A 57,671-nucleotide genomic window follows, 5' to 3' on the forward strand; every position below is an offset into this window, starting at 1 on the left:
GATCCTTTTATGGTAATTAAGTTTATCGGCCGCCATTGTAAGAAAGAACAATTCTTGGAGCAATGGGAAATCATAAATGGTTTCTTTCCCTTGTTGTTTTAACTTTTCTTCAAGTGTAATAAAGGCTGTATGAAAATTGCCTAAATTTGCATACGCCCTCGCAAGAAAAATGTAATAGTTGCTTTCCGCAGGATTTAGCGAGACTAATTTTTTATAATAATTTTTTGCATTGTCATACATCTCTAAATGTAAAAAGGTTTGCCCCAATAATGATAAGGTCATTTCATCATTTGGGTGATGAGCTTCTAACTGTAATAATAATCTTTTGGCATCCTCAAATTTTCCAAGACTTATATAGCAAATAGCGATATTGTGCTGAACGCCTAAATCATTGGGATAGGTTTTAAGCATTTTCTCTAAAGAAATTAACGCACTATCATACTGTTCTTTATTCATTGATTCAATTGCTTCGTTTAAAAGCCTTGAATAGGCGCCATTATCTTTTGACTCATGGTCATATTGTGTTCTCGATTCCTGATTGGATAACACCTTATACGCTTTTGTCAGCTCCTGAAACTCAACTGGATGCGTTTCATTCGGATATTCACGGATCTTTAGGTAATATGCCTTTTTAACCTCATTACCCGAAGCATTTTCATCAATACCAAGCAATTCATAATAACTTATTGTTTTAGTAGATTGCACCATTTTCCCATATGACTCCCTTTAATATGCCCTTTGATCCACTGCATTCACCACTGTAAATGGTTTCCCTCTAACAAGCAGCCCCATTTGTTATTCATTCACTTTACTCTTAATGATTTTGCCTTTTTCGCAGTCCATTCATTAGGGAATTCAGTTTCGATTCGGTCTAGCCATTCAATTCCGTTTTCTTGATCCCCAGACTCCAAATAACTTTCTGCACGCATGAGCATTACATCATCAAGATAAGGGGATTGATGATAGGAATCAGAATTTCCGTCGGATTCCTTTAAAAATGCTTCAATTTCAGTAATAGCTTTTTGATCATCCCCGGACTTTATGGCAGATTGGATAAGGAAGAAATGGGCATCGTCTGCGAAAAAGGGAGTTTTGGAAAGGGATATGCTTTTCTCGAATTTTTCCACTGCCGTTTGATACTGGCCGCTTCGATAGTTTTCCAACCCACTTCGATACTGCTTGAAAGCACCATTCTCTTTGATGTTCTCTATGTTCACATCTGCTAATTCCAAGAGGCCAACAGTTTCACTCTTTTGCTGCAATTCAGCTGATTGATTGTCCATTTCTGACTGGAGAGCGGAATTTTCCTTTTCAAGTGATGCAATCTGTTCCTTTAATGCCTTTTCCTGATTCACAAACTCTAAGCTAGATCGTTCAGGTATTTCTTTGGATGAAACAGGCTTCGCACTGTCGTTATCCAAAAATCTTTCCACGGCTATACCGGTTGATAACATCAAGATTGCTGCTCCTGCTAACAAGCCCATCCTGACAAAGCGATGTTTTTTACTAACCGCTTTGTTTTCTGCACGGTTGGCTGCGGATCCCAATTCACTTTCCTTCACTTTTAGGGAAATCGCCTTGATTGCTGTATCATTCCTTACATACTCGGGAACTTCTTCAAGGGCCTTGTTAAATTGATTGATATCTCCGCAAGCGAGTAAGGACAAAAACCATCCCTTATAAATTTCAACGGGGAGGGGCATTCCCTTTCCTTGTTCAAACAGATCCAAGAATAGTTGGGGCAGCGAGGCAAAGTCTTTTTGGCTCGCTTTTTCAATTGCTTCGTTATACAGGGTAAAAATCTTTTCATACGTCTGAAGCGTAGCCTGCAGCCGTCCTATCTTATCCGGTACAGCTGCTACTTCGTCGGGAGAAACTTTTTCCCATTGTATAAGGGCCGCAACTGGTCTCCCGGTGGCGGCATATACCAGACCCAAGGCCCAGTTTGATAGCGCATGGCCAGTTTGCGCCAACGTTCTAAGAAGATTCTCCGCTTCTGCATAATGGCCTTTTTGGATGAAGGCTATTGCTTTGTTATAGTTTAATAGGTTTTCGTTCATGTCCAACCCCTACACAAGCTCGATTAATAAATCTGTCAGTTCTTCTTCGGCCCGCTTCACCCCATTGGTGTTATTGGCGGCCAACTCCTTTTTAAGCTCGGAAAGAAGTTCTTCGATTTTCTGTTTATCAGAAGGACTGGCGTCATTCATCATTTTTTCAGCTCGATAAATCACGTTTTTGACTTCCTGATAAAGTTCGGACTTGTCCCAATCCTGGTTTACCTGTTCCTTCGCGGCTGCCACTTGCTCATCAGAAAGGACACCTTTTTGTGAACGAATGATGTCCTCCACTACTTTTCCTGTACTTAAAACCTTTGCCCGGACCTGCAGGGTGCCATTAATATCATAGGTAAACGTAACTTCGATTTTTTCTTCACCAGCAGGCCTTGGCGGAATACCATCAAGAGTGATATCATCTGAAAGCAGAATATTCCCACTAACCAAGTGGCTTTCTCCTTGATAAACCTTAACGTCTACAGCCTCCTGATGGTCAGAAGCAGTGTAATACATTTTGGTTTCAGAAATTGGAATGGTGCTATTACGCGGAATGATTGGGTCAAAATAACCCGGCACTAGCTGTCCTCCGATGTTTTTCACCACTTCCATCCCAAGTGTATATGGGCAAAGATCGATTACCATCAATCCGCTCTTCGAATCAATTTCCCCGCTTTTAATCCCGCCTTGCACGGCCGCACCGAGGGCAACGGCTTCATCCGGATTAATATCTTTCCGTGGTGTTTTTTCGAATTTCCTTTCAACCAGCTCTTGAATAAGCGGAATTCTTGTCGAACCGCCAATGAGGAGCACTTCTTTTATATCCCCTACTGTTAAACCAGCATCGTTTAAGGCTTTATCCACTTCATGTAAAGTTGAATTCGCCATATCGCGAATTAAATTTTCAAATTCATTTCTAGTCATTTCAAAGTCAACGCTAATAGGCAAGTTATTATAGATTCCTAGGAACGGAACAGTTAACCTCGCAGACATTTGGGAGGAAAGCAATTTCTTTAATTTTTCAGCCGCATCTTTTAAAAGGGCGTTTCGTTTCAATATTTCTGCCTCATCCGCATTAACATGGATGCTGTACCCATTATTCTCCTCAAACTTTTTTTCAACCCACGCTACAATCGCATTATCAAAATCCATTCCGCCAAGATGGTTGTTCCCAGCACTCGCTTTTACCTCAATTACACCATCAAACATTTCTACGACCGATACATCGAAAGTACCTCCGCCCAGGTCGTAAACAAGGATATGCTGGTCCTTCTCCATATTTTCAAACCCAAAAGCAATCGCAGCTGCCGTAGGCTCATTGATGATTCGGTCTACCTTTAAACCAGCAATTTCCCCTGCTATTTTTGTTGCCTTACGTTGTGAGTCAGAGAAGTAAGCCGGTACGGTAATTACGGCTTCTGTTACAGGCTCTCCTAGGATTTCCTCCGCGGAAGTTTTTAAATATTTCAGGATATATGCAGAAATTTCTTCAGGACGGTACTCTTTGCCATTAACAGTTACGGTTTGATCTGTTCCCATCAGCCGTTTTACTTCCATGACTGTCTGGGTTACGAGTGTTGAATAGGTATCTTTTGCTTCTTGGCCTATTACCATTTCTTTGTTTTGGTTGATTTGAAACACGGATGGGGTTGTTCTCGCTCCTAATTTATTTACAAGAATTTCTGGCTTTCCGTTTTTCAAATAAGCGACGGCTGAATTTGTTGTTCCTAAATCAATTCCTATAATTGTCATAATTGGTTTTCCCCTTTTTTAATCTACTGTAATGACGGTTGCTTTTCTTATGATTTCGTTTGTTTCCTTATCTCTAAAGCCGCGTTTATGGACGGAATACACATGATATTGTTGAAGGTCGGGAGCATATTGCTGCCTTGATACATTCCCGAGGCTGATCATTGTTTTCCCATCTATAGGTTCGCCGAGTACCTTGATTTCCTGGAAGCCATACGATTCTAGTGCCTCCAGCGAACGGTTAATAATCATTTCGACTTGATTTGTAACAGCGTCATTTCCAAGTTGTTGAACAGCCTGATAAACAGAGTCAATCTGATCGAAAATTTCAAGAGCCAGCATTTTTACCTTGTTATTGCGGTCTTTCATTTCCTGTACAGCTTTATGTATTTCCCCTTGTTTGTCGGCCTGAATTTGATCGACAAATTGTTCGAACTTCAATTCCAGCTCCTGCAATCCCTTGAAATTAGCCCGGTTTCCTTTTTTAACATCCTCTTTAATTACTTCAATCAGGGAAACGAGGGATTCATCCATCTCAACGCTCTCCCCCTCATGCACATAAAATTGCTCAAGCTTCGGCAGATTCATTAACTCCTCAATAAATTCCTCTTGCAGCGATTTTTCCAATTCAATGTCTCCTCCGTCTACAAAATCCAGCATTTTTAGTTTTAATCGTTTAGCTAGTCTTTCAAGTTCTTCCTGCCAAGGAGAATCCCCATTTTTTAAAAAGAATGAGCGAATCTGATTAACATCATCCAAGAAAAAAAGCAACGTATCCAAAGCAGCAATCCAGCCTACTAGTTTAATTTGACGGTTCACGACAGCAATTCCCTGATGGATATCCTGATGCGGAACACAATCATCAACACTTTCTGGCTGAAAAGATGTTACTGCTTTAGCATCCTGCTCACCATCAGATTGCAGTCGTTGATCGAATCGCTGTGTGGAGAATGGCTCTGGCCTGCTATGTATAAAAATGTTGGGCCCATTGTTTGTTGGCTCAATTTCCTCAACGGTATTTCTATCCGAGTTGCTCAGGAATGGCCTTATTATCCTGGAGGATCTTTTACTTTCATCCCGGTCCATGCTTTTACCTCCCCTGCCCCACTCATAGCCTGTTCATCCCATTGATACCGGCCAAGCTCTTGCCAGCCAGCGGCCGATTCTTTTCCACAATGCTCATAATCGTTTCATCCAGGAGATCCAAGTCACCGCCCGGTAGATTCATAGCTTTTTGTTCCATCACAAAGCTGGCCTTTGCCATGATGGCATCCTCAATCATATTCCGGACAAGCCTTCCATTTCCATGCGTTTCCGGGTATCTTAGAGTTGTCTTTCCTACCATCCGCCTGAAAATAGCTGATGCTGTTGGAGTCATTTTGTAATCCCGTTGATGTAGGAGCAAATTTGTGATTTCCATCAACTCATCCAGGCTATAATCCGGAAATTCGATATGATTTTTAAATCTTGACTGGAGGCCGGGATTGGAATCAATGAAGGTTTTCATCTCATTCGGGTAACCCGCCAAAATTACGACCATGTTGTTGCGGTCGTCTTCCATCGATTTCACCAAAGTATCAATGGCTTCAATCCCGAAATCGCTGGAGGCGCTCCCTCTGACAAGGGAGTATGCCTCATCAATAAACAAAACTCCGCCTTTTGCTTCCTTTATTTTGTTCATCGTTTTGATTGCGGTCTGGCCCACATATTCTGCGACTAAATCTGAACGGCCAACCTCGACCAGATGTCCCTTTGAAAGAACTCCAACGGCTTTAAGGATATTCGCGACAAGTCTTGCTACAGTCGTTTTTCCCGTTCCTGGATTCCCGGAAAAAACCATGTGCAGGCTAATCTTTTCTGTTTTAAAGCCTTGCTCCTGCCTTAACTTATTAAAGGATACCCAATTGGTAATGTCTTTAATTTTCCTTTTTACCTCGTCAAGGCCAATCAGCTGCTCGAGTTCTCCAATCGCTTTTTCAAGAGAAACTTCTTCCGGCACTTTATCAAGTGCCAAGGTTAGATCCTCTCGGTTAGAAATTGCCTTTTGAAGCTCATCCACCCAGGCAAGGATGTAGTTGGCCTGTTCAACTGCACCGTGTTCGCTGACCGCTGAATTAATTACAAGCCTGACTCTTTTTAAACTGGAAGTTATATCGATTACATTTGCTGCTGATATCCTTTCAAGATTCACTTTGATGTCCTTACTTACATATAAATTATGTACCTTTAAAGTCGCATGGGCATATTGTATAAACCGTTCGATGCTGTCTGTCGATTCGGTAATCCCTGAAAACCATTCGCGCTCAGCCCATTCCTCTTGGTTTTCCTCTTCATATAGTTGGGCAAGGTCTTCGTACCAAGAACCGATTTTCTTTTTCAACACATTCATACAATGAAAGTAATCTCCAAGAACCGAGTATTCCCGGGTTTGGATTTTTCTTTCAATGTGATCCATTATCTTAAAAACAAGGCGATGTGACCGGAAAAAATGACTCTTAATCAGCTCTTTATCCTTTGAGGAAAAGGCTGCCTGCATATCTTCTTCAAGATCGGCAAAAGAGTCATAAATCATCTTTAAACGTTCTTCCACCGATTTATATCCCCTTTGCGTTTTAATGCCAAGTTCGAGTTAATAGAGTATTTGGCTTCCAAATTATCGAGTATGCGCCAAACAATCTTTCTAACAAGTGCCTTCATTAGAGGAGACCGTTTGACAAATCCCGCTGCAAACGGCCCCATCTTATAATAGAAGCGTACAAATAACCGGCCAGCCAGTGTCTTTTTTAAATAAACATCCCGCCAAAACCTTAAGCTGTCGAGTTCCATGGCAAGTGGAGACCCGAACGCGGCGGTTGCCACAAAACACGAACTTGAATTGGAACTTTGCGAGCTGGTGTTATAGGATGATGTATTGGATGACGGCCGTGAATCATTCTACTTTTTTTTTATTTCAGACAAAAAATTCGGGTTCAGTTCATATAAATCAGGATATTTTTGCTTGAGTCGATCAATCCCTTGTTTCACCTTGTTAGGCTGCTCATAGGACATCTCATCAAGAATATCGTCAAAATAACGCTCCCGCTCATCCTGTTCAAAATCCGATAAATAGAGAGCGATTAATCGCTTCAATGAGTTGGTGATTAACGAATCATTTTTCATTTGATCATATTGCTCATGCTCTCTCTTCGAAACCATTGCCTGGTCCATGACATCACTGAACAAATCCTTGCGGGCTTCATATATGGCAGGATATTTAATCATCAGCCTTTTGATGGAGGAAATCGTTTCTTCTGGTTGATTTTTAGCAATATAATTGCAATTATGTAACATGACTTCTACTGATTCTTCAAACTCCTCTTCATCCATACTGCTCCCATATATATAAAGACCCGCGGCATGTCTTAATGGGTCCAATACCTTTTGGTCCTTACTAAGTGAGTTATTTTCACGTATCAGTTCTTCATTGCCGCTTGTGTAATTGTGAAGTTCCCCGATATCATCATTAGAGGGATCAAGTTGGATTGCCCGCTCCGTAAGTCTCTTTGACCAGTCATACATCATTACTTCATTTAAATCGTAAGCCAGTTTTGCATACTCCCTTGCAACATATGCCTTTTCTTCAGGATGGTTTTCTAGGAGCTCCTCAATCCTTGCAAAAGAACGCTCAATGCTGGATTTATCCCGTTCATGGATATCAATTTCAACTAGTTTAAAAAGATAATAGAACTTATGGAAACCTTCATTATCTTTTGATAGGATGGCATTCTCAATCGCTTTTCTCGCCTGCGAATATTGCTCGTTTCGAATATGTAGCTCATAAAGGGAATACATAATATTGATATCATTCGGGTCCAGCCGAAATGCTTCATTTAAATGAAAAACAGCTTCTTCTATATATCCTGATTTTTCACAAGCAAATGCCAGGTTTGATTGATACACAGCATTTTCAGGCTGCATTTCAATTAGCTTCCGGAATTGGGCAATCGCCTTATCCAATTCCCCGTCATAGCATAGAGCCAGGCCTAGTTGATTCCTAATGTTATGCAAGCTCGGCTCGATAATCAAAATCCTTTTAAAACTCGTAATTGCCTTCTGAAAATCCTCTTCATCCATCGCGGAAAAGCCCTCGGCCTCCAGCTGTCTAATCTCATCACCGTATTTCGACATCGTATCGTATTCTTTTCGGGAATCGGGATCACTAAGAATTTCATACGCTTTCCGAATCTTTTTAAATTCCTCTGGATATTTCTCAATCGGGTATTCCCTAATCTTTTTTATGTATGCTTTTCTTATTTCGTTTGGGGCACATTCCTCTGTTACCTCCAAAACACTATAAAAATTATCTTGCAACCTACTCACATCCTTGAAAACAGGATTTTACTTACTTTACAATTAATACATTTCTATTAAGAACATAGTACTAAATTTCTTTTGATGAGTTTGTCGGATTTTGTCGAAAATAAGCAAATGTTATCAAATTATTCCTGTTATTAATGTAGGTTCCAAGACAGCAGAGCGGTAGCAAATACCCAACATTATCAGTCCCCATGCAAAAAAAGCCCCCGTTTTAACCGCCGAAGAGGTTAGTAAGGAAGGCCAACTCATTTAATCTACATATGTTAAAACCCACTACAAAGCAGAAGATTCATCATGAACTAGGGGACGATCCACGCTCCACTTCTTCAACCAGATACACATGGTAAATACCCAAACCAAAAGTAGTTGCAACTCCTACATTTCCATGCTCACGCTGTTGTATTCATCAATTAATCTACTGACATACTTATCTTGGAGAAATTCAGCATTTTTGACATCCATTAGTTCATAACCCCAGAAAGTAAAAGTATGATTATTTATTTTGTTATGCTTTCTATTTGTAAACGTATATTTACGGCCATCCAATATAAAGTCAGTTTGATGCTGAAAGTTCTCCCCTGCTAGCCTGTCCTTGTCTTCAAAGAGTGTATACTTTACCCACCAGGCTTCCGGTCTGGGCATTTTGGAAAACAATCTGGGGAGCTTTATCAAGGTTGCACTTAATGAAGGGATCAGTTCAAGCTTTTCCTGCCTGTGATAAAACTGAATATTAACTCCAATCACGTATTGATCTTGTTTCTCTCCCTCGTCTACTTTGCCGTTATAGTAATACCTTGACATAAACAGAGGAAAAAACCTTAAATACGAATTAGAATTTTGATTTATATCTCTACTAGGCTCACAGCCAATCTTTGTATCGGTTGGCAAAAAACCTTCTTTCTCAAAAAGCTGATCTAAATCTTTTAAAATCAAAATTGAGTTATTTACTATTTCAAGTGTGTTTTTAATTGTAATCATTGCTTTTTCAGACGTTCCCATTCATCATTACCTCCATGTTATAAAAAACTTCCATTTTCTGCACATCTTTTAATCCGGAAAAATACGACTTTACTGGAACTGAGATAGCTTGAGAATGAAATTTCCAATTTAACAGATTTTCACCAACCAATTGAAAACCCCTAAAACTCTTGATCCCCTTACGTTCCAAATACCTTAATAAATCTTCCTTAATTTTGCTATCTCCTTCGCTAGAAGGAGACCAGACTGACAGCTCATTGTGAAAAGTAAGCCATGATAACCAATAGAGTTCAGGATTCCGAAATTCTGCTTTTTCTCTTCTAATCGTTCGCAGTGAGTTTTCAATGTCTTGCTTAGGAAATACATGATTTAAGGTTAAATAAATCAAAACCTTTTTTGCAGTTTTATATTCAGTTCCTATCTTTTCGTATAAAGAGCCAGAATGGAGATCCCAGTATTCACGTGCCAGCTGGTCATAAAATTTCTGATTCAGATTGTTTTCGGCTTCTAGCTCTGCCGGATCCTCGCCTGATTTGCCGCTAAAATATTTCACTTCAATTAAGAATAAATAGGACTGGCTATCTGTTTTTAATGATAATAGTAAATCGGGTTCGGAACGTTCTAACCGGGGCCAAAACCACATCCTTACTTGTGGATTCTCCCCTTCAATATGTAAAGTCTGGTTGTTAACATTCAAACTGTTTCTTAAAAGTGAGCATATCAAGCTCCCATTTGAAAGATAATTCAACGTTCCAAATACGTTTGACGTTAGTATATCCTCACGATTCTCAAGCTCTGATGGTACTTTGCCATGTACAAATGCCTTTAACATACTGACCTCCTTTGAATCTTTAGTAGATTCTCATGAACCTCGTTCCGTCGGGAAGCATCGTACGGCTGTTTTCAGCATCGATTTGAAATGCGCTTCAATTCCTCGAGATACCCTCCCAAAATCCGTTACACTTCCGCCCTGCCCCTAATTTCATAAAGAATTTCGGCAAGTTCCTCAAGGTATTCCCGTTCCTTAAGGACATTGGTATGCTTGGATGGGATACGCCCGCTTCCAACTTCAATGCCCTTAAGCCCGCCGGCGATGGCCGCGATTGTGTCGCTGTCATCCCCTAAGTTTACGGCTCCAAAAATCACATCTTCGTAACTTTTCCGGTTAAGCAGCCAGTAAAATACCCATTTCAGCGTATGGACAACATAGCCGCTTGGCTGGCAATCAGGTTCTCTGCTGTAATCCATGTCATAGCGGGTACCTTTTATTTCGGTTAATATCGAAGCCGTTAACTCCTCACCGAGCAGGAGCCTTCTAGCGATAGGGTTGTAGATGATGCAAGCTTCCGATGCCGTATCGTCATGATGGGTCATTTTCGACTGTAAAGCAGATACTTCCTCGATTTTGGTAAGGTCCGAATAAGCGAAAGCGATTGGCAGGCACCTCATTAGCGACCCGTTTCCGGCACTCAATCCTAATTGCCGATGTGCAGCCTCCGCCGCCGCAAACCAGTCCCCCTCATAATGGTGGAAAGCTGTTGAAATCGTGATTCCGATATCCTTTGGCTTCGTTGCCCGCCAGGCCAGAAATTCCTTTCCTATTTCCTCAATTGGATTGGCGGAGTTCGCAATGATGCCCCTTGCTACAGCTATGGCCATGGCCGTATCATCCGAAGTCTCGCCACGCTCAAATCCAAAACAGCCGCTGCCAAGTATCTCCTTAACCAAACCGTATTTCCGTTCAATCTCGTCCGGGCTCATGAACTCCGTAGCCACGCCCGCAGCATCACCTACTGCTAACCCAATCAAACCCCCTTTGATTTTTTCCAGCACCGAAATCGCTCCCCACTAATGATTTTTTAAAAACTATGAACATTGGATTCCTAAAAAAACTGTTCTTCATTCGGTTACCTTCGAACACTGAATTTCTTACACAACTAATTCGATAACTGGTTCCTTTTTCCTGCCGACTTTACAAAATATTACAATTAAGCCCCTTTGGGGAAAAATTGGCCCATACACCAAGCCAACAAAACCAGCGCCCAGCAAGCAAATTCACACCAATCACCATCAGCCTACACACCCCAACTCCGGATAAAAGAAAATGCCCCCGGTAGAACGGCTGCAGCAGTTCTGACGGGGGCTTTAATCATTTAGGCCTAACTTATTGAAAACTGTTCGATGTTTCCCTACTTATCAAAATGCAAAAATAGGTCTGTCCTCTGCTTCAACAGAAACACAATATAATAGAAGAAACTCGTGCTACCTACAAAGTGAAGCACTAGATCCGTCCGCTCTTCATAAAGAAGAAACTCTCCATTGAGCGACACATCTTGGCATTTTAGTAAATCTTTGTCGCCCATCCGGATTTGTGCGACACCTTTTCAGGTTTTGGCCAAATCTTTGTCACTCAATGGGATTTGAGCGACACTTCCCCCAATCATCCCAACCGCCCGAGTTCGACGGCCGTGATTTCTTCTTCATTAAATAATGTCATTCGGAACGCCAGTGTAAAGTCTTCGAAGCCGCACTGGTATTTTTTCAGCTGGTTTTGGCCGCAGGAGTTGCTGCCTAAACCGTTTTGCTTGTAGTCGAGATTTAGGACGACATAGTCGCGGGGCTTCAAATCAATCGTATGTTTTGCATGCTCAAGGTCGCTGATTTCATACCGCGATGCACTGAAATCAAATTTCTTATTTGTGGTGAAAATTACGCCGTTTTTATTTTGGTCGGTTAAGCTTACCCAATCACAGTCAGAGCGGTTGCCGTTTTCCTGCGGCTTTACGTAATTGGTGAACAGCTCATCCACTGTTTTCCGATATACGCCAAAGTGATTCGCCTCTTTGGAATCGACGTAGCTTTCTCCTGGCCCTCTGCCGCGCCACTGTGCAAAAGCAAAATCGTTATTTAAGGCCATTTTTACCCCGAGCCGTGGAATCATGGCTGGAGCATTTTCTTTCATACCGGAAGCAATCCCATTAATCCGGAATTCAATATCGCCGTCCGCATGGATTCTATAAAAATATTGAAGCTTATAATGCCACGAACTGTTTGTTGTCCCGAACAGAGCATCCGTCTGCCACTCGAAAACATCGTCCTTTAACCCGTATTGGACCTCTTCGACGATTTCATGGCCCAAATGCATAAAGTATTTCGTTCGGTAATCGTTCAGCAAATACATATCGTTGTCAATCGGAGCGCGCCAGAACTGAAATTGCGGCCCTCTTTCAAGCTGAACCTTCCCGTTGCGGACAACCTCTTTGAGGGTCCCTTTTACACGGTCAAACGTTACAGAAAAGCCTCCGCCGCTTACAGTTACAAAAGCACCTTCCCTATTCACCTGGAGGCCAGAGCCACCGCCAGCATGTACCTTGGGAAGCTTGTTTTTCCCTGGGAGCTCAAACGAGGCGTTCGCCAGCTCATGTCCTTTCGGCGCCCATGGCGTATCGGATTTAAGTTTGTAAGAAAAGGCCAAATAATACTTTGCACCGTTGATTTTTTCAAATTCTCTCATTAAAGGAAGTTGGATTTCCGCGGTTACACGCCCGCCCAATTCTGGGAGCTCCACTGTAAATGAGTCTAAAAGTCTATCATCCTCAAACAACGAGCAGGTTAACTCCAAATAATTCAAGGCAATGAAATCGTACCGGTTAATCAGGCGGAACAGCCCTTTTTCAATATCCACACACTCGGTCTGAACCGGTTCAATTACCTTTTTATACTCAAGCAGGCTTGGTGACGGGGTTCCATCTGGCATAATCAGCCCGTCAATGCAGAAATTCCCGTTGGTTGGATCATCGCCAAAATCGCCGCCGTAGCGATAGTACACTGTGCCGTCATCAGCTACTGTTTCAATTCCATGATCAAACCATTCCCAAATAAATCCGCCTTGAAGCTTGTCGTGTTTATAAAATAAATCCTGATATTCCTTTAAATTGCCGGGACCGTTCCCCATCGCATGAGCGTACTCACAGAGAATATGCGGCTTCTTCGAGTTTTCAATGATTTTATCCATCGTCAGCCTGTCATCGTTCCGCTCCAGCCATGTATACATCGTGCTATAAACATCAGTGACTTCCGCTTCACGGTCTCCTTCATAATGGACAAGGCGGGTTGGATCCATTTCCTTCGCCAGCTTTGCCATTGCCCGGAAGTTATGCCCAAAAGATGATTCATTTCCAAGCGACCACATGATAATGCAAGGATGGTTTTTGTCGCGCGCAATCATCCGTTCCATCCGCGACACATGAGCCAATTCCCACTCTGGATCATCGCTGATCCAATCATATTTCCCGGTCAGTTCAAAGCCATGGCATTCCAGATCGGTTTCATCGATTACATACATACCGTATTCATCACAAAGATCATACAAGTAATAGGAGTTCGGGTAATGAGCGGTCCGAATCGCATTAATATTGTGGCGCTTCATCGTGATAATATCACGCTCAATTTCTTCTTTTTCCACAACCCGGCCCGTCTTCGGGTTATAATCATGGCGATTGACACCCTTGAGCTTAATGGCAACCCCATTGACGAGGAATGTTTCCCCGGAAACGACAATTGAACGAAAGCCGACTTGCTGGCGGATTACCTCAATCGGCTCGCCGGCACTGTCCCTTACCGTCATATAGAGATGGTAAAGGTTTGGTATTTCCGCACTCCACTTTAACGGGGCTTCAACCAACCGGCTGAAAGCTTCAGCGCCCTTTTTCTCTTCAATAAATACCCGCTCGCCGGTGGATTCGATCAGTTCATACGTTATCGTCTGGCCGCTATGCTCCGTAAGTTTAACAGAAACAGACAAAACCGCATCCTCATTGTCGCCGTCCAATTCGGTATTTACGGAAAAATCATAAATCCCGGCAGTAGGCCTCGTATAAAGCTCAACATCGCGGAAAATCCCGCTTAGCCACCACATATCCTGGTCTTCTAAATACGTCCCGTCCGACCACTGAAACACCCGGACCGTCAAACTGTTGCTCCCGGCGCGGCAAAGATCCGTGATATCGAACTCAGCCTGAATCCTTGCCCCCTTGCTGTATCCTGCAAACTCGCCGTTCACATACACTTCATAGGCGGAATCGACCCCATTGAAGCGGAGAATGAGTTGTTCCCCGTTCAAATTCGTAGGCACCTCGAACTCCCGGCGGTAAATTCCGGTCGGGTTTTCCGTTGGTACACGCGGCGGAATAATCGGGAAATTATACCATAGGTCGGAATAATGCATCTTTCCATACCCTTGCAGCTGCCAATTTCCGGGAACAGCTATCTCATCCCATGCACTTGCATCAAATTCATCCAAAAAGAAACCTTCCGGAGAATATTCAGGCGCTTCCAGGAATAAGAATTGCCATGTACCGTTCAGCTTCTGATAATGACGGCTTAATTCCGGTTCATTTACAACAGCTGCTTCCCTATTCGGATAACTGAAGAAATGTGTTCGGGCAGGCAGCCGGTTGATTCCATCAGTCTTAATGTCTTCCCATCTCTTTAAATTTTTCATTCTTTTCTCCTTTCAAAGGCTATTCTTTTACCGACCCGCCAAGGATGCCGGAAATGAATTGTTTTTGCAGAATTAAAAAGAAAATCATAATCGGAATCGTCGATAAAGTTGTTCCGAGCATTAATTGGCCATAATCAATACGCGCCATTCCAATAATACTGGAAAGGGCGACAGGCAATGTAAACATTTCCTTAGAATTCAAGGTAATGAGCGGCCATAATAGGCTGTTCCATTGCGACATGAATTGAAAAATCGCTACCGCCGCAAGCGCTGGCCGTGTTACGGGTAAAATAACGCTAAAAAAGATTTTCAACTCTCCAGCTCCATCCACTCTCGCTGCCTCAATAAGCGAAGTTGGAACCGCTCTCATATTTTGCCTCATTAAGTAAATGGAAAATGGTGCGGCAAGGGTAGGCAAAATGATCGCTTGATATGTATTTAGCCAATCCAGGAACACCATCAATTCAAACATCGGAATCAATGTCACTTGCGCAGGAATCAGCAGTGAACAAAAGATAACAAAAAAGAACGGGTTCTTTCCTTTAAAGTCAAATTTGGCAAAGGCATAACCCGCCATCGCACTGATCAATGTACTCGCCGCTGTGTACACAAGGGCAATGAACAGAGAGTTAAAAAAAATTCGGCCAATCCCCAAGGCTTCGTTCAGGGATTGAAAGTTCTTCAGAAGATTATCACCGGGTAAAAGTTTAGGCGGAACACGGAAAATCTCTCCAGACTGAAGCGTAGAACCAATCACCATCCAATAAAATGGGGCAATTGATAAAATCACGCCAATCATCAGCAAAAGATAAATGACAACTTTTTTCGGAGTGTTTTTTGAATGGATCATTCTTTGAAGTCACCTACCAATTTCATCTGAATCAGAGAAATAATCGCCGTAATGATCACAAGAACATAGGCGATGGCTGAGGCATATCCAAATTCAAAATATTTAAAGCCGACGTTATATAAATAAAGGGTAATCGTCATGGTGGCGCTGTTAGGGCCGCCATTTGTCAAAATAAACGGCTCATCGAAAAGCTGCAACGTACCTATCGTGGACATCACAACCGTAAAAATAAATACTGGCTTCAACTGAGGAATCGTAATCATAAAGAATTGCCTTATTTTCCCCGCCCCGTCCATACTCGCTGCTTCATATAATTCACCGGGGATGTTTTGCAGGCCGGCAAGAAAAATGACCATATTGTAACCGGTCCATCTCCATGTCATAACTAGAATGACTGAAATTTTGGCCCAAACAGGCGATGTCAGCCAGGGAATTGACTTAAGCCCCAAAAATGACAGGGCATAGTTGACCAATCCATAACGCTCGTCCAGCAAAATCATGAAGACAATCGATGCGGCAACAAGTGCGGTAATTGACGGCATGAAATAGGAGATCCGGAAAAACGACTTTGCCTTAACCATGGAGGAATGGAGCCCGACAGCGATTAACAAGGCAGTAAACAGCATGATTGGAACCTGGATGATCAAAATTTGCGCTGTATTGATCAAAGCTTTATAAAAAATCGGGTCATGGAAAAGCCTGGTGTAGTTTGCAAATCCAACAAATGTTTTTTCCACTCCGCGAACCTCTTGAAAGCTTAAAATGAACGACGATATGATCGGATAAACCGTAAATACTAGCGTTAAAAGAAACGCAGGACCAATAAAAAGATACGGGGCACTTTTAGGAGTAATTAATTTTCTTCTTGGTTTCACTTGTAGGGCTGCGTCTGGTTTCACGGACTTTTCTATTTGTATTTTCATCCCCCACGGTCCCCTTCCTAAAAAATTGCTAGAAATGAGAGAAGAAACATCCCTCTCTCATTTCTCGAACAGAATCATTATCTAATTTGGTTTTCTAATTGTTTTTGGGCATCCTTTAAAACGTCTTCAACTGATTTATTCTCAAGCACAATGGCTGCTTGGGCGTCTCTTGTCACGGTGCTCGCTTTTGCAAGATTTTCGTTCAAATAAACTGTTGGCACCTGGTCTACAATATCAGCGAATTTTTTGAAGATCGGGCTGTTATTGAAGTATTCGCTGTTTTCAGTGAATTGTGGTGCGTCATACGTACCCTTCAAAGATGGGAACAGACCGTATTTTTCAAATCCAAGAAGCTGCGCGTCTTTATCGGTTGTAAAGAAATCCACAAATGCATAGGCGGCAGCCTGGTTTTTGGTAGATGCAGGGATCAGGATGGAGGAACCCCCCACGTTTGCATATCGGGTTCCGCCTTCCTTAAATCCTGGCAGATAGAATACATCCCATTGCCCTTTCAAATCCGGCGCCTGGTCCATGATGGTCCCGGCATACCAAACACCGTATGGGACGGTCGCTACCGATCCGTTTACTGTTGCCGTGACAATCCCATCCCAACCATTGTTTTGCAGGACTAATCCCTTGTCATACATTTCCTTGATAGTCTTCATCGCCCGGATTGCCTCAGGAGATTGCAAGGCAATTTTGTTATCTTTATCAAAATAGGACATGCCCTGCTGCTGCATCATCATCGCAAAAACGCCATCATGATTTGGAACATCGATTGGCAGCAGCTCGGCGCCAGTCGCGGCTTTAATTTTCTCGCCAGCGGCAATATAGTCCTCCCAAGTTTCGATTGAATTTGGATCGACATTTGCCTGTTTGAAAAGATCTACACGATAGAACACTCCGGCTGGGCCGATATCCCAAGGTGCGGCAATGAAATTTCCATCCTGATCCTGGACAGACGCTATTTTCGCCTCATTAAATAAATCTTTATGCTTGTCGTAGCCAAGCTCGCTTAAATTGAGAAATCCTTGTGGAAACTGATGGACATACCCCGGAATCCGCTCATCCTCCACCAATACAACATCCGGAAGGCCGGAACCGCGCGCAGCCAAGCCAACCGTTAACTTGGAGTAGAGGTCATCGCTGTTGAAATCCTCTACTTTGACTTTTACATCGGGATATTTTTCCTGAAAGCTTTTTACCGATGCTTCCAGAGTCGCAGCGGCAACATCCCAGCCCCAAACGGTAATCGTGCCTTTTGGATTTTTGCTATCGGCGGATGCCGTTTCCTCGCCGCCGGATTTATTGGAACAGGCCGCGAGCAAAAGCAGAAGCAGCACTAGCATAATGGACATGTATTTTTTCATGTTTCATTCCCCATTTTCGAATGGATTTTTTGGATTTTTCTTTTTAAAATATCCTGTGCGTTTGGGTTCTTCACCACAATCGGTTACATACCAAAAACTAAATGAACCACCTTATGGTGAAGAACCTCAATTCCTTTTACAGCTCAACCTTCTCCGGTGCCTGCGTTTTTTTCAAGTATGAACGCCAGGTGATGGCCCATTTTTCAGGATTATCAAAATCATCCTCGTCCTTGATGAGATGATTCGTGCTGTTATGTGGCGCAGATTTGACGAGTTCCGGATTGGTATAGGCTTCTTCTGATATTTGGGTCAAGGATGCGATGTACTCATCCAAATCGGCCTTTGATGGAGTTTCCGTCGGCTCAAGTGTGAACGGCTCCGGTACGACATATGGGTGGTGGCTCGTCCAATAATGATGGGCGAAATCAGCCATCCGGCGGGAGACATCATCGGTCGTCACACCGGTGTCTTTCGTTAATTGCTCCCAGCTGTAGCGAACCTGCTCCAATCTTTGTCCCTTAATATATGGCGCGCTTGCCCCTTTAATTTTCAGGACCTTATGGTATAAATAATTATTGTTAAGCACGGCAACCTGCGCAACCTCCTTCAGCCCATCCGGCCCAAGGGCGCGAATCCAGGCATAGGCGCGAAGGACGTGCTGCGGAACGCCCTGGAACGAACGGACCTTGCCGATGCTGTGCTTCAGATTATCATTCAACACATATTGATCGCCGTCTTTTTCAACAATCGGCCCCGGCAAGAATTCCTTAAGCCTGTCGACAACGCCCAAGGCCCCTGTAGCCGGACCACCGCAAGCATGCGGAGTTGAGAAGGTTTTGTGAAGGTTAAAGAAGCACATATCAAACCCGGCTTCCTTAGCCCTTGTAATCCCTAGGAGCCCATTGGCATTTGCTTGGTCATAATAGCAAATCCCGCCCGCTTCATGGACAATCCTCGTAAACTCCTTAATCTTCGGGTTATAAATTCCGGTATCTTCAGGGTTCGCGACAACAAATCCAGCTGTTCTTTCAGATACGGCCGCTTTCAGCTTCTCGAGATCTGGAAACCCGTCCTCGTCCGGATAAAGTGTAATAATTTTATAGCCTTTTACGGCTGCGGTTGCTGCCTGCGAAGGATGGGAAAAGATTGTTGTAATAATTTCATCGCGCTGGTCCGCTTCGCCATTTGCTTCGTGGTATGCCCGAACGATCGATGCCATCGCGAATAACGCTTGGGTGCCGCTCCCCGGTTGAAAAGAGAAATAGTCCATCCCGGAAACCTCTCGTAAGGCGAGCTCCAACTTATGGGTGATTTCAAGAATCCCCTGTACCGTACTGACATCCTGTAGTGGATGGAGCTCCGTCATTTTCGGTGATGCCGCGATTGCCTCATTAATTTCCGGAGAGTATTTAATCGTGCACGTGCCTTGGCCAATTTCTACGTTAAACGCAGAGCCCAGCACTTCCTGTGACAACCGTAAATAGTGTCGCAATACCCGATTTTGGGCAATCTCCGGGAGATTCGGTTTTTGTTTCCTAACCATTTCTCCAGGAATGAAGGACACCCCATCCCCTACTTTTTCTTCAATTCCGCTCTCGACCCTTGGCAATGCAACGCCCCGTTCACCGCTTTGATGAAGTTCAAAAATAATTGGCTCATCCCATTTTGCCTGATGGAATTGCCTAACTTTGCCTCTTTTAATCCTTTCCACGTACACCATTCCTTTCTTTTTGGCTTATGACTTACGATTCGATCACAAGAAGTCTTTGATTGTTTGGACTAAACGGTCGATATCGGCCTTCGTATGAATTTCAGTGATACAAAACAGTGCGCACTGGCCAAACTCCGGGAATTCCTCCGATAAATCCTTTCCTCCAAATATTCCGTTGTCCAATAAATATTGATTGATTTCCTTCACTGTTTTTCCTGTCCGGTTAAAATCAACGACGAACTCTTTAAAGTTGGCTGATTCAAAACGGGATGCAACGACGTTCGGGATGTTCCCGATTTCACCCATCGCATATTGGGATTTTTGCATAATCGTTTTTCCAAGCTCATACATGCCATTCGGGCCAAGCAGCGACAGGTAAACCCCGGCTGTAATCCCCCAAAGGGCTGTTTGTGTCCCGACGGATTCCTTCCCCTTTTCTCTTTGGGCAAAGGATGTCCGGTCGTAAAACACATCGCCAAAACCATACTCGCCCTCTACAATAGTTGGCGCGATTCCGAATAGGCGTGATGGGTATTCTTTGATAAAGGTTAGGTCATCATGTGTGGCAATAAAGCCCGCATGGCCTCCCCCATAATTCATATGCATGCCAAGCGGCTGCAGATCGCCGCAGACAATATCAGCACCGTAATGGCTTGGCGGCTCAAGGACGCCGAGCGAACTCGGGTCGACGCCGACAATCGTAATAGCCCCAACATTTTTTGCGAGATTGCTAATCTTCTGTCCCTTCGTTTCGATGAAGCCAAGGTACGATGGATTTTCAAAATAGACCGCAGCAGTATTTTCGGAAAGCTTTCCTTCCAAATCGCTCAAGCTGATTTGTCCGGAATCTTCCTCGTAATCTACGAGAATGCAAGTAACTTGTGGTGAACAGTAGTTTTCAATAATTTTCAACCGGTCAGGCGAAATCGTTTTCGGCAGTAAAGCCTCAGATCGTCCGGTAATGCGGTGAGCCATCCGGATTGAAGTCGCCGCTGCCTGCGCCCAATCAAAGGTCGGAACATTCACGACATCCATATCGACCAATTCAGCCATTAGGCTCTGATATTCAAACAATGCCTGGAATCGGCCGTGGTCCTCGTACGGATCCCCCGCATAGCCGGTCACAAATTCGGCGCGCTGGTTCACTTCATCGCACACAGCCGGTACAAAATGGTTCCAGCAGCCTGCACCAAGGAAATTCAAATACTCATCGGCTGTTTTATTTTTGTTTAAAATTCCTTCTACATATTTCTTCAACTCGTACTCCGGCAGCGCTTCCGGAATGTTCAATTCCCCTTTAAATTGCAGCTCCTCCGGTATTCCGACAAAGAGCTCCTCAATCGTTTCGACCCCGATTTCCTTTAGCATTTCCTCCTGCACTTCAGGAACGGTATTCGGTATGTATGGATGTGCTGTTTTTCTCATCATTTTCTCTCCTTTTACATTTGATTTAAGCCAAGCCGCCGCCGTCAACTGTTAAAACGGTCCCTGTCACCCAGGAAGACATATCGCTTGCCAAAAATAACACGCCTTTTGCAATATCACGCGGTGTGCCAATTCTCTCGAGCGGCCGTCCAACCGCCGATGAATCAAGGAACTTCGCTTCATCCACATGCAATTGCTTTGCTTCATCCCGCAAAAGAGGCGTATCCGTATCCCCCGGGCAAACGCAGTTCACACGGATATTTTGTTTCCCATGGTCGATGGCCATTGCCTTGGTCAAATTCACCACGGCGGCTTTTGCCGCGCAATAGGAGGCTGCCTGATCGCCGCCTTTTAAGCCCCAGCCAGAACCTGTGTTGACAATGCTGCCCCCGCCGTTTTTCTCCATGATTGGAATCACATATTTTGATAGTAAAAATGCTCCTTTTAGAGAAACATTGATAACCAAATCCCAATCCTCTTCCGTATGCTCAACGACCGTTTTCCTGCGAATCAAGCCGGCATTATTAAATAAAACGTCAATTTTGCCAAATTGCTGCTCTACCTCGGAGGCTGCCTTTTCACAATCCGCCGCCGAAGTGACATCACATTTAAAGAACTCGGCTTTATATCCTTTGTCACGCAATTCCTTTGCGGCCTCGCCGCCTCGCTCTTCGTTAATGTCAAGCAACGCGACGGCTGCTCCGGCTTCGGCAAAAAGCTCGGCAGTAGCGAGTCCGATTCCGGAAGCACCGCCAGTAATCACCGCAACCTTATCTTTGATTCCTAATAATTCTTCATAATTCACTAGTTTCCCATCCTTTCAAATTTGCTTCGATTGAAAAACTATCTTTCACCTTATTAACTATGCAAGTAGTGTGCCAACTTTTAATTTTCTGAAAAAAGGTGATGAATAGAACGCTTTCGTTTTGTGTTTTTCAAAATAACCCTCCTGTCATATGTCAGAAATGACAAATCGAAGTCAAAACTGGCAAATTTCATTTGAATATTCACACAATTACGATATTATAGGGATAGTAACAGTCATTGGAGGTCCATGAATGCCTTTATTAAACTCGATTTCAAAAGTCATCCAAGCCTTTTCAAACTTGCTGCATGTTGATATTGCTTACTTTAATCCGAAAGGTGAACTAATTGCCGCCACAGAGGAGTATATTTTGCAGAAAGGGACAAAGGTTCACACCCCGTTTTTCAACAATTTATATGGGCACCACATAACATTCCTTCACGAGCCAGGTAAAATGAAATCGTGTATTGGCTGCCATTTTATTAATCATTGCCCATCCAAGGCCGAACTGATTCAGGACATGATCATCAATGGAAAAAAATACGGTTATTTGTCATTCGTCAGTTTCTCACCGGAAAACGAATTCAAGCTTATTGAAAGCAAAGATTACTATATTGAATGGCTTTCTCGGCTAAAAGAAATCATTATTTCTATTGTGCGGGATACCGATGTGTTTAAAGCGGTTGATAATCGCTATTCCGCCATGGGAAATTATATTTTCGGAAAAAGTAAAACGCTTACAAATATTCGGAGTTTAATAAAGAATATCCACAATAGCACCTCATCGATCTTAATTACGGGCGAAACCGGTACAGGAAAGAGTTTACTGGCCCAGTATATCCATGAAACCAGCCTTGTTAACAAAGGGCCGTTCATTGAATTGAATTGTGCCGCAATCCCGGAAAGCTTATTTGAAAGCGAAATATTCGGCTATGAAGAAGGCGCGTTTACAAATGCGAAAAAGAACGGAAAAAAGGGTTACTTTGAACTGGCTGATAAGGGAACATTGTTCATGGATGAAATTGCCGATCTGCCTTTGAGCCTGCAGCCGAAACTTTTAAAAGTGCTGCAGGACGGTATGATTATGCGCGTTGGCGGTACAAGTTCCAAAAAAGTAGAGGTCCGGCTTATTTCCGCAACCAATCAACCCGTAAACGAGCTAATAAATGAAAAGCTTTTCCGATCCGATTTGTTTTACAGGCTCAATGTCATCCCGATCACGATTCCGCCCCTCCGCGAAAGAATGGAAGATTTAGAGCTTTTGACCATTCACTTTATGAAAAAGTTAAAAGCGCGCACCGGAAAAATGATTGATTCCCCGACAGAGGAATACATGCAAATCCTCTCCGCCTATCACTGGCCGGGGAATCTACGCGAGCTGGAAAATGTCATAGAATACAGCATGAATATAGAATCAAAGAATACGCTGACAAAGGATTCACTCCCGCCCTATCTGACCAATTTGTCAGGAAGCCGGCCCATGCAGTCCGAAAGAATGATTAGTTCAAAACCTGGCCTAGCTCAAGCAGAACGTGATGTGATTATCCAAAAACTGCAGGCCTACGAAAACACCTACAACGGAAAACAACAAGCCGCAAAAGACTTAGGGATCAGCATCCGCACCCTGTACAGGAAAATGGAAAAACTCGAAATTGAAATATGATGGCTGATTGATGAACGGCGTTTACAGAATAAAAGCGGCTACGCGGGGAGTATGGCAACCAAATCCCCGACTAAGCCGCTTTTCTCTATAAGTAAGCAAGCCTTATCCGAGAGTAATCCTCTCTTATCAGTAAGTAACACACTTTTATCAGCAAGTAAGGCTCTTTTATCAGTAAATAAATCTCTTTTATTAGTAAATAAATCTCTTTTACCAGTAAATAAATCTCTTTTATCAGTAAATAAATCTCTTTTATCAGTAAACAAGTCCCTCGTATCAGGAAGTATGGCTTTGTAATACGAGCGCCCGCTCTTATCCCGAATCAATCCGGACTCTAATCCAAGAAGCCAACCTTATCCTTGAACTGCCTCCTCATTTTCCTGCAACAAATTGCCGAGCATCAAAAACACGCTGGATGTCCAAGTGAATGCTGGATCCCGCAAGCCGGCGCCCGTCAAAGCATTGAAGTTTTCCGCCATCCCGGATTTTGAAGCCATCCTGCAAAACCGCCTGGAAATCTCAAGTGCGAGCTCTTTTTCACCCGCCGAGAGCAGTCCATCCACCACGAGCATCGTTGTCGGCGCCCAAATCGGCCCCCGCCAGTAGCCGTCTTCTTTATAGAACGGGCTGGACGGCAGCTCTGTCGCCAGGCCATTCTCTGTTAAAAAACCCTTGTTTTTAATTCCATCGACCAATTTCCCCCGAATCCCAGCCGGCAGCCTTTTTCCAAGAATAATAGGAATATAGAGAACAAGGCTGTCTGATTCAATCACTTCATGGGTGCCGGACTTCTTCGCCACAAACCGCTCGCCGTCCCAGAAATGATCAATCATTCTTGTCAGTAGTTCCTCAGATTCCCGCCTCCACCTTACTGCTTCATCTTCGCGGCCCAGCTTCTCCGCTATTTCCGCCAGCACGTCCATTTGCAGCACTAAAAACGAAGACAGGTCCGGACTTTCCACCGGAGGTCCCATTCGAAAAATCGTGCTGTTATCCCAGCCGCTGTCATTTCCGTGATTGTATTGCGGAATGCCATCCCCATCACTATCCTGGTACGTCAGCCACCAATTTGTCCATTTGGCCAACGGCTCGTATACTTCCTTCAGTTTCTCAGCAGTCACATAATCGGTTCGTTCCCAAATCCGCCTTAATGTCCAGCCATGAATCGGAGGCTTTGTAAAATTCCACAACGCAAAGCGATTGTTGACGAAATCCGACAGCATCCCCGATTCATCCTGCAGGTCAAAGAAAATCATGAACTGGTCCCAGGCAAGCTCCGGTGAATTTTTCGTAAGCGCCATCGCATTAAAGCAATGGTCCCAGCTCCAAATGTTCGTCATCCAGTTTTTCGACATGTACATCGCCGGCCTCGTCAGCATCCCCTCAGGCGAAACAACGCAAGACCACGTAATATAACTCGCCAGCTCACGGCCTTCCGCATGCTCATCTGGCACCGAAAGAACGCGCTGAAACCATGTCTTGTACTCCTTTTCAACGAGCTCATGCCCTTGTGAAAAAGAAACATAGGATCTCGGCCGATACACAGTCGTATACTCCTCCATCACGCATTCCATCTCCGTCGACGGTCCAGGGAGAAGATTCACGATGATTCTTTCACAGCGCTGCTCCTTGAACGGGGCATCCATCTCAATCCGCCCCTTTACCGTGGTAAGCATATAACGCATTTCCTGCGACGAATGATTCACTTCCCAGCGGTTCTCGCCAACAAGGGCCGCATAATCATAGGCACCGGTAATCCCCGTCAGCCTAACCCCAACTCCTTCGCTCCGTATTTGCAAAACCCGCGCTTCCGTAATGCAAAATTCCGCAAAGCCTTCCCCCGATTTAAGGAGCAGCAAACTCGGAGACATTTCTGATTGATAAGACACGGGCTCGCCATCCTGGATCAACTCAACCCGGAACACCTCGCCAAAACCATTATCCCCGTTCCGGATGTTCCGTATATAAAGCGCCCCATCCCCGCCCCCTCTATGCTTCGGTGAAATTGTAATAAACGAACCATAACGGCTGAAAGGGATTTTATTAACATCAAACATGCAGTCACTTCCTTCTTAAAAAATCAAAATGTACAGGTCGCTGACTAGTGATATTCACTATTAAAATTCGCAAAAAGTAGTAGGGGTCTGACGCTTACTAGTGATTTTTGCGAATAACTAGTGATTTACCACTCAAATCCGCAGACAGCAACTAGTGATTTTTGACTATTAAAATTCGCAAAAAATAGTAGGGGTCTGACCCTCACTAGTGAATTTTGCGAATAACTAGTGATTTTCGGTCGCATTTTCTAGCCAATGCAGACTATTGTGTGTGATTATGAATGCCGAACTTATGTTGATTGGAGCGGAGGGCGCCGACTCCTCGAAAATGCTACGCATTTTCTTCGTGCGTGGGCAAATTCGAGGATGCCATTCAATGTCCTGCGGGAATAGCTGGCCAGGGGAGACCCCGCAGGCATGGGTTTCGCCGAGGAGGCTCCCGGACTGCCCGCGGAAAGCGTGCGCCCGGAGCGCAAATCAACATATTTTACTATCAAACAATCACTAAAAAAATGGATGAACCAAGATTCATCCACACACTCAAATCAAGTTGTCCACACAAACTCTTATTTCAAACCAGTAGTCTGCACACCCTCGACAATTTTCTTTTGCGCGAAAAAGAACAAAATAAGCGGGAAAAGACTGATCAGGAACGTAACCGCCATGAGGCCGTTCGTATCCACGTCATAAACCCCTTTGAACTGCGCCAAACCAAGCGTCAACGTATATTTGCTCTGGTCATTCAGGAAAATCAACGGGCCTAGATAATCATTCCAGCTGCCAATTATGTTAAACACCGCAATCAGCACGATGACCGGCCATACGAGCGGCAAATAGATTTTGTAATAGATTTGGAATACATTAGCCCCATCCATTTTTGCAGCCTCATCCAGTTCTTTCGGAATTGACATGATGAATTGCCGCAACAGGAAAATATAAAACGCGGAACCGAACCAGGAAGGAACAATCAATGCCTTCAGCGTGTTGATCCAGCCGAACATATTAAATTCCATATATTGCGGGATCATCGTTACTTCCCATGGAATCATCATGGTCGCAAGCAAAATAATGAACAGCGTATCCCGCCCTTTAAATCGAAACCGTGCAAAACCGTACGCAACAAGGGTGGATGAAATAATCTGTCCAAGGGTCGTCATCACCGTGACCGTCAAACTATTCATTAGGAAAGTATTAAATGGCTGGCTGTTCCATGCTTTGGCAAAGTTCTCGAAATGCCATACGGAAGGAATGAATTTCGGTGGATATTGGCTAAGCTCTACCGGGCCTTTCAGCGCGGTCATCACCATCCAAAAAAACGGCAAAAGAAATAAGAGCGACAGGACAATCAACAAACCATACACAATGATTTTCTGGATACGCATTTTCCCTTTCATCCGGAATCGGCACCTCCTTACTTTTCTTTATTTTTCACTTCACTTTCGTAAAACACCCACATGCTCGAGGATTTAAAAACAAGCATCGTTAAAGTCAGCACAATAAGGAACATGATCCACGCATTGGCCGATGAATAACCCATTTTGTAATATTTGAACGCATTTTCGTATACATACATTGCATAGAAATAGGTCGACTGCATCGGGCCGCCGCCTGTCAACACAAGTGCAAGCGTCAAGGTTTGAAACGCCCCGATAATCGTCATAATCAAATTGAAGAGAATCGTCGGCGATAATAAGGGAACGGTGATTTTGAAAAATTTATAAAGCTTCCCGGCCCCATCAATTTCCGCTGCCTCGTATAAATCCTGGGGAATATTTTTCAAACCCGCCAGGAAAATCAACATCATCGTCCCCTGGGCCCATAAACTGGCGATCACCATCGCACCGAGTGCCCATTTTGCGTCACTCAGCCATCCTGGCCCCTCAATGCCAATTAACGAAAGCAAGTAGTTCAATATACCGTATTCGCCATCAAAGACCGTCCGCCAGATCATCGCCAGCGCAACACCGGAAATAACGGAGGGAACATAGAAAAACGTGCGGAAAAGCGAGCTACCCTTTACCTTTTGATTCAGTAAAACAGCCAGCAATAAGGCCAAAGTAATATTTAATGGAACAAAGATCATCGAATATTTCACTGTAATCCATAAGGAATGCCAAAACAGCGGGTCATCCGTAAACATCGTTATGTAGTTGGAAAACCCGACAAATGTCACTTCCCCGACAATCGGCCAATCAAAAAAACTAATCACAAGTGAAAACAATAGCGGTCCAAGCGTAAACACAATAAAGCCAATGATCCACGGTGCAATAAACAGATAGGGGACCAATTGCCCCCATTTCCTTTTCTTCTTAACCTGAAGTGCCGGGGGTGCAGTGCCAGTGCCAATACTTAAGCCGGATTTCATCGAATGCCTCCTCTGCCATTTTATGAAGGCTCCACAACACGTTGGTGGTTGTGGAGCCTTTGCCGATTATTTTGATAAATATTTCTCCGAATCCTTCACGGCTTTATCGAGCAATGGCTTTGTATCCTGTCCAATCATCGCCGCATTGATGGCAGCGGACAGGTTGCGGTTTACCTCGTTCCAATTCTTATTCAATAGGAATGCAGGAGAATTATCCGCTTTTTCCAGCATGGTGTAGAATGGGCTATATAATGGATCTTCCGTTACTTTTGTTTCTTCAGCAACACTTTTTCGGACAGGCAGGTCTGCTGTTCTCATCTTGATTGCCTGTTCGGAAGAGAAGAATTTTACAAACTTCCAGGCCAGCTCTTTTTGCTTTGAATCTTTCGCGATTGAAATCGATGACGAGTTAATCAATCCTTTTACAGGCTTTGAACCAAACGCTGGCATTACCACCGTTCCAAAGTCTACCTTTGCATCTGTATAACTTTTAACAGACCAAACGCCATTGATAAGCATTCCGAGTTTGTTCGCTTTGAAAATCTCGCTGGCGCTTTGTTGATTCGCCCCGCCCGTCGAAACCGCGATTCCTTCCTTGATCATATCGCCGTACATTTGCAGCGCATCAACCGTTTCCTTGCTATTCATGACCCCATCAATTTTCGTGCCGTCTTCCGAGATGAAGCTGCCGCCGTTGCTCCAAACCAAACCTTGCAAATCGTACGGATCCGGCTCGGACGTTACCGCAAAGCCATATTGTTTCTTGCTTTTATCCGTAAGCTTCCTGGCATTTTCTATAAATTCGTCCCATGTCCAGCCATCCTGCGGATAAGGAATCCCCGCCTCGTCATAAAGCTTCTTATTATAATAAACAACCATTGTGGAGAAGCCGGCCGGCATTCCATAAAGTTTTCCGTCCACTTTTGAATAGTTGAACAGACCCTCGTAAAAATCGTCCATGTTGAGATCGGAATCTTCCTCTGTATATCCATCAAGCGGTTCAAGCGAATGGTGGTACGTCGTAAAATCCCACATATACATTACATCCGGGGGATTTTTTGCTCCGAATGAAGCGGCAATCTTTTGATCAAACCCATCTCCGTAAGCCTCTACCTGCACCTTTACATCTTTATTTTCTTTTTCAAACGCTTTTGCGATATCCTCCTGGATTTTCAATGTATTCCCTGCATCCCAAGTGGCAAAGCGCAAAACCGTTTTTCCGTCCTTTTTCTCCTTTCCGGACGAAGTGTTCGAACTGCACGCGCTCAACAAAAGAGCGATTGCGATTAACAGAGACAAAACTAAATTCCTCTTCTTCATAAGACCCCTCTTTTCTAATTTTTTATCATTAAAAAAGTAACCGCTTTCATTGTATCTTTCCTGAAAGCGGTTAAACACTTCTATTTGTTTGAATTTTCGTGCAATTTAGCCCGGTTTTTCCGAAAATCGTCTTTTTGTTAGCTAGTTCTCGTCTTTTTGTTGGCTTCGATAATCGGATGGCGGAAGTCCGGTGCATCTTTTAAACCATTTGCTGAAATATTTAGCGTCCTGAATGCCAATTTGCTCCCCAACCTCTTGAATATTCAAGTTCGATTCCTTTAATAGCTGTTTTGCAAGCTGGAGGCGTTTCCCTTCAATAAAGTAATGGATGCTGCAGCCCAAGTTTTTCTTAAATAAGGTGCTTAAATGGCTTCTACTCATTCCTACATCATCGGCAATTCCCTCTACGGTCATCGGGCTTGATAAATTCCGGGTAATATACTCGATCGCTTGTTGAATAACCTTTGGATGGCATGAAAAGTCTGCTTCTTCCTTTGAGCCGATTTCTGACAGTTCATTTTGAAAAGAGGAAAGGAATTGGTTTAGTTCTTGGTCATCGAAATCTGTTTTTAATAAATAACCGGATGCCCCAAGCTTTAACCCCTCTTGAGCATACTCAAAATCCTTATGGCAGCTGAGCAGCAGAATTTTCGTATGCGGCCTGCTCGCTTTTACTTTCCTCGAAAACTCAAGCCCATTCTCCTCCGGCATGACGATATCGGTAATGACCACATCCGGTTCGTGGCGCAAAAATTCCTCCCAGCCCCGTTTTCCATTCGGCGCCTCGCCGACAACGGCCATCCCAAACCTTTCCCAATCCACCGTTGCCGCCAATCCCCGGCGCACAATCGTATCATCATCCACAATCAACACTTTGATCGCTGCTCTGGTCATCCTCATTCACCCACCTTTTTGGCCAAGTTATCGAAATCGTGGTCCCTTTGCCAACCACCGAATCGGTGTTGATGTGAAAATCAGTCCCATAATGGATATAAAACTTTTGCTTCACATTATATAAGCCAACGCCGCCGCGCCCTTTCCCAATGGGCCGAGTAAATAATGCTTCCTGCTTTTCCGGAGGGATCCCTTTTCCATCGTCCTTTAAAACGAGCCGGAAATAGGAATGGGTCTCCAAAAATTCGAGGCCGATCGTTCCCGTTCCATCCTCGAATGCATGGAAAAAAATATTTTCAAGCATCGGCTGTAAGGTCATCCTTGGAATCAGCCCTTCTTCAAGGCGCTCGTCCATTTTCAATGAAAACGTAAAGTTTTTCCCATACCGCAATTCTTGGATGGCAAAGAAATGCTGGAGCGACTGCAGCTCCTCTTTGAGCGGAATTAGATCAATCGTGGGATCCAAGTTCTTTTCCAGCACTTTTATGAGATGCATGAGCATCTTGCCGATTTCAACATTTCCATCCATCCGTGCCTTCCATTGGATCGTATTTAACGTGTTAAAGAGAAGATGCGGATTAATTTGATAATGAATCGCCTTCATTTCTGCCTCGCGCTTGGTCGATTCTTTCTCCCTTACCTCTTCCATCAATTGCTTAATTTTCTCAACCATCCGATTAAATTGGCTGCCAAGCTTCCCAATTTCATCCTTCTTATCGTCAGCCAATATTTTTGTATCGAAAATTCCCTTGCTTACTTCATCAATTGCCATTTTCAGCTTGAAAATCCGTTTTGAAAACTGATTGGAAAAAACATAGGAAAGGATGAGAGCCAGGATAAATGCGAACAAAATTCCTATCGAAACCATTTTCAATATGACTTGGGAGGATTCATAAAACTTATCGCGGGGTACTCGGATCTCAACCTCCCAATTATTAATGCTTGTATTCTCTTTCCATAGAATATCGTCGGCCGAGTCTGCCTCCGCACTTTTTGAATGATACATCGGTTGGCCCAATTCATTTCGAATCGTGATCCTGGATTGAAGATCCTCCTCCAGCACCTCCATTAAGTGATAGACATCGTCAATATCTGTTTCGATTAACAGATAGCTATTATTTAATACGCCATAGGAAAACTTCAATGGCACAATTAAGCCAAGGACATGGTCAACTTGATTTTCTTTCAGATGGAACGGTTCATAAATCCCCATTTCCGAGTCCCTGCTCCAAATTGTCCTTTTCCAAATATCCTGCTTTTTAAAGTCCTTTATTTTAAAATCATAATCTCCGTAGTAATAACCGGACGAAGTAATGATATAGATCCCGCGGATGTTCGACTTTTTATGCGCCTGCAGAAGCCTCTGCAAATTATCCACTTCTTTAAAGTCTTCATACGTTCGGGGCTCCTGATGCTGTAAATTAACAGAAGTATTATCCCTTAAATACTGCTCGATTTCCGCCGCGCTAAAATACATATCTTCCAACATTTGATCAAGCTGCGCCTTAATCTTCTCGCCAGCAAAATGGTTATAATTTGAGAGCTTCCCATTCACCACTTTAGAAGACTGATCATACGAAATAATCCCGAGCGTCAACAGCGGAATCAATGCCACGACCAAAAACATGATAAACAATCTCTTCTGTGTACTAAGATTTAGCATCGAATTCACCCATCCCCATATCCCAACCATACTAGATTCGCCGTTTTTTGAAAAGTTAAAAAATATAAGAGCTTTTTCTTTTTGGAAAAATTGGCCCATACACCAAGCCTCATTTCGACAGCCAGACAGAAGATACCCAGTGGTTCGCCATCCACCCTGCACGCACCTTGCCTGAGAATCAATCCAGTGAAAAAACGCCCCAATTAGGACCGTGGTAGCGGCTCCAACTGGGGCGACATACTGGAAGTCTTGTCTTTTACCAAAAGAGGATTTACTATGATTTACCTATTAAGGTAAAATGTTGAATATATTCCTTTTAAGGAACAAGGGGGATTCGAAATGATGAAAATCAAAATTTCTTTGGTTATTTTCCTTTTTTTCAGCATTTTCTTTGCAGGAGGTACCGATGCCGCCGCCTCTTTACCGGACTCTGTAGTGAAGTCTTGGACTAAACCAAAAGCTAAGAATACAGCGAATGTTACCCTTGGGCCAAACGGTTTTAAAGGAATTAGTACATACCAAGAATATGAACTTGTTAATTCAAAAGGAAAAACTTTATACACATATAAGTCTCCGTATATAAATAGTTCAGTTATTCATAAAGATGGATCAGTTTATTTAATTGAGGAGAGCGGGAAAGTTGGCAGTAAAAAAACCTACATTGTTTCTCTAGATATAAAAGGAAAGCAAAAATGGAGGAAGGAAATATATACAGGGACTTTAAAGCTCACTTTACTGGACGAAGGAAGCCTTTTCTTAAACGGAAATGACGGAAAAAACTGGTCTGTTATGAACATTGACACAAAAAGCGGAAAAACAATCTGGTCTTCAAAGATAAATGGTTACGCCTATTACAGCCCGAGTGGCCATGTGATATTCGAAAACACGGAGAGAAGAAACCTAATTTATAAAGATAATAAACTAGTACGGGAAATTAAACGTCCAGAGGATTATTATATACTTCGTGCTTCATTCTCAAAGGAAGGGAAACTTGCCGTTATATTTCAAGCTCATGGTAAAGTTCTGGATGCTAAAATATTTGTATACGATGCGAATGGAAACGAATTATTCAGTAAACAAATAATCAATCCCTATCAAACAGGGCAGATACTATTTAATGAAAAGGAACAATTGTTAATCACTTATAAGGATACTAGAAATGCCGCTCTAACATTGGAGTGGTATGATTCCAACAAAATGACAGAAAAAAGTGTGATTCCCAAAGCAACGTCATCAGCAATAGGATTTGGTATTGAGAATTTAATAATCAGTATCGATAATAACAAAAATATGTACTACCTAAATCTTACTGCACCAGTAAGTGTAAATAAATACAATAAGTCTGGAAAGCTTATAGGAAAAACAATGATTCCTAAGAATTATACTTGGGAACGTGCTCCTGATCCGGATAATTTTAAATACGGTTTGTTTTTTGTGGAATTTAAAAATAATTATTATAACAAGGATTATCATGTCTATAGTTACAAATAGATTCAAAAAAACCATATTAAAAAGCCATAGGGACGGTTCTTCTGGCATCTATAAGCCATCAGAACCGTCCCCATGGTCTTCTAACCCCTTAGTTCACCGATACATAAACCTTCCTCAAACCATTCACAGTTTCCTGTTTTACAACTGCCCCAAAATGCTTAGTGAAAAAATCATCCGGTGCATACATATGATTATTAACAAACATGGGAGTTGCCACATACCCATACGTTCCTTTTCTTTTTGATACCTCATACGGTTCATCATCTTTATAAAAAATCTCTTTCCCTAACTTTATTACCATTACTTCCCCGTTCTTTGTCAATGTCATCGACATATAATCCTCATCATACTCATAGGTATACCCACGCTTCTTAACAATCGTGTCTATCGGCAAATACAATACTCCCGAATTCTCATGAAACCCCCTCTTATCCAATACATTATTCACATACAACTCCGGTTCCTTTATTTCTACAGGTTTTACTACCTCTTTCTTTCCCATGAATAACTGATTTGCTGTCCCATCCAATTTCATTCGATAATGATAATACTTCCCATCATCTAAATTATGATCCCATTTCAAATAATAAATATATCCATCCACTACATTGTAATTCGTTGTCTGTCCAGTCACCATCCGCTTCTTTCCTGTCCCATCTATCTTCATCCGATACAATGCACGGTCATTCACACTTCCATCCTTTTCTCCTAATTTCATATAATACACATAGTCATTTGCCACACTTATAAGACCAGGATGGTCATTCGATAACAGTATTCTTTTCTTACCATCCACACTCATTTTATAAAACTTCTGATTCGCTCCATAATAAATCCACCCCTTATACACAGTCATATTCTGTATATGCATGTCTTTATTATTTATACGAACCCGATTCTTCCCATCTACACCTATCTTATATAATTTTTCCCCGTCACTATGATTCGTATAATAAATAGTATTCCCTACCACATGTATCTGCGCCGCAAAATCATTACTTATCTTCACTAACTTTTTTCCGTCCAAACTTACCTTATACAACTTCCAATCATCTTTTAAATTATGAAAATAGATCCAGTTCCCTACCGCTACAAAATACTCTCCCCATACATTTAAACTCTGCTTCCCAGTTCCATTCGTCTTTATCCGATACAATTTTCCGTTCTCTGTCATAGATGCAAAATAAACATAATCTCCTATTACATTCAACTGATCCACACTTTTTACATTTAAATAAGTATTCTGCGTCCCATTCGTTTTGACCTTATATAAACCCCTATTTCCGTTTCGATGAACATAATAGATCCAATCACCCTGTTTCGTTACTTCCCCGCCATTCACTATATTATTTGCACTATTACCTTCTTTATTTACTCCAGACGCGTTTACAACCATTCCTCCACTAAATAGCCCAAACCCCATAACAAATGCCATACACATGCTGAGTAATCTCTTCATCCTAGTCCCCCATTAACTTACTTCTAATTTAATTTAATTTGATTTGTTACTACCTGCTGATCTTCGTTTTTAACACATTATCAGTAACTAACTTAATAGAGCCCTATTAAGAATTAACCGGTCTATCGTTCCTTATCTCCATCCAATCCAAAGGACGTGAAATAGGATTAAAACCAACTTTACTATAAACACCATGAGCATCCTTTGTAATTAATAGCCATTGATAGACGTCCTTTAATTCTTCATGACTAAGTATGTAATGAACCATTTTTTGGCCAAGTCCTTTTCTCCTGAAGTTTTCATCCACATACACATCAAGAATATACGCAAATCTTGTTTTATCAGAAATCACTCTCGCATAACCTATCTGATTATTGTCAATAAAAACTCCAACAACTAATGCGGAATTCTCAGCACCTTTTATTACTTCGTCCACTTTTATTCCTTTACACCAAAATGCATTTGAAAGCATTTCAGTCACCTTCTCAAAATCCATATTTTTCAATCCATCTTTAATTGTAATACCTGCCACGTTTCTCCCCCTTAATCGAATGTAATATTTTACTAGTTAGGATTAATCACATTATACAGAAAGTGGATAATTCTGCATACAACAATTTTCGACATTCCAAACCAACTGCCCTTTTGGGAAAAATTGGCCCATACACCATGCCCGCCTTTGGCAGCCAGACAGCAAATACACGCCATTCGCCGTCCCCCAACTGAATCGGCAAGCGGAATCTCTTTACATCGCCAATTAGCACATAAAAAAACGCATGGATTTTTGATCCATACGTCTTCAAAATACAACTATACCTGTTTCTCAATGATCAGCTCAAAATTTGTCGAGGACACCTTTATCAAAAACGCAGATCATTTATAAGTCATGCGCTTTTTAAGCACCCAACTATTCAAGATAAGTAATCGCCTGGTTGCCAAATTGCTCCCAGCCTGCAATGAATTCTTTTTTCGGAAGTTTTCGGTTCTTTTCATCTAGCGGGTCGTTTACATACACATGGTTTTCATCATATCCGGTCAGAAGCACGGAATGCCATCTATAGGTGACTTTCACTTCCCCCTGTTCTGTGTCCCATACCTCCCATTCACTTTCTGGTACGGAATTGAAAGTGCTTGTCACCAGCACCCAAACCGGGCGCCCATCTGCCACATGGTCCAGCACTTTATCAAAACTCTGGCCAGTCAGGTCAACAATTTTTCCAGGCAAGTATTTTTCTCCAAGCTCAGCGATTGGTTTATGGAAGACACCAATCCCTGATTCATCAAAGGTTTCCATGTTCCCAACAAATCCTTCATTAGGATGGCCTCTTTTCCCGTCCTCTTCAAAGGGCAGCTTTGCAACTTCGGAAGCAAGCTCTTCTTTTCTAACCTTAACCCCCGCGTGCTGAAGCATCATTGCTAATGAGGTCACCTCACAGCCCCGATCAAATTCTGGCAACTGTGAGATATGAGGGGCATCAATCATCGCTTCATTTTTCCGCTCCTCCGGCGGCGACGGGGAATTGTCCATTCCCATGCATCCGGCCAACATAACCCCAACCGCCATAAGCGTCGCCTTCTTCATAGCCGTCCCTCCCAGTTAGTCGTTATAACTCTCATTCCCGGCTGCCTACCAAGGCAAACAAGGGACGGTTCTGAATATGCCAACCGGCACACCAAAACGTCACGTCAGAATCGTGTTAGCGGTTCTAACGGATGCGCCAATCTTTCAACCCCGTTTCAACAATAAACACTCCTAAACAAAAGCTCTGACCAATCCCATCCGAACCGTTTCCATGGTTCACTGCATGTTGTTCAGAAATTGACGAGATTTATCTTTATTCCCTACTTTGTTCCCAAAACTTTTAATATATCAAAATAAGAACCAGCAATGGATATGGTACAATATTCCTATTAAAATATAGGAGGCTTTCAAGGAAGAAGAGCTTACGATGAATGAAACAGAAGAGAGGAATAACGTCCCTATTATTGGAACGGGACCAGAAAAAATCAAAAAAAGTACATATTCACTAAGCAAATTTTCATTTTTGCTGCGAAACTTAAACTGCCCATCCGGAGGTTAGAACAATGAAAAAGGCTTTTGGAATCTTGCTGAGTATTTTCCTTCTTTTAAGTGCTGCCCCAGCTTTACCCGCGTCGGCAGGTACCCAGAAATGCAACCCGTATGTTGAAAAGATTTATAAGGAAATAGATAAAATGGGATACCAAATCCATTATGGGGGTTTGGATAATGATGTTTTTATGGTGACTGATGGGAAAGGTTTCCCGATTTTTACCTACGGTGCTGAGGACAAGGAAACAATTAAAATATTTACCAGTGTAATAGACAAGAAGGATTGGGCCAATTCGGCAAAACTCTTTACCTTATTAGGATTTCCTCTATCCGAAAAAGTTCTGATTGCCAAAATGGATGATCTTTTCAATGGAAGAAACATGATATTGGGTGGAGAGGGCTGGAAATCTGGTTCAGTTTACGCGAAAGAGGAAAAAGGGGGTAAATATACGGTTATCGCATACAACGGCCCAGGCTATCATTTCATTGCACCTTACCCATCCACAAAAGTAATGTGGGGTAAGGATGAATTGAAGAAGGGCCAAATCGGACGAGCTACCATCTTGAAAGACACGCAATTATACAAGCTGTCCGATGATACGAAATTGACTCCGACGAGGAAGCTGAAAAAAGGGGAAATTTACAGGATCTATAATTATAAGCCACTGGCCGGTGGATTATATGGCCTTGGTGGCGGCCATTATGTCAAAAAGGCCGATATAAAATACGAGACACCTTCAAAAGACAAAAAAGATGCGGTTGACCGGGTAGGAAAATGCACACAGTCTGTAACAGACAAATACAAAACCTTGTTCATTGGTGAAGGTTCATACCCAAATGACCCGTTAACAAATACAAACCACTATCAGCTTTACTACCCTCAAATTACAAAGGAAGGAAAGCTAACCATTGAAATAAAAAAAGGAAGCAGCCTTTCCAAGGCAAACTGGGAAAGCTTCCGCGACAAGGACTTAATAGGCTCCATTTCGCTGGTTTTCAATTATGAAAAAACCGATTATGAGCTATACAATGTACCGACTTTCTATATCGCATATGCTGACATCGATCCCGAATTCATAAAATATCACCCTACTTCCGATTCCGTCATGGTCCAATTCGACATTAACAGAATTTCGGTAGCAAACTACAACAAAGACTCATTCGGTTTGATCATAAAACCAACGAAATCAAAAAATGACTTCCTATTAATCTATAAATAAGCCAAAAATTTAGGTCCGTTCGGAGAGGTGTTCGCATGTCAAAATGATGGCTTTATAAAAAAGTACGGTCAGGAAATAAATATAAAAAGAAAAGTTTAGGGGTACGGGAATGATAAAATTAATAATCAAATCATTAGCGGTAACGGGGGTACTATTCTCTATTATGGCTAATGAAGCAAGTGCGGTCATCTTGTCGACTCATGCTAAAAATTCTCAAGAGACTTACAATGTTAGTAGTTACAGTTACACTCCTTACATGTCTAATTATAGTGTCACTGGCGATTACTTGAATTACAGTAAGAAAAATTTAGAAGAGGGAGGAAGAGTATCATACGATAAAAACGGCATCCCTATGATATTTTATTATGGAAAGCCATTTTATAACCCTGTTACATTGAGTAATCTTGCTCTGGCGGAGCATGGTAGGTACTTGAGAAACTGGGATGTAAACACTAGAAAAAATTTCTTAAAATATGCAGAAGCTTTAATTTCCATGCAAAGTAAGGACGGTTCCTTCCGTTATGCGTTTCCATTCAAGAAACCGGAATACAACTACACTTACAAGCCGGGATGGGTATCTGCAATGCCTCAAGGAGAAGCATTAAGTGTTTATTCGCGAGCTTACCGCCTAACCAATGATAAAAAGTATCTAGAAGCAGGAAAAAGGTCTCTAGAGTTTCTTCAAGTATCTAAAACAAACGGCGGAGTAATGACCGACCTCGGAGATATCAGTTCAAAGTGGAAAGACTATATTTGGTTCGAGGAATATGTTACCCCTAAAAACAACTACACTCTCAATGGCTACATGTTTGTTCTGTTAGGGTTGTACGATTGGTCTAAATTGGAAGTGCAAGGCGATTATGGTCAGCAACAGGCTAACTCTCTATTCAATAGAGGGATTCAGTCTTTAAAGAAAGTTCTTCCTAAGTATGACATGGGCGGTTTTACGATGTATGACCTTTCTTACTATACAATGAAAACTAAAAAACCTCATGTTGTAATAGGATATCACGCAGTTCATATTTATCAACTTAAAGCACTGTATTCGATAACAAATGAACCTTCTTTACTATCACGGTCTAACCTTTGGGCATCTTACGTGAAAAAGTAAGTGTTACCGCATATGCTGACATCGATCCCGAATTCATAAAATATAATGCTACTTCCGATTCCGTAACCGTCCAATTCGACAAAACCAGAATCCCCGTAGCAAACTACAACAAAGACTCATTCGGTTTGATCATACAACCAATTAAATCAAAAAATGATTTCCTATTAATCTATAAATAAGGCAAAAATTGAGGACGATTCCGAGTTGCGATCCTTGCCGCATCCGGATCCGTCCTTCACAATAAAACGATAGCCTACTCAATTCCCTCCAACATGATCGTAAACAGATTAAAATGCCTCTTTGGATCTTCTTTATCTGTAATATCACTATACTTGATTCCCTCAGACCACGGTCGGTGTATCACTGGCTTGTTTGTATTCCTCGACGAGCCCTTTGAATATTTGTTCTACATCTTCCTTGGTTGTACTCTCGCTAACTGATCGAATAAGGGCTTGTTGAGCAATGACATGTTGCCACCGGGACGTTTCTTCTAGCATCTATAAGCCATCCGAACCTTCCCTAGGGTAAACCTTGGTTAAGCGTGCAAAATCCTAGCGGGCAAAGCATTATCTATAGAATACATCACTAATAATAAACAACTCAGGTACTTAAATAAGCTACCTAAACGTATTCAGCACTCTATTTCTTCCCACCACCAAACCTCCTAAACTGAATCTCATTCCTAGTTTCATCATCTGGCAAAAAGGCATATTCCTCTTTAATCAATACTGGAGCTATATAGGAATACATCGCTCTTGCTTTCACTTTACTCTTTAGCCAGGTTCCCATACTCTCTGCAGTGGGGTTTTTTAGGGTGGGTTCACCTATTAAGACCCGCTTACCTGAAAATGTATGAAGCAATTCTTTATAAAGTTCACGATCTATAAACTCATAGTTATTATGGCCAAAGTAAATCATAGTTCCTTCTTCCACTGACCCTTTATACTTAAAAGACTTCCCTTTTGAAACAGTAAACAATTCAACTGCATCAGCAACTGGCTCCATTTCGTTGTTCCCTCTTCGTTCAAGTAATTCGTGTAGTCCATCTAGTTTAGAAAGAATCTCAAGGACCAACTCAGGTTCTCTTCCTCTTTCCTCCAAATATTCTATAACCATTTTCCACTTGGCCAACAGCTTGTCTTCATCCCTAATAATCTTCTTCTCATTTACCTTCATTTTCATCCTCAATCTGCCTCTTTCTTTTGATCCTCAATACACTACTTTCCATTCTGAACCCCGACCACCACACTAAACCTAGTATCTTCCATTATAATATAGTGAAAAACGCCCCATTCGAACTCCGCAAAAAACACAACGCCACCGAAACCGTCCTCCGGCATCTATAAGCCACCCGAACCGATCCCATGGTCTACCATGGTCTATTCGGCTTCCCGGTACAACCTTCATTTTGTCAATGCATCCAACAGTTCATAGGCTTTCTCACTAATGTTTGTTGGGTTTTCGTTAAAAGGGAGAGAGATGGGGACTGCTAGCATGTTTCCTTTCATTTCTCCGTAAATGCCTTTGTTGGTGCAAAATTCTTTTAGGTCGACTCCGTTACCCCTTTGTATAATTTCAAATCTCCATCCATTATGATCAATGATAGTATCAAGAGCGATTTTAATATTCTCATTTAGAACCAGATCAATTACAGCAACATCGTATAATTGATTTGGGTCCCGGTACTCCCATTTTGTAAGTTTTATGTCATTGATGGTTTCCGGAAGTAGGGAATTAACCTCTTTCACTTTTTTGCGGAGAGTATTCCTATAAACATTCATATCCTTGATTAACCGCATAAGTTCTTCGTTATTCTGCTCTATGAATTTCACAAATGTTTCATCCATTTTCGTTCCTTCTTTCAATTTTCTTACGTTGTCCATTAAATCCGCCAAAATCTGAAAGTAGCGTAAATTGACTGTTTCAATGATGTTCCCTAATAGGGCCCTTATGTTTTTAAAAAATGCTTCATATGTAATAACACTAAAGCCGTCTACTTGGCTATAGCTTAAAGGCGAGGTTAAACATAATACAATCGGGTATATTTTTCGGTCAGGATACTCATTTTTTATAAAGTCGAGGTACCCATTCAAATCATTGTACAAAGGAGCAAAGATTTTATTTTCAATGATAATGACAATCTCTTCACTTATTAAAATAATATCAATAAAAGTGCCTTTACTAGTCCTTACCTCCCTTTCTACCTCCCATCCATCATTGATGCTTTTATTATCCTGCCCGACAGCCTGCAGGATTGCTTCAATCAAAGTTGCTTTCAAATCATGGGGCTTAGAGGGATTAAAGAAAAATGCCAGGACATTTGAAATCACAGTTTCATAATGTGGAAACCCACATATCTCAAACAAATTTTCTTTATCCTTTGGCAATGACTCACTAAATGAAGAAAAGCTTTTCAGAATCCCTTCGTACATACTTAAACACCTTCCCAACCTACAGTAATAACCCCCACCAATTCCCTGGTATAATTTAACTATATACCAAAGAATGGAACATGGATATGGGGGTCAGTAGATTATTTAATAACCTGGAAGTGACCGGCGCCGAAACTTAATGAGATATTAATCCGCTATAAGTTGAAGGGAGGAATAGGAGGAATAGAACCAATGAATCGGTTAGAATTTTTTTTGAGTGTTAAGAGGAATACTAGTAAGTGAAGAGGGCTGTACAATTAAGACTACCCCCAAAAAAGGTGAAGGATTTGTACCTTACAATCGTTTCGATATTAAATGGGGTCAGGTTGATGCCAATAATAAAAATTACATTAGATTAGTATTTGATTTAAAACCGGGTTCATTATCGGAAAAAGAATTTATTGAAAGAACCGGCTTAACTGGTACACCACCCCGCAAGATAAAAACAGGTTATAGGCTTAATAGAACTCATGATAAAACAGGACATGATCAGCTAATTATTTTCTTAGAAGATTTTTTCTTAGAAAATCAAATTGATAAATTGCAAGAAATCCTTTCATATATAAAGCAGTTTGTTGCTCAATCCAGTTTTAAATTTCAACCATGCATATAATGTAAGAGTTTCCTGAACCCTACCGGGACGGTTCTTCTGGCAGTTATAAGCCATTCGAACCGTCCCCATTGCACGATTATCTCAACCCTAGAGTTCCGATTTTTCTGTACGATTTCAGGTCATGGCTTGTGATTTTTTCCGGTGACAGGGCGAACAGGGTATCACCGATATACAAGAGCCGCTTGATCCCTGGATCGTATTCGTCATAAATAGATGGCTTCTCGCTGTCGATATGGGTAATTTTCGACTGAAGCGTGAATCCTTTTTCGGGATCGATACTGTATACATAAGCTCCCTGGTACTCAAAAATTTGCTCATATTCATTTGCCTTGCTGTTTTGATAAACGGAAATCGGGAAGGCAAACAACCCCTTGTCTTTGTTGAACAGCAGCGCTTTATGGTCATGATTCAGAGGTGAATGCGTCCCTCTCCCGCCGATGATTTCTGTGAATTTCTCTTTTGGATGGCTCATGTCACTGACATCGAACAGCGAAATTTTGACGCCGTCAGTCAGGATGATCGGCTGAGCACCCGCTTCTTTTGCCGCGACGATTTTCGTATCATGCCCGAATCCTATCAAATGATTTTCATCATAAGGGTGCAGGTAGTTACTGAACCCTGGAATCTTCAGTTCCCCCAGCACTTTTGGTTTTGCCGGATTGCTTGCCTCAATGACGAAAAGCGGATCCGTTTCCTTGAAGGTCACCATATAGATGCGCTCACCCATGAATCTCGCAGAATAAATCCGCTCACCCCGAGCCAGTGACTCAAGCTTTCCTGCCGGCTTCAGATTTTCATCCAAGATATAGAGAGCATTGGAGGATGGCCTGCTTTCATCCCATGCATATCCCTTTGTCGTCACGACCCGGAAATAGCCATCATGTTCGTCCATGGAAAACTGATTGAGCACGGTGCCCTGGACTAATGCCGACCCCTGAAATACCACGTCCATCCCTTTGACCGAAAACTTATGGATAGTTGTATCCGGTGCTGTCACCTGAGTCCAATTCCCCCGCGGGCGCTCGGCCCAATTCGCAATCGCGAGATAGAGATTTTCCTTTGACATGTACAGTTGTTCCCCGCTTCCAAGGTAGGTCGTGACAGCGGCTTTTTTACCTTGATGATTGAGGTCGATCGCTGCAATCATTGTATAATTAGGCTCTTTGGATTCCGGGAAATACTTGATTTCATCATAACTGACGATTTGTTCCGCTGGCTTAGCTGCAGTATCCGAATACTTCGGACGAATATCAATGGCTTCGTTTTCGCGCAGCAGCCAGTAATCAGGATGGTGTCTGGTGACCAGATACACAATCCCTTCCACTTTCCGCGCCGATACATAGCCTCCCTCCAGCTCAACCTCCCGTACCTGGACTGGTTTTACCGGATTTTTCACATCATAGATGATTGCCTTTGCTGATTGCATCATCGGGGCAATCTTAGAATCCTTAGCCACTTGGTCATATGGTTTCGCAATCGTGTGATACGAATGTCCGATTGCGACCAATTTCTCTTCGTGTAAAAAAAGCTGGTACGGCATAAACTCTCCGTTATAGGAAATCTTCGACAAAAGCTTCATATCCTCTTCGGGCGCAGCCTGAATGATGCGAACTTCATTTTCTTCCGCCTGAAAAATATGCTTCCCGTCTGTTTTGACAAGGTCCGCTTCGTCGACTCCCTGGACTTGATTGTTCGTTTCGGAGTAGCCTGCCTGATTAGCTGAATCCGCGGATGATTTTGCGTCACTCATGGACGACTCCAATGTATCTCTCGAAAACCACCAGCCGCCCGAAGTTTTTTCTTGCTTCAATATTTTTTTAAAATAACCATTCAACTTTTCCTTCGATCCTATAACAGGAAGGCTTTCTTTTACAACAAACTTCCAGGATTTAACCCCTCCCAAGCTTCTTCCTGCCGAAGATTCGAGGTCTTTATTAAAATTTACTGTGTAAAATTTTGCGTCAAGAGGATACCCGTCTCTAGGAGGGTCAATATAGATGGTTTTTTGATCATCGCTAAGAGACAGTTTTGTTTTGATTTTCTTACCTTGATCATCCAAAACATAGATTGAATCAGAATGAAGACTTTCTTTCGCGACTTTTTCGGTAAACTGAATGCTCCAAACCTTATTGGCCATGACAATGGCCTCTCCTTCTCCTTCCCACGCATTAGCCACCATGAATTGCGTTGAAAAGTAGTAAGAAAGACCGGCAATAAACAACAGCGAAATCCCGCCTAAAATGATCCATTTTTTCATGTTTACCCCTCCTGTAAGATTAGACGGGAGCATTGCCGATCTTGTGTCATAGCTTAGGAAAAAAAGTGTCAGACCCCGCTTGTGGACAAATTACATAAATTCGTCTTTTTCAGGGATTTGACACCATTGATCCATTCCAGCAATTTTAAGCCCGAGCATCCGCGCCCGGGCTTAAATAACTTTACCACCAATCCCTAATTCGAACAACTTACAAATATGGATAAAATATCCAGTTTTAAGACTTGTTAGGGATAAAAGCAATCCTAGGTTCTTAGAACTTTCATTAGAGGGACTCGTTTTAAATATTCTCATGGTAAAATGAATAAAGGTCATTTCCAACAACCACAACTGAAAGGATTACTAGATGAATATAATCAGATTATTAAATAGTTTTTACAGGGAAGATGTTATCACGGACATGATAGCCTACATGATAAATGAGGATCCGGGTTTCGCCGAGTGGTTCACTGGAACGCTTTGCGGCCAGGAGCAGAGGTACTCTAAAATTAAAGCGTATACGAGGATCGGCCTTGGAAAAGGGATTGGTACACCTGACCTGATCATTGAGAGTGATGAGTATATCCTTGTAATTGAAAATAAGCTTGGCGCGCTGGAAGGCACTGATCAGACTAACCGATATGCTTCAGAAGAGGGGAAAATGAGACTCCGTTCCGCTTTTAAAAAGCCGGAAACTGTCCCTATCCATTTTTACTTTTTGACGCTCGATCCCTTTACACCGGCCACGAACCCAGACTTTAAGAAACTGGACTATAAGAAGTTTGTCGGAGTAGATTGGGGCAGCATCATCCAGGACACAGACGCCGTAAAAATCATGAGTGATTATTCAGCTTTGTTAAAAGAATTCTATAATCCCTTGCAAAATGCCGCGCTTAGCGACTCCATTGCTGAAACAACAAGAGAATTGGATGTGCTGCAACGGAAGCTCATCTGGATACATATGCTGCAACAGGCAGAGCTGCCGGCAGGAATGGAAATGACATTTGGAGAAGCTGGGGGATTCGGTCGGAATGCCGCAGTTTTTCTTTTTAGCAAAAAGGAATGGAGGCAGGAGCGGTTTAATGGTAAAGTGCTAATGGCCCAGTCAATGAACCTTCATTTCGAACTCGCCATCAACCTGCTTGCTGGCAATACTGGAACCGACTTCTCTGTCCATTATGAGCCGCATCCCTATAAGCCAAAGAAAGACTATGAACGCGTGGCTGGCTATAAGGATTACGAGAACCTGCGGAAAGAAAGAGCAAGGGCCTTCCATGAACTCATCAACCAGTTGGACCGGAAAACAAAGTACAGGCTAAGGAATGGCAGCAACTCCATCCTGAAAATCAACCTCGGTAAAACCGAAACCTTCCGGGACATTATTGACGAGATAGTGGGTGCGATTGGAGAATTAAGTCCTCTACTAGAGAAAATCGTTGGGGAGAAAATATAGCGAAGAGTGACAGGCAAATGCTGCCTGTCACTTTTAGTATGTCGTAAAACAAGATTTAACAAGCTTTCCGTTCACCACAAATTCGGCTTCACGACCATGAACCAGAGCATCGCCATCAATAAAATGATGTAGGTCCAGATGGTGCGCTTCAGTTTTGCGGTAAGTGCTAGTTTATTTGCACCTTCTTGGGCAAACTCCCGAAGTGTTGGCGAGAATGCCCGTGCCAGGAAAAAGAGGGAGGCGAACACCAGTGCCAGCGTTCCAACAATCCACGGCGTTTTCCATGTCCAGGGGCCGAGGATGACGAGCAGCACTCCTGTTCCAACCAGTACATGGCCGGCGTGCTTAGACAGCCGCACGACTGACTTCACCAAAGCCAAATAGGCCTCCAACTCTTTCTCCACAGCATCAGGCAACTTTTTCACAATGGGCATCAAAATGAAGAAAGGCCCTATTGACGCAATCGCGCTTGCGACGTGAAGATAAATAATGGTTCGGTACAATAAATCCATTTCTTATTCTTCAACAGGACTGAATTCATGCACCCAGACGCGCATTTGCGGAAGCCAAGGCATTCCCGGATGATAAGATAGGATCGACTGCTTGTATGCTTCTACATTTTCAAAGCCTTCGCGCTCGGCATCTGCATCTGTCAATTCTCCCAGTGATTGGGAATATACACTGTCCACGACGAATTTCTTTCCTTTTAACTCCATGATTTCGCCAACATCTGCATAACGGCCGTTACGGCGCGTAGCCGTTTTCTTGCCTTTCAACACTTTATTGATGTCATCTTCCATTGTGATAAGACGCTCAATCTCACACGTTTTTGGCGGCAAAGCATTGTTCTGTTCTGTCATTTAAAAAAACTCCCATCCCTTGTGCTAATCTATAATGTATCATATATTGAAAAAAAAGTTCCAGAGGGAGGGTTCTTCTGGTCTAAAAGTGCCGTGCTTATAGTTGAAGCCACCGGGACGGTTCTTCTGGCAATGAAAAGCCAACAGAACCGTCCCCTTGGCCCCACCCTCTCACAACCACAAGTTTCCTTTTTGCGCAGCAAGTTTTAGGGCGCCGTACGCGCCTGCCAGGTTTCCGAGTTGTCCTTTTAGAATGAGGACCTCTTCAACTCCAGGGGCGGAGAATTCCCGGAAACTCTCAGTTAATGCTTCACTAAAAAGCGGAAGTTCATCACTGATTCCGCCTCCTAGGACAATTACTTCTGTATCGAGAACACTTGCGATGGAAGCAAGTCCAGCTCCAAGCAATCTTCCCACTTGCTTCAGGATATCCATGCATTCCCGATTACCTTTTTTTGCCGATTCGACAATGCCTTCCGGTGACAGGGGAGGTGTAAGTCTTGAACCCATCCTTTCAATTGCCCTTCCAGCTGCATGATTCTCCAGATACCCATGATTTCTGTCCCCGGGTACGGAAATATCAAGGTTTAGCCAACCGAAGGCACCGGCAGCGCCGCGCCTGCCCCTAAGAATTCTCCCGCCGGCCATGACCGCCCCTCCGATCCCTGTTCCAATGGCCATCAATATGGCTTGCTGTCTGCCTCTGGCTGCGCCCCGCCAGGCTTCCCCGGCCAGCGCCAATTGAGCATCATTGCCCAAGAAAACCCCGACACCAAGCCTTTCCCTAAGATCTCCGGGAATATCTTTTCCTTCCAAAAAAGGAACATTCGGAGACCAGATAACTGTTTCATCCGTATAGGTTCCCGGAATCCCCATTCCGATGCAGCCTATTTTTCCCTTGCCCACCGCGGCCAGCCTGAACTGTTCCTCGACCACATTGAGGAATTCAGCATACGTTTTTGGGGTCGGCACCTTATCAAGGATAGCCACTCCATCACCGCTTTCCGCAGCAAACTGGATTTTCGTGCCCCCAACATCGATTCCAAAATACAAGCTTCCCACCCCTCTACCCTAAACCCAAATGGTACTCATGGTCCATTCTTCAATCCTCTCATCACATAACGTAAAACGGCACCATCCCTTAAAAGGCAACACAGAAACGACTCTCAAGAGCCATCGGAACCGTCCCCATGGCCACCTGCATTCCCTTGTTACCCCTTAATCCCCGTCATAGCAATTCCTTCTATGAAAAACTTTTGAAGCCAAATAAATAAAAGCACGCTTGGCAAAATTCCTATGGTTGCTCCTGCCATCACGACATTTGTGTATTCAACACTCGTCGTATAAGACCTGAGGCTGTTCAATGCAAGCACCACCGTATTCATCTCCGGAGACTGGACGATGGTGAGCGGCCACAGGAAATTGTTCCATTGATAGACAAACGCGAATAAGATCAATGCGGATGCTGCCGGTTTTAACAGCGGCACAATCACCGTCCAAAGAATCTTAAATTCGCTAGCCCCGTCCAGCCGGGCTGCTTCAATCAAATCGTCCGGAATGCCCTCAATGAACTGCTTCATCAGGAAAATGCCAAATGCATTCGCCATGTTCGGCAAAATCAGACCAAAGAAGGTGTTAACAAGGCCAAGGCCGTTCATCATGTGGTAAAGCGGCACAATCAGCACAAACTGGGGCACCATCATCGTTGAAAGCACAATGACAAACAATACATTTTTCCCCCGAAAGCTGTATTTCGCAAAAACATACCCTGCCATGATACTGGTAAGCAGGATGCTGATTGTTGCGGCTGTCGTGACCACGAGTGAATTCAAAATGGACCGCCCGAACGGAATCACTTCAAAGATATCCTTATACGATTCAACCGATGGACTCGACGGCCACCAGACAGGAGGAAGTGCGGCGAGTTCAGCCGGTGTTTTCAAGCTTGAAACCGCCATCCAATAAAACGGGAACACCATGATGACCGAAATCAACAAAAGGATTACATACATAGAAAAACGCCCTAAATATCCATGTCTCCCCATATCTTCACCTCGTATTAATAATCCGTTTTGAACAGGCGGAGCTGCAAGACGGTAAAAAATAGGACCACTATGTATAAAATGAAGGCCATCGCACTCGCCTGGCCGGCATTTCCAAAGTTAAAGGCTGTATCGTACATATGGTAGGAGACTACATTTGTACTATTGGCAGGTCCGCCCTGGGTAAGGACATAGATTGGGTCAAACACCTGAAGGGTATTAATGGTCATGATAATAATGACGAACGCCAAAGACCTCTTTAATAAAGGAAGTGTCAGCCTCGTCAATTTCTGGAACGAATTCGCTCCGTCAATGGAAGCAGCTTCATAATAGTCCTGTGGTATCTCGGTCAGACCTGCAATGACAATGACTACATAATAGCCAAGTGTCTGCCAGACGTTCAGTATAATCAAGGACAGCATAGCCTGTTCAAGTGAACCGAGCCACTTTTGTGCAGGAATATGGAAAAAAGCAAGAATTTCGTTGAAAGGGCCATACATCGGCGAATACAGATAACCCCACACAATCGCAACCGCGACAGGCGGAATGATATATGGCAAAAACAGCAGCGTCCTCGCCACTGTATTCCCTTTTGCACGGAAGTGATACAACAGGAGAGCGATCAGCACGGCAAGCGGTATCATAATCACAAGGTTCAGCGCCGAATAAAGAAAGGTGTTAGAAATCGCTTTTTTAAAAGTAGGCTGGGCAATCACCTTCGCATAATTTTCAGCCCCGACAAATTGCATCTCGGTTGGAGGCGTGAACATCGACCAATGATTCAGGCTGACCCAGGCCGTAAGAAGAATGGGAAAAATGATAAAAATCGATAAAAGGCCTACCCCGGGAGCAAGGAAACCGAAAGTCACAAAGCGGCCAGGTTTATTCATTGCAAAAAAGCCCCCTTTTTAAAGGGAAGAACTGTACCTAGCCGTACAGTTCTTCCTCTTTAGTTATTCTTTATAATGCTGTGACATCAGGTCGGAAATGGCCTGTTGAGCACCATCAAGCGCCTTTTTTGGTGACGCATTTCCAAACTCCATAGCTTCAAGCTGCTGTTGGAGTGTGGTAGTCAGCTCATTACCGCCAAGGACAATCGGGAACGATTTCGCATTCTTCAATTCCTCCACATAAGACTTTAAGAACGGTGTATTCAGCTCATCCTGATGAGAGTTCACATCGGAATTCCGGCTTGGAATGATGCCCATCCCCATCAGGATGTCCCCCATGGCAGACGATCCATCTGTGCCGCTTTCTTCCCCGTTCAGCCATTGCAGGAACTTCCAAGCTTCTTCCTGCTGTTTTGGATTTGCTTTCGCATTCACGGTTGTCAGCCAGGAATACGAAACACTATGCGAGCCATCACCGCTCGGACCAACAGGTACGGCTGCAGTCTTGATGTTTTTGAATTTATCGCCCATACTATCTGCAAGCGCACTTTGCCACCAGTTCGCCATGATGATCATCGCTGTCTTTTCATTTGCAAAATTATCCAGGTATGGACCGGTTGTGCTGGCATTGGCAATCCCCATAGAAGGGTCAGTGATTCCTTCATCAATTAGCTGCTTGTAGAGGTCTGTCACTTCCTTCGCTTCTTTGGAATCAAGTACTGGCTGATGCCTGTCGTCAAGCAATTGCCCGCCGTTTGAATAAAGCAGCGACAGCCAAGGATGGACAACCCCACTGTTCCAGCTTGTAATAATCCCAAATCCTTGCTGCTCCACTTTTCCCGACTTGCCTTTCTTTGTCAGCTTTTTTGAGTAATCAAGCAGCTCTTCCCAATTCTTTGGAGGGCCTGAAAGCCCCGCTTCATTAAAAAGCCTTTCATTATAATTCAAGGCGTAAAGGTTGACTTCATTCGGATATCCGTATACTTTGCCGTCGTTTGTGATTGCCTGGACAAGGCCACCTGGATAATTGGCTTGAATGTCATTTGCGTATTCCCCGGGAGCCGGGGCAGTAATTCCATCTTTAACAAGCTGGGACAGCCAAAGCTCATATATACTAGTTATCGTCGGAGCACCGGAGCCGGAAGACTGTGTTGTAAGCGTTGTCAAAAGATTGCCGAAGGGGACAGCCCTGACTTCAATTTCCACATTCTTATTTGTTTCATTGTATTTCTTAATGGCAGCTTTCAGTTCTTCCACTTGCGGGGCAGCCCAATGAGTAAGATAAGAAATTTTTACTTTTTTATCTTTGCCGGAAGCAGTATTGGATTTACTTCCTGAATTGCAAGCTGCCATCGAAAAAACCAGAAGTAGAGCGAGGAAAAACGAAATCGACTTTTTCATTACACATTCCCCCCAAAAATATTAACAGCCTTTGCGAATCAACTTTACAGAATAATATGTCTGGTCTGCTCGCATGATGGACTTTACGAATTCAACCGGATCGTCCCCGACAAATGACAGACGCTCTACACTGAAACCCGTCTCAGTAAGCTCGACTTCAAGCAGTTCCTTCTCCTCCTCATCAAGCTGGACGGCCCGATAAGTCTCAATCGCCTGCGAGATGACCGTTCCATATCGTTCCCGTAATACAGAATACAGGGAAACATGATCGGTAATCAGGCCGATTAAATCCGGGAAAAGCCGGACAGGAAGGTAGCTCGTTTGCAGCCCGATAGGTACATCATCAGCAAACATAAGCCGTTTGATGGCCAGCACCCGTTCATCTTTTTCAAGCTTCAGCCTCTGCTGGATATGCTTTGACGGAAGCACAGTTCCTTTTGACAAAACCATGGTTCCCGGGGTTTTCCCCTTCCGCTTCATCTCTTCGGAAAAACTCAATAATTCTTTTGCTTCTGTCAAAAAGTCAGGAAGCGTAACGAATGTTCCCTTGCCCTGCTCCCGGTAAAGGATTCCTTCCTCCACAAGCCGCTCAAGCGCCTTAACAACTGTAATCCTGCTCACATTAAACTGCTCGCACAGCTTTTTTTCGGGGGGAATTTGAAACCCGACTCCCCACTCCCCATCGTCTACTTTCTGCCGGATAAACTCTGCAATTTGCTTGTAAAGCGGATCACTCCCCTTGCGGATTGCCTTCATCACTCATCTCCCCCGCCAGTTTGATTATTCTCTGCTTAACATAAACCGATTAGCTCTTAACAGTTTCCTTCAGCCGGGTACGGAATTCGTCGTACACCTCGTCATTGTGGGTCTTGCTGATGCCTTCCACATTAGGGGAAGCAAAAGGTTTCACTTTGTATCCAAGGCGGGAAAGCTCAAGAGCTGTTTCGGAAACAATGGACTGGATAATCGCGATAGCGGATAGCGTGGACAGTCCACCTACTTTCCCCGCTACACCAGGCACATCAACAACCGCGTCCTCAGGTGAAACCCCGTTAAAGATAATTAAATCGGCAATATCGCCAATTTTCTTGCCACTGGAATGAGTCACCGGTTTATAAAGATGGTTTTCCTCGGATGTAATGGCGATGACATAGAGCCCTGCCTCCTTCGCTGCCAATGCAACCTCCACTGGAGCAGCATTTTGGCCGCCATGGGAAATAACGATCAGGATATCATCCTTCTTCCACTGATGATGCTTTAGGAATACATCTCTCATATACCCTTCCTGCCGCTCAAGCCACAATACTTCCTCTGCTCCACCCGGTCCGCTAACGGTAGTCCACATGACCCGCGGGTCCATGATTGGATAAAATCCCACAAAACCGCCGTACCGAGGAAAACAATCCATAATCGGAAGCACCGAATGCCCGCTTCCAAACATCTGCACCCAATTGCCTCTCTGTATCGTCTCTGCCGCTTTCTTCGCCGCCTCCATGATCGACCTGCTGCTCTGTTGAAGCGCACCTGCCAACCTTTCTACTTCTACGAGAAACTTCACTTCACTCATACAAACACCTCCACAATGTACAATAAGTTGATATGTCAAATTGCGCCTGTTGACATACTAAATTTCACACTCATCGTAACACTGGGAAAATTTTAACGTCAATACTGAATATTATGAATAATTTGTCTAAACCAAAGAAATCCCGTCGAACCTAGCACCTCTCCATTCACATAACCCTTGACCCGCCTAGCAAATCCCTCAAAAAAATTGTCTAAAACTTTGTCCCCCATCGTACCTTAGGAACGGTTCTGCTGTTTAAAGAATAATAAAAAGAGTATCTCCTGAAAAAGGGAGATACTCTTTCGATAAATATATTAATTAACGCATGTGTAGCCAGCCGCCATCCACAGGGAATGACTGCCCACTAATGAAGTGTGATCCATCACTAGCCAAGAAGACGAGTAGTGGTACAAGATCAACACTTGGATTACCAAGTTTTCCGCCAATTGGGATTTGTTGTGCCATTACTGCATCATGGGCAGCAAGTTCATCTTCACTTAGACGGTTTCTATAATCATCATACATATCTGTCCACATTGCTGGAGCAATTGCATTTACTGTGATATTGTATTTTGCCCATTCTTGAGCAACTGCGCGTGTCCAAGTGTGTACGGCAGCTTTACTAGCTGAATAAGCTGCTTGTTCAGGAACTCCAACAACTCCGGAACGAGAACCAAAGTTAATGATAGCCCCACCTTTTTCTTTGAGGTAAGTAAAAGCCGCAGAGTTTGTGTTGCGGGTTCCTTTTGCATTGACATTAAATACAAGGTCCCAAACATCGTCTGGAATTTCATGAGACGGTCCACCGCGTTCAACGCCAGCTACATTGACTAAAACATCCAAGCCACCAAGATGACCAACTGCTTTTTCGAATGCAGTTACGACAGATTCGTTATTGGCAACATCTACATGATGGCGGTAAATTTCATCTACTACTTCTCCTGCATCAGAAAATTGAAGATCAAGAGCTGCAACTTTTGCACCTGCCTCGACGTAACCTTTCACAACTGCCAGGCCAATTCCTTGAGCCCCACCTGTTACAATAATCCGTTTTCCTTCTAGTTGTCCCATCCTATCGTCTCCCTAATCTAAGTAAGTGGGGTGCAGGCGCCTTCAACCCTTACTTAAATGGTAGACTTAAAATTTGAAAGTTTCAAATTAATTGCTTGGTTAATGTAGCTGTCCTGCTAGAGGATTGATTGGCACCGTCACTGATTTATCGTTGCAACTTTCATTCCAAAGGTTAAGATTTCAAAATTATTTTTAAGAATAAACCCATAATTATTCTTATGGTCGATGACGATATCCCCATCCAGATCGCTTACTACCTGCCGGTCAATGGCGATCGTAATGTCATCGACTTTAAATACCTCTTCATCGTTTATATGCTCAACCTGAGCAAGTTCGTACACATAGGTAGCACCTCAACCGGTTGTGCGAACTTGATTAATCCGAATGATCGGCTCCGCACCAAAAACCTGGACAAGCTGCTGTTTTGCATCCTTATTTATCGAAACATTCATCTCTTTTCACCTCAATACTAATTTACCCCTCCACAGCTGCCTTAAGCAAAATTTATGTTTAAGACAAGTGTAAAAACACAACACTTGCTGTCCATCTTCCCGTAATCACCCCACTGGACTTTAGGCCATTAAATCCGTTCACCCAGTAAAACCATTAAGGTTGAACCCAGGGATCTAAAGCAACCCCCTCCTAGCAAAAGAAAAACCTTTAGGGCTGCTCTATATCCTAGTTGTCTTGTCTCCCGCCATGTCCGTTTTCAGCCTGGAACACTGTAACCCCCATCCGTACAACGTAGAATTCGAGCCGTACCAGGCTCGAAAACAACTTTATTAACAAACGGTACGTATAAGCGAACCACTTCGGAAATTTTGATATGATAATCCAGTTTGCGGGAATGTAGGGAGAACAATGGGGCTAAAAGTAGAGGTGAAAATTAAAGAACTGTTGGCCTCACACGAAATCAGCCTGCGGGAGTTATCCAGATTGACCGACATCCGCCATGCCGCTCCTTCTTAAGCAACTCCTTCACCCTATTTCTTTATTAATTGTATCTTCGCAAATTGATAAATCGGTACGCAAACTAGGGATAATAGAGATCATTGATTATGAGTTTGCTAAATTGTCACTATCACATAATGGGGAGGGCTTCCCAAATTAGCAACCCCTCACTTTTTGAAGTTTTCGTTGTAAAGTTTGTTTTAGGGTGGGCAAGCTTACGAAAAGAAACGCGTTGTGGGGAAATCTTTAATCAGACACTTATGCCACAATGCTGCTGTTAAATGACGTTAAAACGCGATTGGACAAAAAAAGAATAATGGCAGCCCATTATTCTTTTTTATGTTTATTAATTGTATCGTTTTTTTCCACATCTCAGACATTCACTGGTGTAGTAGGAATATTTATGGTTTCTGCGCAGGAAACAAACAATGGACTTAAACATGTAGAACACACTCCTCCATTGAATTTATCCGGTAGTCCAGCCGTCATATTAAAAATACCTTAGACCTGAGGCTTTGCATCCCCATTTTTCAATAGGTTTGCCCTTATCAGATTCTTAGTCCAATTTTACTACTGCGATATTGGTTATTAAAGGGAATAAATTCGTCTTTTTCTGACAAGTAATGCAAAGTCACAACAAAGATTGATTCAGTTCCCTCTTCGCTTCTATCACGGTGTATACCGTATCCCACTCTTCCTAGGGGTCACTAACATCATAGCTCTGTGGAAAATCTCAACAAATAATGTCAATCCCTAGGGACTCGTTACCATAAAGGTCTTTAATTTTTTCTCGCCAAAAAATTAATTAACTATCAATCCGGTAATTGCCAAACCCTAACCCTCACTTTGCTAATAATTGCCGAACCTTGTAAATTAATTGAAATTCTCATAGATAAAACCCCAATTTTTTGCTATTCTGAGAGGAAGCGTATATACATCGGAGGGTAAAATGGGAGCAGAAAAAAAGAAAAAGAGAAGTTGGATTAAAATTGTTTTTATTAGTCTATTCATTTTGTTTTTAGCAGTAGGCACTTATGCCTTCACTGTGTATAGATCACTGACAAGTGCCGTTGATACGATGCATCAACCGCTGGAACGCGAGAAATCCGAAAGGCGGGATGAAAAGGTAACTTTAAAAAAGCAACAGCCATTTTCAATCCTTATGCTTGGAGTGGATGAACGGAAAGGTGACCGAGGACGTTCTGACTCTATGATCGTTCTGACAGTTAACTCCAATAAAAAATCAGTAAAAATGCTTAGCATCCCAAGGGATACACGCACTGAAATTGTTGGCCGCGGGAAAGAGGACAAAATCAATCACGCCTATGCCTTCGGCGGGATTGAAATGGCCATGAATACTGTAGAACAATTCCTTGATATCCCAATTGATTATTATGTACAAATTAATATGGAAGGGTTCAAGGATATTGTTGATGCGGTTGGTGGAGTGAAGGTAAATAATAAATTTGAGTTCACTTCCGGTGGAGACACCTTTCCCAAAGGGGAAATCAACCTAAATGGGGAGTCGGCATTAAAGTATTCGAGGATGAGGTACGAAGACCCACGAGGAGATTTTGGCCGGCAAAACAGGCAACGGGATATAATCCAGGCGGTTATCAGTAGAGGGGCTTCCTTCCAGAGCATAACCAGCTTTGGAGATATATTTGCCGCACTAGGAAAAAATGTCCGAACCAATTTGACTTTCGATGAAATGGTGGAAATTCAGAAGAATTACAAAGAAGCTGGGAAGAACGTTCAGCAATTGGAGCTAAAAGGTACTGGCACAAAAATCAATAAAATTTATTATTACACTGTTCCTAACGAAATCAGAAAATCCATCCAAAACGACCTCAAGGCTCAATTAGAAATTAACTCTCAAATAGACTAAACATTTAAGACAGGTGTAAATGAGCACCTGTCTTTTAAACGCCACTGAGACGGTTCTTCTGGCATCTATAAGCCATCCGAACCGTTCCCATGGTGCATGTGGGGATTGCCTTTAGGTGCATTGGTTTAAAAATGTATCAGGCGGCTTAACGAATGTGCAAGAATTCTTGGGTGCCACCATCGAAAAAATTCAATAAGCAGGTTTACATACAACTGCTAGTAGATCTACCAATAAAAACAACAAGACTTATCCAACAAACTAGGAATATTAACATTAATGAGTGTTTCACACATTTTATTATTAAAGTAAAAATGTTTTAGCCCAAAATAAGTGCGCAATAAATAAAATACAACATAGGACAAACCCACAGCCACTGCTGCCCCTATCGTTCCAAAACGTGGAATAAATATTAAACATTACAAAACAGTAATACCTCACGAAACACTTGAAATAACAATATGAAGATGGGATTTCAAAACAAAGTTAACTCCCTGAACAGTTGTTTCAGACATTGTGTATAGTACAGGCATTAAAGTTAAATATGCAATAATTGATGATGCTCCACGGTATTCTGGTCGCAAAAACAGTACAAACACATCTTTAAACATAACAACTAATATACAAACTAAAATCATTGAAATCGCTATTAATTTTGATATTTTACTATAAAAATCCCGATGGAAGAATCGCTAAGGAACATAACAGCGATCATCGAAGAGGTAAAGGCTGAATTGCCTGACGCGGTATTCATCCTGCAGCCAGCGAATCCGCTCTTTAAGCCGAAGTACTATCTCACACAGGTTCAGGAGTTGGAAAACTACGCAGAAGAAAAAGGCCTTGTCTATCGTAATCATTGGGAAAAATGGCCCGACCCAAACAGCGAGGAAATTAAATCGTATCTTAACCTGCAAACAAGCCAGCCGAACGCGGAAGGGCATAAACTTTGGGGAGAGTATTTGATTAAGTATTTTACGGGGAAGTAAATGGTGTTCATAATCAAAAAGGAGCAGGCGGAGTTTTGATCCGCCTGCTCCTCTTTCATTCAACTACACAATTACAAAATACATTTAAAGACTAAAATGACTATTAACCATAGTGGTATGGAGAATAAAATTCCAAAAAAACATCCTTTTGCGAAAGAAGGGTTCTCCATTTATGACCACCGACCTTACATTTTCTCGATAGTATAAAGGAATATAAAGAAAAGCTTGTCC

General features: G+C 42.8%; 49 protein-coding genes, 1 pseudogene and 1 riboswitch (1 of these 51 running past the window's edge). Of the genes and pseudogenes, 9 read left to right on the forward strand and 41 right to left on the reverse strand.

Annotated features, from left to right (window positions below):
* From V1499_RS18370 to V1499_RS18450, 17 genes are all read right to left on the reverse strand, one after another.
* On the reverse strand, positions 1–708 hold the 5' portion of the coding sequence (locus V1499_RS18370; RefSeq protein WP_409271451.1) for a J domain-containing protein. The gene continues 489 nt to the left of window position 1, outside the view; the window shows 708 of its 1,197 coding nt (coding positions 1–708); its start codon is at positions 706–708; its stop codon lies beyond the left edge, outside the window.
* A gap of 95 nt (positions 709–803) precedes the next feature.
* A complete protein-coding gene (locus V1499_RS18375) occupies positions 804–2,060 on the reverse strand; it encodes a tetratricopeptide repeat protein (RefSeq protein ID WP_409271453.1) in 1,257 nt (418 codons plus the stop codon).
* Between the two features lie 9 nt (positions 2,061–2,069).
* A complete protein-coding gene (locus V1499_RS18380) occupies positions 2,070–3,806 on the reverse strand; it encodes an Hsp70 family protein (RefSeq protein ID WP_409271455.1) in 1,737 nt (578 codons plus the stop codon).
* Positions 3,807–3,824: 18 nt separating this feature from the next.
* A complete protein-coding gene (gene grpE / locus V1499_RS18385) occupies positions 3,825–4,889 on the reverse strand; it encodes a nucleotide exchange factor GrpE (RefSeq protein WP_409271456.1) in 1,065 nt (354 codons plus the stop codon).
* 22 nt (positions 4,890–4,911) lie between these two features.
* The gene (locus V1499_RS18390; protein ID WP_409271458.1) at positions 4,912–6,393 is read right to left on the reverse strand and encodes an AAA family ATPase; all 1,482 of its coding nucleotides are present in this window, start codon (positions 6,391–6,393) and stop codon (positions 4,912–4,914) included.
* Positions 6,378–6,662: a CFI-box-CTERM domain-containing protein gene (locus V1499_RS18395; RefSeq protein ID WP_409271459.1), complete on the reverse strand. Its 285-nt coding sequence runs from the start codon at positions 6,660–6,662 to the stop codon at positions 6,378–6,380. Before V1499_RS18395 ends, V1499_RS18390 begins: the two co-directional genes overlap by 16 nt.
* Positions 6,663–6,737: 75 nt before the next feature.
* The gene (locus V1499_RS18400) at positions 6,738–8,153 is read right to left on the reverse strand and encodes a DnaJ domain-containing protein (protein WP_409271461.1); all 1,416 of its coding nucleotides are present in this window, start codon (positions 8,151–8,153) and stop codon (positions 6,738–6,740) included.
* Positions 8,154–8,534: 381 nt separating this feature from the next.
* The gene (locus V1499_RS18405; protein WP_409271463.1) at positions 8,535–9,158 is read right to left on the reverse strand and encodes a hypothetical protein; all 624 of its coding nucleotides are present in this window, start codon (positions 9,156–9,158) and stop codon (positions 8,535–8,537) included.
* Positions 9,145–9,969: a hypothetical protein gene (locus V1499_RS18410; protein WP_409271464.1), complete on the reverse strand. Its 825-nt coding sequence runs from the start codon at positions 9,967–9,969 to the stop codon at positions 9,145–9,147. Before V1499_RS18410 ends, V1499_RS18405 begins: the two co-directional genes overlap by 14 nt.
* A 125-nt stretch (positions 9,970–10,094) precedes the next feature.
* Positions 10,095–10,970, reverse strand: coding sequence for an ADP-ribosylglycohydrolase family protein (locus V1499_RS18415; protein WP_409271465.1), 876 nt, complete (start codon positions 10,968–10,970; stop codon positions 10,095–10,097).
* 607 nt (positions 10,971–11,577) lie between these two features.
* Complete coding sequence (gene ebgA, locus V1499_RS18420) at positions 11,578–14,640, reverse strand: beta-galactosidase subunit alpha (protein WP_409271467.1); 3,063 nt, start codon at positions 14,638–14,640, stop codon at positions 11,578–11,580.
* Positions 14,641–14,659: 19 nt separating this feature from the next.
* Complete coding sequence (locus V1499_RS18425; protein WP_409271468.1) at positions 14,660–15,490, reverse strand: carbohydrate ABC transporter permease; 831 nt, start codon at positions 15,488–15,490, stop codon at positions 14,660–14,662.
* On the reverse strand, positions 15,487–16,413 hold the full coding sequence (locus V1499_RS18430; RefSeq protein WP_409271470.1) for a carbohydrate ABC transporter permease: 927 nt from the start codon (positions 16,411–16,413) through the stop codon (positions 15,487–15,489). Before V1499_RS18430 ends, V1499_RS18425 begins: the two co-directional genes overlap by 4 nt.
* Positions 16,414–16,490: 77 nt before the next feature.
* On the reverse strand, positions 16,491–17,783 hold the full coding sequence (locus tag V1499_RS18435; protein ID WP_409271472.1) for an ABC transporter substrate-binding protein: 1,293 nt from the start codon (positions 17,781–17,783) through the stop codon (positions 16,491–16,493).
* A 136-nt stretch (positions 17,784–17,919) separates the two neighbouring features.
* Positions 17,920–19,494 (reverse strand): aminomethyl-transferring glycine dehydrogenase subunit GcvPB, encoded by a 1,575-nt coding sequence (gene gcvPB, locus V1499_RS18440; protein WP_409271474.1) that lies wholly within the window; start codon positions 19,492–19,494, stop codon positions 17,920–17,922.
* A 42-nt stretch (positions 19,495–19,536) separates the two neighbouring features.
* On the reverse strand, positions 19,537–20,919 hold the full coding sequence (gene gcvPA, locus V1499_RS18445) for an aminomethyl-transferring glycine dehydrogenase subunit GcvPA (RefSeq protein ID WP_409271476.1): 1,383 nt from the start codon (positions 20,917–20,919) through the stop codon (positions 19,537–19,539).
* Positions 20,920–20,944: 25 nt separating this feature from the next.
* The gene (locus V1499_RS18450; protein WP_409271478.1) at positions 20,945–21,724 is read right to left on the reverse strand and encodes an SDR family NAD(P)-dependent oxidoreductase; all 780 of its coding nucleotides are present in this window, start codon (positions 21,722–21,724) and stop codon (positions 20,945–20,947) included.
* A gap of 253 nt (positions 21,725–21,977) precedes the next feature.
* Here V1499_RS18450 and V1499_RS18455 point away from each other — a divergent pair, with 253 nt between their 5' ends.
* Complete coding sequence (locus tag V1499_RS18455; RefSeq protein ID WP_409271480.1) at positions 21,978–23,387, forward strand: sigma-54 interaction domain-containing protein; 1,410 nt, start codon at positions 21,978–21,980, stop codon at positions 23,385–23,387.
* Between the two features lie 38 nt (positions 23,388–23,425).
* Here V1499_RS18455 and V1499_RS18460 read toward each other — a convergent pair whose 3' ends face one another.
* The 7 genes from V1499_RS18460 to V1499_RS18490 form a co-directional block, all read right to left on the reverse strand.
* A complete protein-coding gene (locus tag V1499_RS18460) occupies positions 23,426–23,650 on the reverse strand; it encodes a hypothetical protein (protein WP_409271482.1) in 225 nt (74 codons plus the stop codon).
* Positions 23,651–23,737: 87 nt separating this feature from the next.
* Positions 23,738–25,441, reverse strand: coding sequence for an amylo-alpha-1,6-glucosidase (locus tag V1499_RS18465; protein WP_409271484.1), 1,704 nt, complete (start codon positions 25,439–25,441; stop codon positions 23,738–23,740).
* Between the two features lie 566 nt (positions 25,442–26,007).
* On the reverse strand, positions 26,008–26,835 hold the full coding sequence (locus V1499_RS18470; RefSeq protein ID WP_409271486.1) for a carbohydrate ABC transporter permease: 828 nt from the start codon (positions 26,833–26,835) through the stop codon (positions 26,008–26,010).
* 17 nt (positions 26,836–26,852) lie between these two features.
* Positions 26,853–27,806, reverse strand: a complete 954-nt coding sequence (locus tag V1499_RS18475; protein WP_409271488.1) for a carbohydrate ABC transporter permease — start codon at positions 27,804–27,806, stop codon at positions 26,853–26,855.
* Positions 27,807–27,872: 66 nt separating this feature from the next.
* Positions 27,873–29,126, reverse strand: a complete 1,254-nt coding sequence (locus V1499_RS18480) for an ABC transporter substrate-binding protein (protein ID WP_409271489.1) — start codon at positions 29,124–29,126, stop codon at positions 27,873–27,875.
* Positions 29,127–29,267: 141 nt separating this feature from the next.
* Positions 29,268–30,026: a response regulator gene (locus V1499_RS18485; protein ID WP_409271491.1), complete on the reverse strand. Its 759-nt coding sequence runs from the start codon at positions 30,024–30,026 to the stop codon at positions 29,268–29,270.
* Positions 29,983–31,782, reverse strand: a complete 1,800-nt coding sequence (locus tag V1499_RS18490) for a sensor histidine kinase (RefSeq protein WP_409271493.1) — start codon at positions 31,780–31,782, stop codon at positions 29,983–29,985. The genes V1499_RS18485 and V1499_RS18490 overlap by 44 nt, the downstream gene beginning before the upstream one ends.
* 240 nt (positions 31,783–32,022) lie before the next feature.
* Between V1499_RS18490 and V1499_RS18495 the strand changes: the two genes are divergently transcribed.
* On the forward strand, positions 32,023–33,174 hold the full coding sequence (locus V1499_RS18495) for a hypothetical protein (RefSeq protein WP_409271495.1): 1,152 nt from the start codon (positions 32,023–32,025) through the stop codon (positions 33,172–33,174).
* Positions 33,175–33,262: 88 nt separating this feature from the next.
* On the opposite strand, the gene V1499_RS18500 is transcribed toward V1499_RS18495, so the two are convergent.
* The 3 genes from V1499_RS18500 to V1499_RS18510 form a co-directional block, all read right to left on the reverse strand.
* A complete protein-coding gene (locus V1499_RS18500) occupies positions 33,263–34,633 on the reverse strand; it encodes a DUF5050 domain-containing protein (RefSeq protein WP_409271497.1) in 1,371 nt (456 codons plus the stop codon).
* 106 nt (positions 34,634–34,739) lie between these two features.
* On the reverse strand, positions 34,740–35,165 hold the full coding sequence (locus tag V1499_RS18505; RefSeq protein WP_409271499.1) for a GNAT family N-acetyltransferase: 426 nt from the start codon (positions 35,163–35,165) through the stop codon (positions 34,740–34,742).
* Between the two features lie 375 nt (positions 35,166–35,540).
* Positions 35,541–36,215: a C39 family peptidase gene (locus V1499_RS18510; protein WP_409271501.1), complete on the reverse strand. Its 675-nt coding sequence runs from the start codon at positions 36,213–36,215 to the stop codon at positions 35,541–35,543.
* Positions 36,216–36,718: 503 nt separating this feature from the next.
* Between V1499_RS18510 and V1499_RS18515 the strand changes: the two genes are divergently transcribed.
* Together V1499_RS18515 and V1499_RS18520 are read left to right on the forward strand one after the other, a co-directional pair.
* Positions 36,719–37,924 carry a hypothetical protein gene (locus tag V1499_RS18515; protein WP_409271502.1) on the forward strand — a complete coding sequence of 402 codons (1,206 nt, stop codon included), beginning with the start codon at positions 36,719–36,721 and terminating at the stop codon, positions 37,922–37,924.
* A 109-nt stretch (positions 37,925–38,033) separates the two neighbouring features.
* The gene (locus V1499_RS18520) at positions 38,034–39,035 is read left to right on the forward strand and encodes a D-glucuronyl C5-epimerase family protein (RefSeq protein WP_409271504.1); all 1,002 of its coding nucleotides are present in this window, start codon (positions 38,034–38,036) and stop codon (positions 39,033–39,035) included.
* 639 nt (positions 39,036–39,674) lie between these two features.
* Here the strand turns inward: V1499_RS18520 and V1499_RS18525 are convergent.
* Positions 39,675–40,217 carry a hypothetical protein gene (locus V1499_RS18525; RefSeq protein ID WP_409271506.1) on the reverse strand — a complete coding sequence of 181 codons (543 nt, stop codon included), beginning with the start codon at positions 40,215–40,217 and terminating at the stop codon, positions 39,675–39,677.
* Between the two features lie 221 nt (positions 40,218–40,438).
* Positions 40,439–41,467, reverse strand: coding sequence for a PD-(D/E)XK nuclease family protein (locus V1499_RS18530; protein WP_409271508.1), 1,029 nt, complete (start codon positions 41,465–41,467; stop codon positions 40,439–40,441).
* A 217-nt stretch (positions 41,468–41,684) separates the two neighbouring features.
* Between V1499_RS18530 and V1499_RS18535 the strand changes: the two genes are divergently transcribed.
* The gene (locus tag V1499_RS18535; protein ID WP_409271509.1) at positions 41,685–42,080 is read left to right on the forward strand and encodes a hypothetical protein; all 396 of its coding nucleotides are present in this window, start codon (positions 41,685–41,687) and stop codon (positions 42,078–42,080) included.
* Between the two features lie 76 nt (positions 42,081–42,156).
* Here V1499_RS18535 and V1499_RS18540 read toward each other — a convergent pair whose 3' ends face one another.
* Positions 42,157–44,337 carry a beta-propeller domain-containing protein gene (locus V1499_RS18540; protein WP_409271511.1) on the reverse strand — a complete coding sequence of 727 codons (2,181 nt, stop codon included), beginning with the start codon at positions 44,335–44,337 and terminating at the stop codon, positions 42,157–42,159.
* Between the two features lie 364 nt (positions 44,338–44,701).
* Here V1499_RS18540 and V1499_RS18545 point away from each other — a divergent pair, with 364 nt between their 5' ends.
* A complete protein-coding gene (locus tag V1499_RS18545) occupies positions 44,702–45,787 on the forward strand; it encodes a PD-(D/E)XK nuclease family protein (protein ID WP_409271513.1) in 1,086 nt (361 codons plus the stop codon).
* Between the two features lie 71 nt (positions 45,788–45,858).
* Here V1499_RS18545 and V1499_RS18550 read toward each other — a convergent pair whose 3' ends face one another.
* From V1499_RS18550 to V1499_RS18595, 10 genes are all read right to left on the reverse strand, one after another.
* Positions 45,859–46,299 (reverse strand): hypothetical protein, encoded by a 441-nt coding sequence (locus tag V1499_RS18550; RefSeq protein WP_409271515.1) that lies wholly within the window; start codon positions 46,297–46,299, stop codon positions 45,859–45,861.
* Between the two features lie 3 nt (positions 46,300–46,302).
* Entirely contained in the window at positions 46,303–46,647 is a 345-nt protein-coding gene (locus tag V1499_RS18555; protein ID WP_409271517.1) for an ASCH domain-containing protein, read from the reverse strand.
* Positions 46,648–46,818: 171 nt separating this feature from the next.
* Positions 46,819–47,700, reverse strand: a complete 882-nt coding sequence (locus V1499_RS18560; protein WP_409271519.1) for an ROK family protein — start codon at positions 47,698–47,700, stop codon at positions 46,819–46,821.
* Between the two features lie 158 nt (positions 47,701–47,858).
* Positions 47,859–48,659 (reverse strand): carbohydrate ABC transporter permease, encoded by an 801-nt coding sequence (locus V1499_RS18565; RefSeq protein WP_409271521.1) that lies wholly within the window; start codon positions 48,657–48,659, stop codon positions 47,859–47,861.
* A 47-nt stretch (positions 48,660–48,706) separates the two neighbouring features.
* Positions 48,707–49,579 (reverse strand): carbohydrate ABC transporter permease, encoded by an 873-nt coding sequence (locus tag V1499_RS18570; RefSeq protein WP_409271523.1) that lies wholly within the window; start codon positions 49,577–49,579, stop codon positions 48,707–48,709.
* Between the two features lie 63 nt (positions 49,580–49,642).
* The gene (locus V1499_RS18575; RefSeq protein ID WP_409271525.1) at positions 49,643–50,980 is read right to left on the reverse strand and encodes an ABC transporter substrate-binding protein; all 1,338 of its coding nucleotides are present in this window, start codon (positions 50,978–50,980) and stop codon (positions 49,643–49,645) included.
* A 21-nt stretch (positions 50,981–51,001) separates the two neighbouring features.
* A complete protein-coding gene (locus tag V1499_RS18580) occupies positions 51,002–51,736 on the reverse strand; it encodes a GntR family transcriptional regulator (RefSeq protein ID WP_409276336.1) in 735 nt (244 codons plus the stop codon).
* 49 nt (positions 51,737–51,785) lie between these two features.
* Positions 51,786–52,547, reverse strand: coding sequence for a sugar isomerase domain-containing protein (locus V1499_RS18585; protein WP_409271527.1), 762 nt, complete (start codon positions 52,545–52,547; stop codon positions 51,786–51,788).
* A gap of 318 nt (positions 52,548–52,865) precedes the next feature.
* Positions 52,866–53,618, reverse strand: coding sequence for an SDR family NAD(P)-dependent oxidoreductase (locus V1499_RS18590; RefSeq protein WP_409271528.1), 753 nt, complete (start codon positions 53,616–53,618; stop codon positions 52,866–52,868).
* 137 nt (positions 53,619–53,755) lie between these two features.
* Positions 53,756–53,959: a hypothetical protein gene (locus tag V1499_RS18595; RefSeq protein WP_409271530.1), complete on the reverse strand. Its 204-nt coding sequence runs from the start codon at positions 53,957–53,959 to the stop codon at positions 53,756–53,758.
* A gap of 520 nt (positions 53,960–54,479) precedes the next feature.
* Here V1499_RS18595 and V1499_RS18600 point away from each other — a divergent pair.
* Both V1499_RS18600 and V1499_RS18605 read left to right on the forward strand, forming a co-directional pair.
* Positions 54,480–54,584: pseudogene (locus V1499_RS18600) on the forward strand (XRE family transcriptional regulator); the annotation flags it as partial.
* A 454-nt stretch (positions 54,585–55,038) separates the two neighbouring features.
* Positions 55,039–55,123: riboswitch (cyclic di-GMP riboswitch) on the reverse strand.
* 395 nt (positions 55,124–55,518) lie between these two features.
* Entirely contained in the window at positions 55,519–56,457 is a 939-nt protein-coding gene (locus V1499_RS18605; RefSeq protein WP_409271532.1) for a LytR family transcriptional regulator, read from the forward strand.
* Positions 56,458–56,681: 224 nt separating this feature from the next.
* Here the strand turns inward: V1499_RS18605 and V1499_RS18610 are convergent, their stop codons facing one another.
* Positions 56,682–56,867, reverse strand: a complete 186-nt coding sequence (locus V1499_RS18610) for a hypothetical protein (RefSeq protein WP_409276337.1) — start codon at positions 56,865–56,867, stop codon at positions 56,682–56,684.
* Positions 56,868–57,134: 267 nt separating this feature from the next.
* Between V1499_RS18610 and V1499_RS18615 the strand changes: the two genes are divergently transcribed.
* Positions 57,135–57,440: a hypothetical protein gene (locus V1499_RS18615; RefSeq protein WP_409271533.1), complete on the forward strand. Its 306-nt coding sequence runs from the start codon at positions 57,135–57,137 to the stop codon at positions 57,438–57,440.
* Positions 57,441–57,671: the final 231 nt, after the last annotated feature.

The organism is Neobacillus oceani, from assembly GCF_046237595.1.
In the GTDB taxonomy this organism is placed as follows: Bacteria; Bacillota; Bacilli; order Bacillales; family Cytobacillaceae; genus Bacillus_D; species Bacillus_D oceani.

Excerpts from the sequence above, each read along its gene's own strand:
- V1499_RS18410 (WP_409271464.1), bottom strand. The coding sequence starts at position 9,969 with ATGTTAAAGGCATTTGTACATGGCAAAGTACCATCAGAGCTTGAGAAT.
- V1499_RS18590 (WP_409271528.1), bottom strand. The coding sequence starts at position 53,618 with ATGGGACAACTAGAAGGAAAACGGATTATTGTAACAGGTGGGGCTCAA.
- V1499_RS18515 (WP_409271502.1), top strand. The coding sequence starts at position 36,719 with ATGAAAAAGGCTTTTGGAATCTTGCTGAGTATTTTCCTTCTTTTAAGT.
- V1499_RS18500 (WP_409271497.1), bottom strand. The coding sequence starts at position 34,633 with ATGAAGAGATTACTCAGCATGTGTATGGCATTTGTTATGGGGTTTGGG.
- V1499_RS18615 (WP_409271533.1), top strand. The coding sequence starts at position 57,135 with ATGGAAGAATCGCTAAGGAACATAACAGCGATCATCGAAGAGGTAAAG.
- V1499_RS18605 (WP_409271532.1), top strand. The coding sequence starts at position 55,519 with ATGGGAGCAGAAAAAAAGAAAAAGAGAAGTTGGATTAAAATTGTTTTT.
- V1499_RS18480 (WP_409271489.1), bottom strand. The coding sequence starts at position 29,126 with ATGAAGAAGAGGAATTTAGTTTTGTCTCTGTTAATCGCAATCGCTCTT.
- V1499_RS18455 (WP_409271480.1), top strand. The coding sequence starts at position 21,978 with ATGCCTTTATTAAACTCGATTTCAAAAGTCATCCAAGCCTTTTCAAAC.
- V1499_RS18565 (WP_409271521.1), bottom strand. The coding sequence starts at position 48,659 with ATGTATGTAATCCTTTTGTTGATTTCGGTCATCATGGTGTTCCCGTTT.
- V1499_RS18495 (WP_409271495.1), top strand. The coding sequence starts at position 32,023 with ATGATGAAAATCAAAATTTCTTTGGTTATTTTCCTTTTTTTCAGCATT.
- grpE (WP_409271456.1), bottom strand. The coding sequence starts at position 4,889 with ATGGACCGGGATGAAAGTAAAAGATCCTCCAGGATAATAAGGCCATTC.
- ebgA (WP_409271467.1), bottom strand. The coding sequence starts at position 14,640 with ATGAAAAATTTAAAGAGATGGGAAGACATTAAGACTGATGGAATCAAC.
- V1499_RS18465 (WP_409271484.1), bottom strand. The coding sequence starts at position 25,441 with ATGTTTGATGTTAATAAAATCCCTTTCAGCCGTTATGGTTCGTTTATT.
- V1499_RS18545 (WP_409271513.1), top strand. The coding sequence starts at position 44,702 with ATGAATATAATCAGATTATTAAATAGTTTTTACAGGGAAGATGTTATC.
- V1499_RS18580 (WP_409276336.1), bottom strand. The coding sequence starts at position 51,736 with ATGAAGGCAATCCGCAAGGGGAGTGATCCGCTTTACAAGCAAATTGCA.
- V1499_RS18425 (WP_409271468.1), bottom strand. The coding sequence starts at position 15,490 with ATGATCCATTCAAAAAACACTCCGAAAAAAGTTGTCATTTATCTTTTG.
- V1499_RS18375 (WP_409271453.1), bottom strand. The coding sequence starts at position 2,060 with ATGAACGAAAACCTATTAAACTATAACAAAGCAATAGCCTTCATCCAA.
- V1499_RS18475 (WP_409271488.1), bottom strand. The coding sequence starts at position 27,806 with ATGAAATCCGGCTTAAGTATTGGCACTGGCACTGCACCCCCGGCACTT.
- V1499_RS18380 (WP_409271455.1), bottom strand. The coding sequence starts at position 3,806 with ATGACAATTATAGGAATTGATTTAGGAACAACAAATTCAGCCGTCGCT.
- V1499_RS18585 (WP_409271527.1), bottom strand. The coding sequence starts at position 52,547 with ATGAGTGAAGTGAAGTTTCTCGTAGAAGTAGAAAGGTTGGCAGGTGCG.
- V1499_RS18530 (WP_409271508.1), bottom strand. The coding sequence starts at position 41,467 with ATGTACGAAGGGATTCTGAAAAGCTTTTCTTCATTTAGTGAGTCATTG.
- V1499_RS18490 (WP_409271493.1), bottom strand. The coding sequence starts at position 31,782 with ATGGGCCAATTTTTCCAAAAAGAAAAAGCTCTTATATTTTTTAACTTT.
- V1499_RS18510 (WP_409271501.1), bottom strand. The coding sequence starts at position 36,215 with ATGAAGAAGGCGACGCTTATGGCGGTTGGGGTTATGTTGGCCGGATGC.
- V1499_RS18525 (WP_409271506.1), bottom strand. The coding sequence starts at position 40,217 with ATGAAAATGAAGGTAAATGAGAAGAAGATTATTAGGGATGAAGACAAG.
- V1499_RS18485 (WP_409271491.1), bottom strand. The coding sequence starts at position 30,026 with ATGAGGATGACCAGAGCAGCGATCAAAGTGTTGATTGTGGATGATGAT.
- gcvPA (WP_409271476.1), bottom strand. The coding sequence starts at position 20,919 with ATGAGAAAAACAGCACATCCATACATACCGAATACCGTTCCTGAAGTG.
- V1499_RS18435 (WP_409271472.1), bottom strand. The coding sequence starts at position 17,783 with ATGAAAAAATACATGTCCATTATGCTAGTGCTGCTTCTGCTTTTGCTC.
- V1499_RS18540 (WP_409271511.1), bottom strand. The coding sequence starts at position 44,337 with ATGAAAAAATGGATCATTTTAGGCGGGATTTCGCTGTTGTTTATTGCC.
- V1499_RS18470 (WP_409271486.1), bottom strand. The coding sequence starts at position 26,835 with ATGAAAGGGAAAATGCGTATCCAGAAAATCATTGTGTATGGTTTGTTG.
- V1499_RS18430 (WP_409271470.1), bottom strand. The coding sequence starts at position 16,413 with ATGAAAATACAAATAGAAAAGTCCGTGAAACCAGACGCAGCCCTACAA.
- V1499_RS18550 (WP_409271515.1), bottom strand. The coding sequence starts at position 46,299 with ATGGATTTATTGTACCGAACCATTATTTATCTTCACGTCGCAAGCGCG.
- V1499_RS18520 (WP_409271504.1), top strand. The coding sequence starts at position 38,034 with ATGATAAAATTAATAATCAAATCATTAGCGGTAACGGGGGTACTATTC.
- V1499_RS18570 (WP_409271523.1), bottom strand. The coding sequence starts at position 49,579 with ATGAATAAACCTGGCCGCTTTGTGACTTTCGGTTTCCTTGCTCCCGGG.
- V1499_RS18405 (WP_409271463.1), bottom strand. The coding sequence starts at position 9,158 with ATGGGAACGTCTGAAAAAGCAATGATTACAATTAAAAACACACTTGAA.
- V1499_RS18575 (WP_409271525.1), bottom strand. The coding sequence starts at position 50,980 with ATGAAAAAGTCGATTTCGTTTTTCCTCGCTCTACTTCTGGTTTTTTCG.
- V1499_RS18555 (WP_409271517.1), bottom strand. The coding sequence starts at position 46,647 with ATGACAGAACAGAACAATGCTTTGCCGCCAAAAACGTGTGAGATTGAG.